General features: G+C 56.8%; 41 protein-coding genes. 25 read left to right on the forward strand and 16 right to left on the reverse strand.

Features of this window, described 5'->3' with window-relative positions:
• Window positions 1-232: 232 nt before the first annotated feature.
• Complete coding sequence (locus TBK1r_RS19710; protein ID WP_419580174.1) at window positions 233-1,723, reverse strand: sulfatase family protein; 1,491 nt, start codon at window positions 1,721-1,723, stop codon at window positions 233-235.
• Between the two features lie 290 nt (window positions 1,724-2,013).
• Here TBK1r_RS19710 and TBK1r_RS19715 point away from each other — a divergent pair, with 290 nt between their 5' ends.
• Entirely contained in the window at window positions 2,014-3,840 is a 1,827-nt protein-coding gene (locus tag TBK1r_RS19715) for an alpha-amylase family glycosyl hydrolase (protein WP_145214410.1), read from the forward strand.
• 139 nt (window positions 3,841-3,979) lie between these two features.
• On the opposite strand, the gene TBK1r_RS19720 is transcribed toward TBK1r_RS19715, so the two are convergent.
• The gene (locus tag TBK1r_RS19720) at window positions 3,980-4,864 is read right to left on the reverse strand and encodes a metallophosphoesterase family protein (RefSeq protein WP_145214413.1); all 885 of its coding nucleotides are present in this window, start codon (window positions 4,862-4,864) and stop codon (window positions 3,980-3,982) included.
• 462 nt (window positions 4,865-5,326) lie between these two features.
• On the opposite strand from TBK1r_RS19720, the gene TBK1r_RS19725 reads away from it, so the two are divergent.
• The 4 genes from TBK1r_RS19725 to TBK1r_RS19740 all read left to right on the forward strand — a co-directional run bounded on the left by TBK1r_RS19725 (window position 5,327) and on the right by TBK1r_RS19740 (window position 9,067).
• Window positions 5,327-6,103: a TVP38/TMEM64 family protein gene (locus TBK1r_RS19725; RefSeq protein ID WP_145214416.1), complete on the forward strand. Its 777-nt coding sequence runs from the start codon at window positions 5,327-5,329 to the stop codon at window positions 6,101-6,103.
• Window positions 6,100-7,047 (forward strand): phosphatidate cytidylyltransferase, encoded by a 948-nt coding sequence (locus TBK1r_RS19730; RefSeq protein WP_145214419.1) that lies wholly within the window; start codon window positions 6,100-6,102, stop codon window positions 7,045-7,047. Before TBK1r_RS19725 ends, TBK1r_RS19730 begins: the two co-directional genes overlap by 4 nt.
• A 74-nt stretch (window positions 7,048-7,121) precedes the next feature.
• Window positions 7,122-7,742 carry a CDP-alcohol phosphatidyltransferase family protein gene (locus TBK1r_RS19735; protein ID WP_419580175.1) on the forward strand — a complete coding sequence of 207 codons (621 nt, stop codon included), beginning with the start codon at window positions 7,122-7,124 and terminating at the stop codon, window positions 7,740-7,742.
• 587 nt (window positions 7,743-8,329) lie between these two features.
• Window positions 8,330-9,067, forward strand: a complete 738-nt coding sequence (locus TBK1r_RS19740; RefSeq protein WP_145214422.1) for a metallophosphoesterase family protein — start codon at window positions 8,330-8,332, stop codon at window positions 9,065-9,067.
• A gap of 108 nt (window positions 9,068-9,175) precedes the next feature.
• Here the strand turns inward: TBK1r_RS19740 and TBK1r_RS19745 are convergent, their stop codons facing one another.
• The 6 genes from TBK1r_RS19745 to TBK1r_RS19770 all read right to left on the reverse strand — a co-directional run bounded on the left by TBK1r_RS19745 (window position 9,176) and on the right by TBK1r_RS19770 (window position 18,824).
• Window positions 9,176-11,683 carry a glycoside hydrolase family 95 protein gene (locus tag TBK1r_RS19745; protein ID WP_145214425.1) on the reverse strand — a complete coding sequence of 836 codons (2,508 nt, stop codon included), beginning with the start codon at window positions 11,681-11,683 and terminating at the stop codon, window positions 9,176-9,178.
• Between the two features lie 86 nt (window positions 11,684-11,769).
• A complete protein-coding gene (locus tag TBK1r_RS19750; protein WP_145214428.1) occupies window positions 11,770-12,504 on the reverse strand; it encodes an SGNH/GDSL hydrolase family protein in 735 nt (244 codons plus the stop codon).
• Between the two features lie 169 nt (window positions 12,505-12,673).
• On the reverse strand, window positions 12,674-14,032 hold the full coding sequence (locus TBK1r_RS19755) for a DUF1552 domain-containing protein (RefSeq protein WP_145214430.1): 1,359 nt from the start codon (window positions 14,030-14,032) through the stop codon (window positions 12,674-12,676).
• Window positions 14,029-16,845 carry a DUF1592 domain-containing protein gene (locus TBK1r_RS19760; RefSeq protein ID WP_145214433.1) on the reverse strand — a complete coding sequence of 939 codons (2,817 nt, stop codon included), beginning with the start codon at window positions 16,843-16,845 and terminating at the stop codon, window positions 14,029-14,031. Before TBK1r_RS19760 ends, TBK1r_RS19755 begins: the two co-directional genes overlap by 4 nt.
• A 571-nt stretch (window positions 16,846-17,416) precedes the next feature.
• Complete coding sequence (locus tag TBK1r_RS19765; protein ID WP_145214436.1) at window positions 17,417-18,307, reverse strand: M28 family peptidase; 891 nt, start codon at window positions 18,305-18,307, stop codon at window positions 17,417-17,419.
• A 151-nt stretch (window positions 18,308-18,458) separates the two neighbouring features.
• Window positions 18,459-18,824 carry a hypothetical protein gene (locus tag TBK1r_RS19770; protein WP_145214438.1) on the reverse strand — a complete coding sequence of 122 codons (366 nt, stop codon included), beginning with the start codon at window positions 18,822-18,824 and terminating at the stop codon, window positions 18,459-18,461.
• A gap of 627 nt (window positions 18,825-19,451) precedes the next feature.
• Here TBK1r_RS19770 and TBK1r_RS19775 point away from each other — a divergent pair.
• Window positions 19,452-19,964, forward strand: coding sequence for a carboxymuconolactone decarboxylase family protein (locus TBK1r_RS19775; protein WP_145214441.1), 513 nt, complete (start codon window positions 19,452-19,454; stop codon window positions 19,962-19,964).
• A 42-nt stretch (window positions 19,965-20,006) separates the two neighbouring features.
• On the opposite strand, the gene TBK1r_RS19780 is transcribed toward TBK1r_RS19775, so the two are convergent.
• Entirely contained in the window at window positions 20,007-20,603 is a 597-nt protein-coding gene (locus tag TBK1r_RS19780; RefSeq protein ID WP_145214444.1) for a BON domain-containing protein, read from the reverse strand.
• A gap of 607 nt (window positions 20,604-21,210) precedes the next feature.
• Here TBK1r_RS19780 and TBK1r_RS19785 point away from each other — a divergent pair.
• The 6 genes from TBK1r_RS19785 (at window position 21,211) to TBK1r_RS19810 (ending at window position 28,365) form a co-directional block, all read left to right on the forward strand.
• A complete protein-coding gene (locus TBK1r_RS19785; protein ID WP_145214446.1) occupies window positions 21,211-22,755 on the forward strand; it encodes a sigma-54-dependent transcriptional regulator in 1,545 nt (514 codons plus the stop codon).
• Window positions 22,712-24,667 carry an ATP-binding protein gene (locus TBK1r_RS19790; RefSeq protein WP_145214449.1) on the forward strand — a complete coding sequence of 652 codons (1,956 nt, stop codon included), beginning with the start codon at window positions 22,712-22,714 and terminating at the stop codon, window positions 24,665-24,667. The genes TBK1r_RS19785 and TBK1r_RS19790 overlap by 44 nt, the downstream gene beginning before the upstream one ends.
• A gap of 46 nt (window positions 24,668-24,713) precedes the next feature.
• A complete protein-coding gene (locus tag TBK1r_RS19795) occupies window positions 24,714-25,172 on the forward strand; it encodes a response regulator (protein WP_145214453.1) in 459 nt (152 codons plus the stop codon).
• 4 nt (window positions 25,173-25,176) lie between these two features.
• Window positions 25,177-26,313, forward strand: coding sequence for a sensor histidine kinase (locus TBK1r_RS19800; RefSeq protein WP_419580176.1), 1,137 nt, complete (start codon window positions 25,177-25,179; stop codon window positions 26,311-26,313).
• 378 nt (window positions 26,314-26,691) lie between these two features.
• Entirely contained in the window at window positions 26,692-27,594 is a 903-nt protein-coding gene (locus TBK1r_RS19805; protein ID WP_145214459.1) for an ATP-binding response regulator, read from the forward strand.
• 3 nt (window positions 27,595-27,597) lie between these two features.
• Complete coding sequence (locus TBK1r_RS19810) at window positions 27,598-28,365, forward strand: response regulator (protein WP_145214461.1); 768 nt, start codon at window positions 27,598-27,600, stop codon at window positions 28,363-28,365.
• A 260-nt stretch (window positions 28,366-28,625) separates the two neighbouring features.
• Here the strand turns inward: TBK1r_RS19810 and TBK1r_RS19815 are convergent, their stop codons facing one another.
• Window positions 28,626-29,549: a family 16 glycosylhydrolase gene (locus tag TBK1r_RS19815; protein WP_419580177.1), complete on the reverse strand. Its 924-nt coding sequence runs from the start codon at window positions 29,547-29,549 to the stop codon at window positions 28,626-28,628.
• 268 nt (window positions 29,550-29,817) lie between these two features.
• Between TBK1r_RS19815 and TBK1r_RS19820 the strand changes: the two genes are divergently transcribed.
• From TBK1r_RS19820 to TBK1r_RS19830, 3 genes are all read left to right on the forward strand, one after another.
• Window positions 29,818-30,297, forward strand: coding sequence for a hypothetical protein (locus TBK1r_RS19820; protein WP_145222855.1), 480 nt, complete (start codon window positions 29,818-29,820; stop codon window positions 30,295-30,297).
• Window positions 30,287-30,739: a MarR family winged helix-turn-helix transcriptional regulator gene (locus tag TBK1r_RS19825; protein WP_145214464.1), complete on the forward strand. Its 453-nt coding sequence runs from the start codon at window positions 30,287-30,289 to the stop codon at window positions 30,737-30,739. Before TBK1r_RS19820 ends, TBK1r_RS19825 begins: the two co-directional genes overlap by 11 nt.
• Before the next feature lie 133 nt (window positions 30,740-30,872).
• Window positions 30,873-32,144, forward strand: a complete 1,272-nt coding sequence (locus TBK1r_RS19830; protein ID WP_419581577.1) for an alkyl sulfatase dimerization domain-containing protein — start codon at window positions 30,873-30,875, stop codon at window positions 32,142-32,144.
• 92 nt (window positions 32,145-32,236) lie between these two features.
• Here TBK1r_RS19830 and TBK1r_RS19835 read toward each other — a convergent pair whose 3' ends face one another.
• Both TBK1r_RS19835 and TBK1r_RS19840 read right to left on the reverse strand, forming a co-directional pair.
• On the reverse strand, window positions 32,237-33,697 hold the full coding sequence (locus TBK1r_RS19835; RefSeq protein ID WP_145214470.1) for a FecR domain-containing protein: 1,461 nt from the start codon (window positions 33,695-33,697) through the stop codon (window positions 32,237-32,239).
• Entirely contained in the window at window positions 33,694-34,242 is a 549-nt protein-coding gene (locus tag TBK1r_RS19840) for a sigma-70 family RNA polymerase sigma factor (RefSeq protein ID WP_145214473.1), read from the reverse strand. Before TBK1r_RS19840 ends, TBK1r_RS19835 begins: the two co-directional genes overlap by 4 nt.
• 171 nt (window positions 34,243-34,413) lie before the next feature.
• Between TBK1r_RS19840 and TBK1r_RS19845 the strand changes: the two genes are divergently transcribed.
• The 3 genes from TBK1r_RS19845 to TBK1r_RS19855 all read left to right on the forward strand — a co-directional run bounded on the left by TBK1r_RS19845 (window position 34,414) and on the right by TBK1r_RS19855 (window position 43,025).
• Window positions 34,414-38,772: a sulfatase-like hydrolase/transferase gene (locus TBK1r_RS19845; RefSeq protein WP_145214477.1), complete on the forward strand. Its 4,359-nt coding sequence runs from the start codon at window positions 34,414-34,416 to the stop codon at window positions 38,770-38,772.
• Window positions 38,773-39,122: 350 nt separating this feature from the next.
• The gene (locus tag TBK1r_RS19850) at window positions 39,123-40,388 is read left to right on the forward strand and encodes a DUF1552 domain-containing protein (protein ID WP_145214480.1); all 1,266 of its coding nucleotides are present in this window, start codon (window positions 39,123-39,125) and stop codon (window positions 40,386-40,388) included.
• Window positions 40,389-40,520: 132 nt separating this feature from the next.
• Window positions 40,521-43,025 carry a DUF1588 domain-containing protein gene (locus TBK1r_RS19855; protein ID WP_145214483.1) on the forward strand — a complete coding sequence of 835 codons (2,505 nt, stop codon included), beginning with the start codon at window positions 40,521-40,523 and terminating at the stop codon, window positions 43,023-43,025.
• A gap of 184 nt (window positions 43,026-43,209) precedes the next feature.
• Here the strand turns inward: TBK1r_RS19855 and TBK1r_RS19860 are convergent, their stop codons facing one another.
• The 3 genes from TBK1r_RS19860 to TBK1r_RS38735 all read right to left on the reverse strand — a co-directional run bounded on the left by TBK1r_RS19860 (window position 43,210) and on the right by TBK1r_RS38735 (window position 48,038).
• Window positions 43,210-45,939: a cation-transporting P-type ATPase gene (locus TBK1r_RS19860; RefSeq protein WP_145214485.1), complete on the reverse strand. Its 2,730-nt coding sequence runs from the start codon at window positions 45,937-45,939 to the stop codon at window positions 43,210-43,212.
• Between the two features lie 112 nt (window positions 45,940-46,051).
• The gene (locus TBK1r_RS19865) at window positions 46,052-46,984 is read right to left on the reverse strand and encodes a universal stress protein (RefSeq protein ID WP_419580178.1); all 933 of its coding nucleotides are present in this window, start codon (window positions 46,982-46,984) and stop codon (window positions 46,052-46,054) included.
• A 913-nt stretch (window positions 46,985-47,897) separates the two neighbouring features.
• The gene (locus tag TBK1r_RS38735) at window positions 47,898-48,038 is read right to left on the reverse strand and encodes a hypothetical protein (RefSeq protein ID WP_419580179.1); all 141 of its coding nucleotides are present in this window, start codon (window positions 48,036-48,038) and stop codon (window positions 47,898-47,900) included.
• A gap of 263 nt (window positions 48,039-48,301) precedes the next feature.
• Here TBK1r_RS38735 and TBK1r_RS19870 point away from each other — a divergent pair, with 263 nt between their 5' ends.
• The 7 genes from TBK1r_RS19870 (at window position 48,302) to TBK1r_RS19900 (ending at window position 57,186) form a co-directional block, all read left to right on the forward strand.
• Window positions 48,302-49,972, forward strand: a complete 1,671-nt coding sequence (locus TBK1r_RS19870; RefSeq protein WP_419580180.1) for an arylsulfatase — start codon at window positions 48,302-48,304, stop codon at window positions 49,970-49,972.
• A 319-nt stretch (window positions 49,973-50,291) separates the two neighbouring features.
• Entirely contained in the window at window positions 50,292-51,680 is a 1,389-nt protein-coding gene (locus TBK1r_RS19875) for a DUF1593 domain-containing protein (protein ID WP_145214494.1), read from the forward strand.
• 424 nt (window positions 51,681-52,104) lie between these two features.
• Window positions 52,105-53,556, forward strand: coding sequence for a hypothetical protein (locus TBK1r_RS19880; RefSeq protein WP_145214497.1), 1,452 nt, complete (start codon window positions 52,105-52,107; stop codon window positions 53,554-53,556).
• Window positions 53,557-53,694: 138 nt separating this feature from the next.
• Window positions 53,695-55,107 carry a beta-agarase gene (locus TBK1r_RS19885; protein WP_145214500.1) on the forward strand — a complete coding sequence of 471 codons (1,413 nt, stop codon included), beginning with the start codon at window positions 53,695-53,697 and terminating at the stop codon, window positions 55,105-55,107.
• 57 nt (window positions 55,108-55,164) lie between these two features.
• Complete coding sequence (locus TBK1r_RS19890) at window positions 55,165-55,719, forward strand: GNAT family N-acetyltransferase (protein ID WP_145214503.1); 555 nt, start codon at window positions 55,165-55,167, stop codon at window positions 55,717-55,719.
• An 11-nt stretch (window positions 55,720-55,730) separates the two neighbouring features.
• Complete coding sequence (locus TBK1r_RS19895) at window positions 55,731-56,036, forward strand: 3'-5' exonuclease family protein (protein WP_145222857.1); 306 nt, start codon at window positions 55,731-55,733, stop codon at window positions 56,034-56,036.
• A gap of 139 nt (window positions 56,037-56,175) precedes the next feature.
• The gene (locus TBK1r_RS19900) at window positions 56,176-57,186 is read left to right on the forward strand and encodes a hypothetical protein (protein ID WP_145214506.1); all 1,011 of its coding nucleotides are present in this window, start codon (window positions 56,176-56,178) and stop codon (window positions 57,184-57,186) included.
• Between the two features lie 253 nt (window positions 57,187-57,439).
• Here TBK1r_RS19900 and TBK1r_RS19910 read toward each other — a convergent pair whose 3' ends face one another.
• On the reverse strand, window positions 57,440-57,649 hold the full coding sequence (locus TBK1r_RS19910; protein WP_145214509.1) for a sulfatase-like hydrolase/transferase: 210 nt from the start codon (window positions 57,647-57,649) through the stop codon (window positions 57,440-57,442).
• Between the last annotated feature and the right edge of the window lie 22 nt (window positions 57,650-57,671).

The following is a 57,671-nucleotide window of genomic DNA, read 5'->3' on the forward strand; positions in this document are numbered from 1 at the left end:
GTCAATTCGTCTTCGTCGTATCCCAAGACCATTGCACCGTATCGGGGTTCTCCACTCAACTTTCCTCGAACCATCACGACACGTCATCCAGGACGCAAGTTCGCACCCGACGTCCGCTCGTTCCCCAAGTGTCCCAAATGGCGGAAGCACAGACTAAAGGGAAGTGGCAGAATGATATGGGGCAGAATGATGTTTTGACCGTTGGTGATAAGCGAGAAGGCTCGGCGTCTTTCTATCGGATCGCCTTTTCGTCCAGCGGAACGTGCCGATCAAACAGAGTTCCGTAGCGTTGGTAATCGTTGTAATCCACCGCCTGCTGTTTCCACTTCGCCAATTCTTGGTCGTACCGCTTTCGCATCTGTTCCAACGGTGCGGCGTGCTCGGGGCGATTGGCCTGATTGACAAGTTCCAGCGGATCGTTTTCGGTATCGAACAGCTCCTCGACCGGGTCCATTTGATCGTTGCCGAACCACCAGTACGTGTATTTGTGCTGTCGAGTCAGGCAGGTCAGGCTGTGGGTAGCGAGAGGCCCGAACACGTTGATGAACGCCATCTGTTCATGGCCGCCCTCGTTGGGATTCTGCAATAGCCCCAGCAGACTCTTGCCGTCCATGTTGTCGGGAATGGAAAGGCCGGCGAGTTCGAGCATCGTGGGTGCGAAATCAATATTGCCGGTCAACCGGTCGCATCGAATCTGCTTGCCGTTGAGTGGGCTGCGGGGGTCATAGATCATCAGTGGCACGCGCGAGGATTCTTCCATCGGCAGAACCTTGGAACCGTAGCCGTGTGCACCACAAATGTAGCCGTTGTCGCTGGTGTAGATGACCACCGTGTTGTCGGCGACCCCCTGGGCCTTCAGTTCGTCGCGAATCATGCCGAGCGCCACGTCGATGCCGTAGATTTGCTGGTGATACTTCCGCATCTCGCCGTCGTAATCGGTGTCGTACTTCCACTCGGTAAAGCGAGGGTACTGTCGGCCGGCCTTGCTTTGCGGCGAGAGATGTTCGGAAAACTCGCGGCCGAAGTTCGCCGGCTTGGTGAACGTCTTGCCCTCATAGATGGGATTGAACCGAGGATCTGGCGTCGCTGGCTTGTGCGGAGCCTTAAAACTGATCGACAGACAGAACGGTTTGTCCTGCTTGGCGGCGGTGCGGATGAAGTCTTGGCCGAAAGCCCCGTAGGAGAGCGTCGAGTGGGGGTATCGCTTGGCGTACTTCGCCATCGACTTGTTCTTGGCTGTTTCGTAATGGGTCTGGCCGGGCCCGCCTCCCCAGACATCGAAGTCGTCTTCACACAACCCCTTGCCTTGCACCTCGATCCCGAACTTGCCGGCGAAAGCCGTCAGGTATCCGGCCTGGCGCAGCAGAACCGGATAGGACTTTGCCCACACCTCCGGACGCATGTTTCCGTGGCTGAAATTGCAGCCCGTCTTGTATTCGTACATGCCGGTGAACACGTTGGAGCGACTGGCCATGCAGATCGCCGTGGTGTTGTAGTGGTTGTCAAAGACCATGCCGTCGCGGGCCAATTGGTCCATCTGAGGCGTTTGAACGTCGCTGTTGCCATAGCACCCAACGGAGTACGTGTTCTGGTCGTCGGCGAACAGGAACACGATGTTCGGACGCGACGACGATTCCTCCGCCGCAGAAATCAACCCATCCCGAGACGCGGGAAGGACAAACGTCGCGGCCAGCAGAAAAAGGAGTTTCAGGTGGTGCATCATGAGGACTGGTGAAATGGCGGGTGGATCGATGGTTTCAAACAAGTTCGCTGCGGTGCGAGCTCGATGACGTTTGGCCAGATGAAACACGGCCGAACGGCGGTGTTGCGGAGCGTAGTTTACACGAGACCGCGGCAGCCATCGCGGCCACCAAGCTTGGAACGACGATTGCCGCACCTTATTTCGGCACGAAAGTTGCTCAAAGCGTCGCTGCTCCAGAAACATCACAGCGTGGTCGACTGACGATCGTCGTGTGGTGGGTCGGACAGATTCATTTTGAAGGAATCTTTTTAATGGCACCCTCCACTTTGTGCGGCGAGTCGGCAGCGACGAATGAACAGACCCAAACGGCCGGAATGGGCCCCATTGTCCTGGACCGCGGCGTCGCGTTTCGTGTCTGGGCACCACATGCCGATCGCGTCAGCGTCGTGGGTGACTTCAACGAATGGCAAAGTGATGCCAACGAAATGACCAATGAAGACAACGGGCATTGGTTCGCTTTTGTTGAAAACGCTAAACCGGGCGACGAGTACAAGTATCAAATCACTCGTGGCGAAGACGTGTTCACCCGAATCGACCCGCGAGTCCGCAAGGTGACCAATTCCGTCGGAAACGGGGTGATTCACGATCCGAACTTTGATTGGCAGGGCGATGACTTTCAAATGCCAGCGTGGAACGAACTGGTCATCTACGAAACCCACATCGGAACGTTCCATCGGCCCGGGGACAGTGACGTGGGCACCTTCGCCGACTACCAACACAAATTCGACCATCTCAAGCGTTTGGGCGTCAACGCGCTGCAGGTGATGCCAATTGCGGAGTTCGCCGGCGACCTCTCTTGGGGGTACAACCCGGCCCATCCCTATGCGATTGAATCGGCATACGGCGGCCCCGAGGGTTTTAAAACGTTTGTCCGTGAAGCCCACAAGGCTGGCTTCGCCGTCATCCTGGATGTCGTCTACAACCACTTCGGCCCCAGCGACTTGGACCTCTGGCAATTCGACGGCTGGAGCGAAAACGGCAAAGGCGGCATCTACTTCTACAACGACTATCGCAGCGACACTCCGTGGGGCGACACCCGACCGGACTACGGACGTGGCGAAGTGCGATCCTACATCCGAGACAACGCGATGATGTGGTTGAAAGACTACCACGTTGATGGATTGCGATACGACATGACGCTCTACATCCGCAGCGTCGACGCAAGTGGCCAGCAAGAAATCCCCGAAGGCTGGGGGCTGACTCAATGGGTCAATCGCGAGATACACGGCTTCAAGCCGAGTGCCATCACGATCGCCGAAGACCTGCAAAACAACGCCTACCTGACGAAGTCGGACATCGAAGGCGGAGCGGGCTTCTCGACACAGTGGGACGCCAAGTTCGTGCACCCGATTCGAGACGTCATCACTCAACCCGACGATGCCGGCCGCGACATGAACAAGGTTCGCGACGCATTGTTGCATGCCTACAACGGTGACGCCTTCCAACGAGTCGTCTACACCGAATCGCACGACGAGGTCGCCAACGGAAAATCGCGTGTTCCCAGCGAGGTCGATGAAGCCGATCCGGACAGCTATTTCGCCCAGAAACGGTCCACGCTGGGGATCGCCCTGGTCATGACGGCTCCCGGGATTCCGATGCTGTTCCAAGGACAAGAGCTGCTGCAAGACGGATGGTTCCAAGACACCGAAGAATTGGAATGGGACAATGCCGAATCACTAGGCGGCATTAGCGCGTTGATCAGCGACCTGATCGCATTGCGGCTCAACCGCAACGGATGCACCAAAGGATTAACAGGTCAGCACATCGATGTTGTTCACGTCAACCACCAAGACAAAGTCGTCGCCTTCGTTCGCCGATTTGATGGCGGTCCTGGCGATGATGTGGTGGTGATTGCAAACTTCGCCCACCAACACTTCGAAAATTACGAGTTTGGTTTACCGTCACAAGGAACGTGGAAGCGACGGTTCAGCAGCGATCGCGAAGCCTACAGTGACGAATTCGGCGGAGATGCGAGCGGTGACATCGACGCGATGCCGGAAGGTTACGACGGGCAACCGTGTAAGGGACGCATCCAATTGCCACCCTACACTGTGTTGATTTACTCACAGGACGCTTAAATCCAATGCCGTCAAGTGTAAGCGTCGTTTCCTCAGATGAGGGCCCGTAGGATCGCGTCAAACGGCTGATATTCGTTTGACGTCAGCCGGTTCGCGCAGCGTGAGCGTCATTAAGATTTAAGCCTATGCTTGACCGCGACTAGCGTGAAAATTCCGCCTCCCACTCCGCCGAACCGTGCTTCCCGACGGCGTCGGTCTGGGTGGAGAGCCGTCCGCTGCCACGGGCGAACTCGTGACGGCTAAGTGGTGCAAAGATACCGGTGTCGTCGTCGTAAATATGATGCGTGACTCGGATGGCATGTTGGGACAAATCGATTTCATTGAACGTGTTCTTCTCACGCTCGCGGCCCCGTCCCCGCCGCGAAGTACTCGTGCCGCTTTGAACGATGACGATCCCGTGGTCGCGGCCGGCCGCTGGATAGAAATCCAGCGTGTTGCCGATGTACGAACGATGCAGGTGCCCACCTAGAATCAATTCAACACCGAGGTCAACGAACAGCTTGATGGCCCGCTTCGCTTTGGGCATCGCTCGGTCACGCAAGTAATCCGGTGCCGGGGCAAAGTGATGATGCGCCACGACAATCCGAGAGAGTTCGGGCGGCGTGTTTTCGAACACCCGCCGACAGAAATCGAGCTTCGACGGGTGAAGTCGTCCGTTGGAGATGGCAGAACGAGGGGCCGTCGAGTCGAGGCCTACGATGACGGCTTCGTCGGTGCGTAGCACCGTATTGAGTTCCTTTGAAATGATGCGTTGGTAATGCCGATGAGGGTCGGTAAACCGCTCAATAATCCGGTACAGCGGCACATCGTGGTTGCCCGGCACGACGACGCGAGGTGCGTCCGGCAATTGTCGAAGGAACTCGGCGGCCTGTTCGAACTGCTCCGGTTTCGCACGTTGCGTCAGATCCCCGCTGACCACAATCACGTCCGGCGACACCGACTCGGCTGCACGTCGTAGTGACTCACCGACGCGGGGAAGGAAGGGTGGACCAAAATGCAGATCGGAGATGTGGAGAATCTTCATGGTATGAGAGTTGCTATGTAGTCGTCGGCTCCGTAGGCGAACGCGAAACAAGCCAATGCTCGCGGAGGAAGCGACACCCCTGCAATCCGCATACCGATGCAAGCGACTCTCAACCGGGCCTTCCTTTCAGTTTCGACGGGGAAAGCGAGCGAACCGGTCATGCGGAGTTTTCCGTGATTCCATCGGCAATCCGCATCGCGTGCCATCCTGACGCAATCGCGGTCAGGAAGTCATCACGGGCGGCAGAATTGGCGGTCCTTTCGTAAGACCACGACAACCTTGGGCACATCAGTTGCATCGCCTTTGCACCACCATCCTCCTACAAGACGCTGAAATGCCTCCCTATCCTCTGAATTTTCTCACACCGCAGTTCAAGTCGAAATCACCGGCACGTACCGACCCGATCCAGGCAGGATTCGGTACCGTAATGCGTACGGTACGACTTGCCCGCCGCAGCGAACCTTGCATCGGTTGCAACACGGTGTCGGATTCTACAAGGTTGGTGGCGGCATGAAAAAGCTGGCGGTAACATTGCTGATCATCGCTCTCGCGATTGCAGCGTGGTACTTCGCTGGAGTCTCCTTGAGCTGGGATTCGTTTGTCGAGCACGAACGCGCGTTGCGTCTTGCCGTTGCCCGGCACCCCGCCGTCGCGGTGATCGTCGGCGTCCTGCTCTACACCCTGACGTCGTTGATTCCCGGCACCACGGGCAAGTCCATTGCGTTCGGATGGTTGTTCGGATTCTGGATCGGCTTGGCCATCGTCAGCGTCTCGTTAACCGCTGCGGCGGTGATCGCGATGATGGCGGTTCGCAGCTACTTTCGCGACTGGGCATTGCGTCGCGTGCCGCGAATCGTCGGCACCATCGATCAGTCGCTCGAGCGTGGCGGTGAGGCGACCTGCCTCTTGACGCTACGTCTACTCCATGTCCCCTACACCGGCGTCAATTACTCGGCCGGTGCAACGAGTGTCCCGTTGCCCACGTTCGTTTGGACGACACTCTTGGGCATGCTGCCCAGCAACTTAGTCTTCGTCCTGGCCGGTGCGAGACTGCCGGCGCTGGATCGGATGGCTGAGGTCCGGCCTTGGCAATTGATCGACTGGCCGTTGCTTTCCGCAGCCACGCTGGCAATTGCAACGCCGATGGTGGCCAAAAAGCTGACCCGGATCAGCAAATCAGCTTCCAAAAGCGCCGACGGCTCATCCGACAAGAAACGGCGGGAGTTCACGGCATCATGAACGTCATTTCCGGATCGTATGCCAACCTGTTTTCATTGGCGATGGCGGTGTTCAGTGCGTTGCTTGCCGGCACGCTCTACCGACTGTCTTCGCTGCGTCGCTGCCCGGGCGAGACCGCTCGTCGGCGGATGGCGAGCCTCGTTTCGTGGTGGATGATTGCCGGTTCCTTGTTTTTTGCAGCGTTGGGCGGACGGTGGGCTGCGTCGATCATCTGGTTTGCGATGTCGTTCATCGCGATGACGGAGTACAGGCGATTGTCGTCGCCAGCTCCGCCAACAACTCCGTCGGCGTCTTCCACGATGCAGTGGACGCCCACTGCATGGGTGATGACGATCAACCTCGTTGTGCTCTACGGCGGAATCGCAATTGGCGGAGACATCGCATGGTTGGCCTTCGTTTCTGCCGCATCCGTGATTGCTTTTTGCGGCGTAACGATGGCGTCAGAAGGAGTCCTACAATACACACCACGCATTGCGTCTTCGATCTTGGGTCTGTTGCTTTGCGGAATCTTTCCGGCATGCAGTCTACTGCTGCTCGATCCGGAATCACCCGCATTGTTTCTACTGGTGGTCGGGATGACGCAGTGGAACGACATCCTCTCGGCGTGGGCGGGACGTTCACTTGGCCGACGAAAGCTAGCAGCAGCGATCTCGCCGAACAAATCGCTGGAAGGTTTTGTCGGTGGGCTGATCGGAACGGTTGTGACTGCGGCATTGGTTGGTCCTAACTTGACCGAGCTGACATTGGTGGATTGGTCATTGCTCGGATTGGCGATCGCGACTGCAGGAACGCTCGGTGATCTGAACATGTCGGCGATCAAACGTGCTGCGGGGGTAAAAGACAGCGGCACGTTGATTCCGGGCCAGGGCGGCATGCTCGATCGCATCGATTCGTTAACCTTCTCCGCACCCATTGCATTGCTGCTTGTAGAGGTGATGCGGTGAGCCGATCATCATCACGGGATCCGTCGGCGGAACACAGAGTCGCGGTTTCGCCTGCAGAGCGTTCGACCACGTGGTTGACGATCCCGAACGCCATCTGCGTGGGGCGTGCGATTTGCTCGCCACTGATGTTGGTATTGGCCTGGAACGGACTGCAGACCGCGACACTTGTGCTGTTCCTGATTCTGACCTTCAGTGATTTCGTCGACGGCAAACTTGCTCGATGGCTCAATCAAAGATCTGCGATTGGCCCGAAGCTTGACAGTTTTTCAGACGCCGTCATGTACGGATGCCTGGCACTCGCGTTGATCTTTTTGCGCGGTGACTTGCTCGGACAGGAAGTCTTGTGGATTGTCTTCGCCATCGTCAGCTACATTGCTGCCGGGATGTTTGCGTTGGCCAAGTTCGGGCAACTGCCCAGTTATCACACCCGGTCGGCCAAGCTGGCATGGCTGATGGTAGCGATTGCCGCTGTGGCGTTGTTGTCCGGCGGACCGGCCTGGCCACTGCGGATGGCGATGGCGACCGTGATGATCGCCAACCTTGAAAGCAGCTGCATCACCTACTTGCTGAAACGACCGCTGACGGATCTGGCATCGGTGTTTCGTCTGCATGCGGTCACCGATTCCGCCGACACATCAAGAGAAGACGAAGACGCCTGCGGAGTCGAACAAAAACGCTTTACCACACCGGGCTGAACAGTCGGGCGATGATTCGGCCGGATCGGCATCGCCACGGATGATGCGGTTTAGGGGATAAAACAGCTTCGACCAACAGGAAGATAAAAGATGTCAAAGCGGCGGTATCCGGCATCGACTATTCGCTAATTCGGTGACAATTTGTCCGAGGGTAGCCAATGTGACCGATGCGGAATACCGACCGGGCACCCGCGAGGACTTTGGCACTACAAATGCTAACTGATCACATCGCCGCACGCTCCGCGGGCGGAATGCGTTTCGCTGCGAGTCGCCCACAGTGGGGCGTCCGATTCTCGCTCGTCTGCGGAATGTGCGACGACGTGATTACCTGTTCCGTCGGTAGGTCCATTCTACGTGAGGAAACAATGCATGCCTGTGAGACTACGGCGTGGATGGTTGTCGTCGGATACCTGATCCTCGCCGCCGTGTATTTTGCAACCAAGGTTCCCAGTATGGTTCGACTGGGTTTGGTGACCTTGGCATTCGGGTTGCTCCTCAGTTGGATGACCGTCAGTGGAACGCTGCGGTCATGGTGTGATTCGTTGAGTTGAACCGGATCGAAGGTGAACGAATACGGAGAAGAAACGATGAAGCGATTGCTGATTGGCGGTCGGCTGGACGGGCAGCCGGAAACGCTTGAGTGCTTGAGCGAACAGTACGCATATCATCATCCGGACGCCGTGTGTATCGGCGGACTTTGGGCGGGCAGCCACAGCGTCGACCGCAAGATGTCTCCGCGTCAGAAAGACTTCTACCGGGCTTTTTTCACGGCGGCGAAATCGATGCGGTGTCCCGTCTTCGTGTTGCCCGGTGAGCACGACGTCCCCCTGGCCGACTTCGCCCGATTGGTCATGATGGCGGAGTTGGACAACCCGCACGTGCACTGCATCCACGCAACGCCCTACGAATCCGCTGGCGTGCATGTCGTCGGAGTGGGAGGCGATTTGAACGAGGTCATCGACACCTGGAACGACCGACTCCGCAGTTCACGTTCGGCGGTCGAATACTACCTTCGGCATCTGACACGGACCCCCGTCGATCACACCATCGTGATGCTCACCACGCCGCCGTCGGGTCAACTTTCGATGGCGCTGCGGTCCGACTTGGCGGGTGACACCAAGCTGGCCAGCGAAGTGATTCACTCGGTGCATCCCGAACTCGCGATCACGTTCGGCGAAACCGAATCTCGGGGTGTCAGCCGGATTGCCAGCACGTGCGTCGTCAATCCAGGTCGGCTCAGCGATGGCAGCGTCGCCGTACTGGACCTCTCCCGCCCCGATGCCGCAAACTTCATCGACGCCAAAGTCTCCTCGCACGCAAGCTAACGAACCGCGAAAACGGGGTCAGGAGTCAATAGCCGGAACGGCCCTACGGGTGCTTCGCACTATTGACTCCTGACCCCCTTTTCGATCGCTGGACTTTAGGGACAGAGCCTAGTGCTTGGTCTGCTCGGCCCATGAATACGACTGGCCCACTGACAAGACGATGTTTTCACTCAGCGTGCCGTCCGCATACAGGCGGAAAGTGCCTCCCTTCTCGGACCGGATGGTCGCTGCGATCAGCCGCCCAGCCTCCCACGCCAAGTCCACTTCGAATCCGCCGCGCGCCCGCAGACCGTGGACACGGCCATCCGGCCAGGCCGAGGGCAGTGCCGGCAGCAAGTGCAGGATATAGGGGGCATCGGCCAATGTATCGTCCGGAGCGACACCTTGGTAGTGATTCGGCGTGGATGGATTTTTCCGATAGGCAACAAACGCTGCGTCGCTGATCGATCGTGCGTCCGCATTGACGCTGCGAAGATGGCTTTGCAACAGCATTTCACAAACGCCCGCCGCGCCACCAAAATTGCCGTCGATCTGGAACGGCGGATGGAAATCGAACAGGTTGGGATAAGCACGCTGGGCGGTTAAGAAACGATAGATTTGATGCGCCTTGTCGCCGTTGTGTAATCGCGCCCAGAAGCAGGTTTTCCAGCCCGTGCTCCAACCGGTCGACTCATCGCCACGGTGTTTCATCGTGACCAGAGCCGCCTCGTACAACTCTTTGGTTGTCAGTGGCGAGATATCGCGACCGGGATGCAACGCAATCAGGTGCGAAATGTGCCGATGCGTATCCTGCGGTCGATCCCAATCCTCCGGCCACTCCTGCAACTGGCCATACTGACCAATCTTCTGGGGACACAGTCTTGGAATCATCGCCTGCAGGGTTTTACGAAATTCTTCGTCGCGACCGAGTACGATGGAGGCTTCGATACAGTCGGTGAATAGATTCAAGACGAGCTGCTGATCCCATGAGGCGCCGTAAGCCTGCTTGTTCAATTTGCCATACTGCTTGACGAGATACGCGTTTTCCGGCGACCAGGTGGGATAGACGACAAGAGAGCCGTCTTTCCACGGAGCGAGGAACTCGACGAAGAATTCCGCCGCACCTTTCAGAGTCGGATAGATCTCTTCGAGGTAGGCACGGTCCTGATTGAACGCAAAGTGGTCGAATAAATTCTGGCAAAGCCAATGCCCTGCCTGCTGGTTGCGGCGGCCGTGTTCGTTTTGAGCGGTAAAGCCGAACACATTGCCGTTGAGCCCCATGCTCCAACCCTTATCGACGCCGAAGGTTTTGCGAGCCGTGTGCGCACCAGATTCCGCCAAGATCTTCGTCCACTCCGCGAAGGGCCGAAAGCACTCCGTCAGGTTCGCCGGATCCACCATCCAGTAGTTCATTTGCACGTTGATGTCGGTGTGATAGTCACAGTTCCACGGCGGCCGGAGTGAGTCGTTCCACAGACCTTGGAGATTGGAGGGAACGGGTGCCCCGCGCGAACAGCTCAACTGCAAATAGCGGCTGTAATTGAAGTACAGGTTTTCCAGCTCCAGGCTGCTGTCGCCGGCCACGAGCTTATCGGTGGTCAAGCCGGAGGGCTGGAAATCAAGTTCCAGCCGGCAGCGGTTCATCAGCGCCGAGACATCGTCGACATGCGTTTGTTTGAGCGAATCAAAACCAAGCTTCACCGCCGCCGAGATCGTTTTTTCGCAATCCGCTTTGTAGTCACGTCCCTTGAACGAAGGATAGACCGGCAGGTAGTCGCAATACCCCGCCAGATAAATCGTCACCTCGCTCGCGCCGGAAACCGTCACCGAACCATCTGACTGCGGCGCAACGTCTGCGTTCCCGGCATCGATTTGCACGATCTGCATGAACTCGACATTGTCCCGAACCATTTTTGCTTCGCCGGTCAGGACGATCCGGTCGTCCGCAGCTTTCACTTGCACCACGTTGTGCTTTGTGACGGTCTCAATCGTCAGATTGAGCGTTGCGTCCTCGGCCGTATAACGGGCCACCACGACATCGTGCGGATGGCTGCAAAAAAACTCTCTGCGGAACTTTCCCTTGCCAATCGTGTAACTGACCGTTCCCAGACCGGTGCGTGAATCGAGCGAGCGGCGGTAGTCTCGCACCCGTGGCGGTTCGTGTCCGGTAGAAATCAACACATCGGTAAACGGCGCATAGTTCCCCAGCGGCTCGACGCTGCTCAGATACGTCGTGGACAGGCTTTCCATACTGCCCCGCTTCGTGCCGTATTTCCCCTCCCGGTAGGCTTTTCGAACGGTCTCGAAATCCTCACGCGCAACGTCGCGCGCCCCAGACTGCGACACTTCGTCCAGACCACGCTTGGCATTCATCCACAATGTGATGTCATTGATCAGCAGATGCTCCGTCTCGATGCCGCCGGAAAACATGGCGCCCAACCTGCCGTTTCCCATCGGTAACGCGGTCTGGATAAAGCCAAACTCCGCGCGTTGATTCCTCTTGCCCTTGTCAATCCGCACCACGTCATTGGCTGGCGATTCGTAGTGCAACACATACCGCTCGTCGGCTGCGGCAACGGTTGCAAACGCCAGAAAGATCCCCAGTAGGGTGATCGATCCTTTCATGTTCATCGACATCGTTTCTCTTGTTGCTCGGTTCAATTCATTGACGGCGTCTTTCGAAACTCGACGTCGACTCCACTTTCGATTTCGATCTCCTGAGTCTACTTCGATATCGCCGAGGAGATCTCATCAACGACCTTCTCAGCCAAATAGGCGTAGCCTGGTTCCGTATAATGGACGTCACCCTTGCGGACTTGGATTTCGGGCAATTTCAAAAGCGCATGGGAATGCAGGTCGTTGATCAAGATCCCATTCGCTTTCATGATCTCTTCGGCAATCTGGTTGTATTTGATGTCGTCGCCTAACTTTCGCCCCGCCTCAAACTCCGGAACCGGCGTGGTGGTGCACCAAATCAGTGTGGCGTTCGTCTCCTTAAGCCGAGCCACGATCTTTTTCATGTTGGCGCGGTATTGCTCTGGGGTGGCGGTCAGCGTCCCGTTCTCCTTGTCGCGATTTCCCTGAGTTTTCGATTTTGGGTTTCGGTAACAGAGATCCCACAACCCCCAATTGAAGTGAATGACATCCCATTTTCGGGAACCGATCCACTTGTTCAGATTCTGCAATCCGTATTCGGAGTATTTTCCATTTCCAGGGATCCGAAAAACATCTGCCTTTCCCGCCAACTGCTTTTGAACCTCCGCCGTGTAGCCGATCGAGATGGAATCGCCGATAAGCAAAACGTTGGGCAGTTCCGGATTGTCCTGAGGAGTGCTAGATGTCGCACGTTTCCGTTTGTCCCGTTTTGCCTCGGTGGTTACGTCTGCGCCGGATGCGTCCGAACCGACGCACATCAGGACGCAAAGCACACAAATTATTATTAGTTGAATTCGTTTCATTTGTTCGTTCGTCGACTTCATTTTCGGGGGGGCAGCGGCTTCAACGGCCAACTCCTTCGAAGGTGTTGTTTTCGAAAGCGGGATCGGACCGGATCAGGACGGCAGTGAGTATCCCGGATCGCGCGTTGCATCCTGATGGTACTGGTTTCGCCGTCGCCCGATGATGCCGCTAAACCAGAATCTGGTCAACAACTGATTCGCTGTCGCCGAAGCTTTCTGTTTCGACACCAACACGTTGCAAGAGCGTCAGCAACAGGTCATTGAACGGGCGTTCGTCTTCGAATCGATGGAATGCGCCCTGCTTCACGCCGAGATTTTTGCCGCCGGCAAGGATCAGCGGGTAGTTTCTGCCGACATGCGTCTTGCTGGTGCCACTGCCGTAGAGCACGATTGTGTTGTCCAGCAGGCTGCCTTCGGCCAGCGGATCAGGCGTTTCAGCCATCTTCGTCAAGAACTCCGAGAGGCGTTCGGTCAGATACTGGTCGAATTTTGCCCAGCGTTCCCAACCACCTTCGTCTCGAGCGGCGCTATGGCTGAGTTGGTGATGATGCAGCGAAAGACCTGCTGCGTAGGGAAGTTGATTGCCTCGACCGCTGCCGCCTTCAATGGCGGTCTGGTACGTCACGACTCGCGTGGAGTCGGTCAGCAGTGCCATATGGATGAGGTCGAACATTGTGCGCACGTAGTTCGTTCCCAGCTCGCGCGTCGGTTCAGCGTCCAAATCAAATGCCCCAGGATCTACTTCGGGCTTCGGGACGTTCAACCATTCATTGGCACGTTCGAGCTGCCTTTCCAAGGTTCGCGTTGCGGTGAAGTAGGCATCCAGGCGATGCCGGTCGTCTGCAGAAAGCGCGCCATTGAGGCCCGACAGTCTTGAACTCACCCGATCCAAAATGCTGCGGTCACGGGCGATCGCTCTGGCCCGCGCCTCGGCGCCGCGGGCATCGACAACAAACAAGCGGTTGAAAATCTGTTGCGGATCCGACAAGGCTGGAATCAGTGCACCATCGCGATTGACCGAAATGGTTGCGGGACGGCCCAAGCTTCCCGTACCTCCCGACGCAGACAATGCCAGTGACGAATATCGTGTCGCGCCGTCAATCTTTTCGGCGAAGACCTGGTCGTAGCTGATCGAGTTTTTGTAGCCTTTGGACTGGTCGTCGCCGGTCAGAAACTGCGCGCTGCAGGAATGCGTGATATTCGAACGCAGATGGGGATGCGAAAAACCGGACAGGATCGAAAGTTCGCTGCGGAGTGCGGCGAGCGGTTGAAGCGTCTTTGTCATCACATAATCTGGACCGGGATGATGAGGGAACCAGTGCCAGTCGTCAAAACTTTGGTGCCCTTCCGGTGGCAGCGAAACGCCATTGGTAAAAAAGATTGTGACGAGCCGGGCTGGTCGCTGGGTCGTCGTGGCTGCTCGGGCTACCTTTGACGCTCCGAGCAACGAAGCAAGCGGGGGCAGGGCCATGCCAGCCAATCCGAGTTGCAACAACTTGCGGCGGGGGTGACGAGAAAACTGACTCATTGTCTCTCTCCAATCAGTGTTGCTGTCGGGGCATTCTTTGTTTGCAACGAATCTGCTTTGTCCCTTGCTGTGCTTACAGGCACCGCCTGGAACGATTCACTTTGCACGATGGCTAAAACGAGCGACGGCAGCTTGTAGCCGGACGTCCGGAAATAGCGATGAATCGATTCCAGCTCGGATTCGTCGCCGAGATTCGGCGCGCGGGCAAGTGCGTAAGTCATCATGTGCCAGGTCAAGCCGCGCGTGAACTCGTCTTGCCGTTGGCCAACGAGGTACGAAACGAGGTCGCTTGACCCTTCAATTTCCTCGCCGCTGGGCAGGACGGTACTGCTGTCGACGGGCGAAAACGACCGGGCGGCCGTGTCCGGATTGATCACCAGGGCTGCTTCACGCCAGGCGCCGATCGCATCGAAATGCTCCAGCGCCAATCCCCAGGGATCGATCTTGGCATGACACGCCGCACAAGCACTTTGTTGGCGATGAAGCTCGATCTTTTGCTTGAGTGTAAGCGGACCCACATCTGCCGAGGATGCGTCTAGTGCCGGAACAGATGGAGGCGGAGGCGGTGGGGGATCGTTCAACAGACGTTCCATAATCCAGACCCCACGGTAAATCGGATTTGACTCGGCCCCGTCTGCAGTCATGGTCAAAATCGCACCCTGATGAAGCAACCCGCCACGCGTTCGATAGTCCGGCACGGCAACCGCTTGCAACTTACCGCCCGTCACCGGCGGCAACCCGTAATGGCGAGCCAAACGCTGATTGACGTACACCGTCTCCGATGCGATCAATTCGCGCGCATCTCTGGCACCGTGAAAAATCTCCTGAAACGTCGTGATTGCCTCCGAGACCATGTCCTGCCCGAGATCTTCATCATAGTGCGGATAGAATTCGGGATTGATCGCGACCAGACCGTACTTGTCCAACCGCAACCACTCACGAGCAAATCGTTCGCTGAAACGGCGAGCGCGACGGTCACCAAGCATGCGACTGACCTCAGTGGCAAGCGTGCCAGGGTCGCTGAGCCGGTTTTGAGACGCCAATTCAAGCAGCCGATCATCTGGAGGACCGCTCCACAGGAAATACGAAAGCCGAGAGGCAAGCTGGCGACGCTCTTCTTCGGAGATCGATTGATGCTGTTCCAGTGGAATCGGCGCGGCGACATACAAGAACGGGTCGGAGATCAGCACGGTGCTGAACGTTTCTTTCAGAGCATCCTCAAAGCTGTCCCCTTCACTGCGAAATTGATCGTAGAGCGACATCATCGAGCCCAATTCTGCCGGCGAGATGGAACGGCGATAGGCACGCTGCATAAAAGCTTGCAGTGATTCCTCCGCAACCGTACGTGCGTCGGCACCCGCATTCAAATTGGCTCGTTGCGCATCGATTCGCCATAGCCTTGCGTGCATGTCCAGGCCGAACGGCACGAGATCGATTTCGATCGCATCGAGGTAAAGCTCATTCACACCGGCTTTCCGCATCGCGGCCTTGCTGACGATCGAATCCGCCAGCGTCTTCCGGTATCGCGACATGAGCCCCGACTTACCTGGGGCATAGTTGTAGCCCTCCGGAACCACGTCGAAGATCGCATCGGGATCATGCGATGCGTTGGACACCGAAAGCGTCAGCGTCGTCTCCTCATCCTCCTCATCCTCCTCATCCTCCTCGTCTTCAGTCGTCCCGGTGGGTATGTGGCGAAACGGGATCCGGAACGTACAGACCTGCGGCTTCTCAGGCGATGCAGTGACATCACATTCGCCCGGAATGGGTTCGGCGAACTCCATACCCAACGTGTCGCCGATGCGAAATCGAAGTCGAGGCGCCGAACCGTCATCACCCAGTTTCGCAGCGACATAGACCCTGGCGACCAATTCGCCGGCTTTGTGAAGCTGGTGGCTCTTGAATCTGGCAAATTGTTGGTGGAATTTTTGTCGGTCAGACCGATTCAATTCCTCAGAGCTCAGATCGAGTGGTCCATCTGGCAACGGGAACAACGTCCGGTCCGAATAGATGGCCGGCCCGACATCCCTTGCCCGTCGTTTCTCCAACAACTCCTGCTCAGTCAACGGCTCATCGACCGAGTAGCCGCCGGCCACGCCGGGACGATATTCAACGTCTTCGAACTCGATCAGATAGTGCTCGCTGTCGGGGATGTGTCCCGCGAAAATCACGTAGTCGTCGACGCTTTGTCGCGCGATGGCAAGAAAGTATTCAAGCTCGAGCGCGGACACGCCTAGCAGGTCCGCGTCGCGCGAATACCCGTACTCGGACAAAGGTGCGGCGGGAAGATTTGTTGCGAATGGAACCTTCGCGCCGAATAGCTCTTGCAGCGTGTGCTCATATTCGGCGACGGTCAGACGCCGCATCGAAGACGATCGATTCGCCCGCCGCCGCTGGGCAACACGCTCAAACGACGCGTCAATCCATGCCACGATTTGCTGTCGTTCTTGCTCGCTGGGCTGACGCGTCTCCTCTGGCGGCGGCATCTGGTGAGCATTCAACGCATCGCGGACCGACGACCAAACCGACACGTCTTGATCAGACGACATCGCCGGATCGAGCTCATCAAAACGCAGCCCGGCTTCCTGCTTGCCCTCACCATGGCATTGACTGCAGTTGCGTTTCAAGATCGGTGCAATTGTTTCGGAAAACGACACCCGTGGTGTTTCGTTCCCCGACGACGACACAACCACTTGCTCGATCGCATCATCGCCATAGGACACAGATCCAGGCGTCCCGGCAAAAGGAAACCAAAATGCCACAAGGACAAACACCGACACGGCGAAAAGCGTGACCGCGTGAGTAGGCTTCATTTGGCTGCGTCTCGACAATACATGGAATCGATATGCGGAGGGAAATCGCACGGGAAACCGACACGGGACAGGCGAGTTCCATGGCGGACCGACACAGATCGCCCCCTTGGCTGTACGATCAGTCCGCTGCCGTTCCAAAAGGCCGTTCCAAAAGGCCGTTGCAAAAGGCCGTTGCACTCAATGACCTGGGATCACATCCGCTCGCCTAGCACACCATCATGCGAAGCTTGAATGGAAAACCCAGCGGAATACTCTGCGGAAAACTCGAACTCCCCGGCGTTGGACGTCTGCCCGGCAGGTCACGTAGATTCCCAGGCAATCACCCAACCGGGGGAGCCATCAAACCCAAGGTACGCAATCGGCTTCGCAAACGCAAACAAAATCACTGGGTAAAGCGATGGTCGGACGCATGCCAACGGCGCAAGTGGCCCACCGGCTCGTGATTGCGACTAGCAGTCGATCGCCGCTCAATTATCGGGTCGTGGACGAGGCGACGAGTCCTTGCCGATATGCCGACTACAGAGGACTCGTCGCCTCGTCCACTACCCGGAAACCAAGGTGCAGCGGAATACTAGCCGAGCAGCTTGCGCATCGCCGCTGCGACGCCGAGGGTGACTTCGGTCATTCGTGGGTAGTCGAGCGTGTCCGGTGTGTCGGTGGCTTGGTGATAATTCGGATTCCGCAAGAAACTGGTGTCGGTGAGCATCAGTGCGGGATAGCCTTGGTCCCAGAACGAGCTGTTGTCGCTGAGACGAATCTCGCCGATCTTTTCCGGCAGACAGATCGAGAACAGGGGCATTCGACGCGTGCCGCGTTTGAAACCGCGCCGGAATCTCCAGCACAGTTTCCAGGATGGCAGATTACCGACGGCCGCCAGAAAGTTGCCTCGCTGCGGAAAGAACCGATGCATCCATTTGGGAATTCCCGGTGGAACAGCCTGTGAGCCTTTGCTGAGACTGTAATAGCCGACCATTTCCAGGCACAGCATGCCAACAATGTTGTCCCCGCGCCGACGTGATTGGCGGGCATGGTGCTGGCTTCCCATCGAGTCGACATTGAAATACGGCGGTTCCTCACACGCGAACGCCACATAACGGGCGGTTCGTTTGCCGGTGTGCTCGCGCAGGCATCGGCTGACCTCGATCAAAACCGCCACGGCGGATGCGTTGTCATCGGCGCCGGGCGTGCAATAGACCGTATCGTAGTGGGCTCCCAACAGAACAATCTCATCCGCTCGCTTGGTGCCGGGACACTCGACGATCAGGTTGGTGGCCTCGTCACCGATCGCGTCATAACATTCACGTTGATGACTGTAGCCCATCTCCGACCACTGACCCTCGATGTAGCCGATCGTGGCCTGAATCGTTTTGGGCTGCCCCAGTGTGCGCGGACCGATCAGTCCCGCAAGCCGATCGACGTGCAGACGAAGATTGTTTTCGATCGTGTCGCGGTCGATGGACATTAGGAGGTGAGAGGGAAGTTTCCCTGCACTGGCGAAGAACGAAGCTGAGAAACTTGCGGGGCGTTCCGCAACTGCTGTTGCGTTTGATGCTTCAGATTGTACCGGAAACGAGAAAACGCCCGCGACAGGTCTTTCCGTCACGGGCGTCTTCCTATTTCCGCTTCTTCTTCAAATGCTTTCGCAACCGTTTCCACACCGAGCGGCCACTGCCCGGATCAAGCCGGACGAGTTGGTTTTGGCGTGTGTCGAAGGTTTTCGTGTCGCCTTTGGGTCGCTTGGTGTAAACGAACGGCAGGCAGACGGCGACGACCTTGAAGGGCTGGCCGGCGTCACAGGGCATGTACCGGATTCGCACCGGCTCGTCCGCTGGTAACATGACACCGGAGCAACCCCACAGGTACGAAGGCAATTCGACAATCTCGTTCAAGACCGTGACGTAGTCTCCCCGTTTGATGTCTTCTCCGGCGACGCGTGCTGCCACGCTCGTCGCGAAGTTGATTTCGGTTGTCGTTTCCATGGTTCCTATCGCTTAATGAAAGTAAATTCTGAGTGTGCAAAAGCTCTTCGTTCGGCATCCGATTACTCGGCGCCAGATTTCGTAATGACGAAGAATTGAAATGACACACGCATGGTTACTCTCACGAGCAAATGACAATAAAAACGGCTGACGCATTCGCCCGGTTTCCAACCGGCCGTGTGGCCCCGTGGCTCAGGCGTCTTGTTGGTCATTAGGACGCTCGATACAGTCCCTGGTTCGCAACAATCGCGAGGTTTCACTCAATCTGTCGTCAGAAAAGGCAAAAGCCCCCAGCAGCGTCTCACAAATTTGTCGCAAGCAACTCGTCTCCAACGCCGTGCCGGCGACGTCGAAACTGCTTCGCGAACCTCGTCTTGAATGATGCCGTTAGACAGCTTCGGCTCCCCAACAACCAACCTGAGCGATTGTCGACCAGCCTCGCCCCGCATCGGATCGCACGCCCCCCAGCGGCACAATCTTTGCACTACTGCATCTTCTTCATCATAGCGAGAATCAATCGCACCCGACTTCGCTGCTTTTGACAATCACAACCAACCGATCAGAAGCGATCGAATTCGAAACGGCCGCATCGATCGCCACGCAACTTCAGTTCCACGGAGAATTTCTATGCCTCACGCAAAACCGCTCACCATTGACCAAGCTCCCGAAGCATCCAAACCCCTGCTCAAGGCGATCGAAGAAAAGTTCGGGCAATCGCTAAACATTTTCAGCACGCTCGCGCACCAGCCCGACGTCCTGGGAGGCGTCACGCAGATCAACGATGGCCTACAAAACGACTTGCCTGCAAAGTATCGCGAGTTGGCCTACTACAAGGCGTCGCAGCTGAACGCGTGCGACTACTGCTCGCACTATCACCGCCAAGCTGCCAAGAAAGCGGGATTGAGCGACAAGCAACTCGACTCGATGAACGCTGACGCGAACGATTTGTTTGATGAGAAAGAGCAAAGCGTTTTGCGTTACGCAGAACAACTGACGCAGAAGGCCGACGTCGATGCGGCCCTCGTTGTGGAAATCAAAACGTTCCTTGACGATCGACAACTGGTCACGCTCGCCGCAGCCGTGGCACTGGCGAACTTCACCAACCGAGTCAACCACGGCCTCGGCATCGAATTGCCGTGAGATGAATGTCCGTTTGAATCACCCTCGCTTCCGCATAACCGGCTACTTCGGCGAGTGGGCGGCAACGGCTTGAGCGACAAGTTCACCCCGGTCTTGCTTGGCCTGGATAGACACCAGCAGTCCCTGGCCGAGCATGCTGTCGGCGACACGCTTTCCGTCGAGTGTCACGTAGGTCGATTCGTCGAGGGTCACTTCAACCGGGCCCTCGTCGAAAACACTGACGATCATTTCATCGCCCCCTTTCCATTGAATTTCCCCACGAAAGTTCCGTTGGTCGGCCAAACCCAACTTGTCGTCTTGCCATCGCTGTTGAAGAGGCTCTCTGTCAAATGCGAATCGCTTGACGTGCAAGCGGTTATGGACATACCGCACGCCATCAATTTGCTTGATTTGTTGCTCAAGTTGCATACGATCGTTGAACGAAGAGACTTCGCCCTCGAGCGTCACTTTGCCTGCCATCACTCGGGCCTTGACGTCTGGATGGTCCAAGCGAAACCGTGATTGCAACTCGTCGCGGATCCCAAATTCGATCACTTGATCAGGAGGTTGTCTGACGCGATCTCCGTTACGGTCGGCCAGGGCTGGCGATACGACGATCACTGCGAGAACTAGCGTTGCTGCTGATTTGATGACATTCATGACAAGTCTCCATTTCGCGTCCCCCCTGATCCATTCGCCGGTCTGTCAAAATGCGAAGTGTTTGACTGTCCGAACGATCAGCGACAATCAGGTGGCTACTGTTTTTTCATTCACCCCGCTCCGAGCGCTGCGTCGAACCGGTGCGAGTTGTGATGGAATGAACGCCTACGCTCACGGCGTGCCAAAGCTTTTCCCCGTTAAAAACGCGACTTTGCCGCACCAACCCCAACACTTGGCACGTTTCGATCCTGATCGATGCTCACGACATGACCACATTGGCACGAGCCGTGCCTTGTCTCCTGACAGCGCCAATGGAGGTGCCGGCTGCTGAAACCTCGCCTGATGTCCGATCGATCGGGGCAAATCCGAGACGGAGGTTTTCGACATGCGGTGGAAGCGCCCAGCCGAGACCAGGGAGTTGCAATTTGTCGATCGGGTACGGGTGTGTGTTGACGGATAGCATTGAGCATCATCTTCGCATTCGGCACAGGAAGAATTAAAATCTCGCGATAGGAATGCCAAATGCTTCGGACATTCCCGTCGCAATGATTTCCACAATTTCCGGACACCCAGCGAACGCTCAAGACGCTCACCACTGCCACGCCCCATGACAAACATTCTGGTGATCGACGACGACGAAATGGTGGGTCAGCTGATCGCCGCTGCGCTCCGTAAACTTGATTTCGATGTTCACTGCGCTGATACGGCTGAAGAGGGACTCGCCGCGATCCAGTCGAAAAAGCCCGACGCATTATTTTTGGATGTCCGGTTGCCGGACATGTCGGGCCTGGAGCTGACCGAGTCGATTCACAAACTCGATCCGAAACTGCCAATCGTCTTCATCACTGTTTCGGATGACAGCAACGTGGCGATTGAAGCCATGACAGTCGGCGCATACGACTTTCTGCTCAAACCGCTTGACATGGCTCAGGTCCAACAGGTCGCCTCGAAAGCAATCCAAGCCAGGCGAATGATGCAGGTACCGGTTCGCATGATTGCCGGTGACGACGATGCCGCTTACGAAGCCGACCAGGATTCGATGATCGGCCGAAGTGCGCCGATGCTGGAGGTCTATAAGGATGTCGGCCGAGTGGCGAAGCAGGACGTAACGGTCCTGATCTGTGGCGAAAGCGGCACGGGTAAAGAATTAGTGGCCCGCGCCATTTACCAGCACAGCCATCGCGCCGGAGAACCTTTTCTGGCAGTCAATTGCGCGGCTTTGTCGGAGACCTTGCTAGAAAGCGAACTTTTCGGGCACGAGAAAGGGGCGTTCACCGGTGCGGACCGACGCCGGATTGGCAAGTTCGAGCAATGTGACGGCGGCACGCTCTTCTTGGACGAAGTCGGGGACATGTCGCCTTCGGTGCAAGGCAAAGTGCTGCGGTTGCTGCAAGAACAAGCGTTCGAACGGGTCGGCGGCCGCGAGACGATCCGAACCGACGTGCGAATCATCTGTGCGACGAATCGCGACTTCGAGCAGATGATCGACGACGGCGAGTTCCGACTCGATCTCTACCACCGGCTCAATGGTTACCGCATTGACCTGCCGCCGCTACGCGACCGCGAAGAAGATGTGCCTCGGTTGATTGAGTATCTCGTACTCCGCTACAGCCGCGAAGCTGGGAAGGAGATGCAAGGCATTGCCCCCGAAGCGATGGCGCTGCTGCAGTCTCATTCGTGGCCGGGAAACATTCGTGAAATGCAATCGGTCATCCGCAAGGCGGTCCTGAAAGCGACGGGCCCCGTACTGGTTCCCGAAACGCTACCCGGTGCGTGGCTCGCATCGGAAGCGGACCAGAATCCAAAGCAAGCAGAACGCCGCCATCGCGCCGGCGACGCAACCAAGGACTCGGACCGTTTCGCCAACGTTCACGCCGGGCTACCGGAAACCGACGCAACGCGTAACCTCGCAACCTTTGTCGACCAGCGACGCCAAGCCGAATCAACAAACCTGTACGCCGAGACGCTCGAAATGATGGAAAGATACCTTGTCGCTCGTGTGCTGGAAGAATCCGATGGCAATCAATCGAAGGCTGCGTCTGACCTGGGAATCAGCCGAGGAAGCTTGCGTAAAAAGATCAGGGAACTTGGTCTGTCCGTAGAACATCGTGTGTCGTCAGATGGTGATGGCATGGGCGATCAGCATGAGTAACATCGGCAACCCAAAAGACAGCGGCAGTCGCTGGACGATGGCGATCCCAATTCGCTTAAAACTTTTGTTGGCGACGATTGTCGTCGGCTTGGCCGCGACGCTGATCGCCGTCAGCGGCCTGTCGCGAATGCAATCACTGAACGATCGGATGAACCGTATCGTCGACGTGTCTGCCGCCAAGTCCAAGTTGGCGTCGTTAATGAATCAAGACCTGGTCACGGTGACGCGGGCCGAAAAGAACATGATCTTAGCGAAAAGCGAAGTGGAGATGGAACGCTATGTTTCAACGATTGACGAATCGCTGGATGAACTGGATGCAAATGCCGAGAAGCTTCGCGACTTAGTCACCGATGAAACACGCGGCCTACTCGATGAGTTCAAACGAACATGGAACCAGTGGAAACTCAACCACCGGCAACTACGCAGCCTGACTCGCCTGAACTCCGATGTCAAAGCCAAGAACCTTTCCGTGGGTGAGGCTCAAAAACAAATCGACACCATGGAGCAGAGCCTCGTCAAGGCAAGCTCAGAAATCACCGATGATGTCGTCACAGCAGGGCTGATCGCTGACATTCGCTTGTCGATGCTACAATTACAGCGCATCGAAAAGAACTTGATTCTGGCATCCAACGCAAAGGCAGCGGACGAATTCGTGATCCAGGTTCAACCGCTTCGATCGGAGGTCAGCAACGCGTTGGAGACACTGGCTACACGCGATGGCATTAACGAGGAGATGGTTTCAGCTGCCAAAGATGCGTTCGAGCAGTACGGCAGGCACGCTGATGCGATTCAAGCGTTGATGGGCGAAAGCGGCAACTATCGGTTATTCCACTTGGCCTACGGCGTCGGCGGCCCCCTGGCCGACGAGAGCGAAAAACTGCTCGAATCGATCGTCGTTAGCAGCGAAAAGGAAATCAACGAGTTGCAATCGTCAAGCAAACGGTCTTACGAGAACGCTCGCAATGGCCTGATCTTAATTAGCGTTGTCGGCATTTTGGGGAGCCTAATGTTCTCATTTTTGCTCGGCGACCGATTCGCACGCAATTTAAGCAAACTCGCGACCTATGCCCGCGAAGTGCATGACGCGCAAGATCTTTCCAAACCTATTCCACATGCCGGCAACGACGAAGTGGGGCAAGTCGGCGAGGCACTCGACGGAATGCGAGAAACGGTCTACTTGCAAACCCAACAACTCGCTGCGCTGAACAACGCCTTGAAAGACAAGTCGCATGAGATGGAACAGTTCGTTTACACCGTTTCACACGACCTCAAATCCCCCCTGGTTTCCTGCAAAGGGATGCTCGGATTGATGCGGGAGGACCTGGCTGATGAGGAGTACGACGAGGTGATTGACTCGATCAATCGGATGGACGTGGCCACGAGCCAACTGAGTCAAATCATCGATGATCTATTGGAGTTAAGCCGTATCGGCCGCAAGCCACTGGACGTGACCGACGTTGACGTCGCTGAGTTGGTCGCAGAGGTCATCGATACAATGAAAGAACGCACCGACGAGGCAGGAATAGAAGTCGTGGTCGAAAACCAACTTCCACACGTACGGGCCGATCAAAGCGACCTCCGACGCGTGTTCGACAACTTGATCTCCAATGCAATCAAATACGCCGGCGATGTCCAGAATCCACGGATCGAGATCGGATCGGCCGAGTCCTCTCACCACCAGCGTTACTACGTCCGCGACAACGGTCCCGGTATCGAACCCGACTACCAAGAGAAAGTGTTCGGACTTTTCCAACGCTTAGAAACAAAAAAGGAAGGGACGGGTTTGGGGCTCGCCTCGGTTCGCAAAATCGCCCGCATGCACGGCGGACGTGCCTGGGTCGAGTCCCGTCCCAATCAAGGAGCGACCTTCTGGATTGAATTTCCAAAATGCGAAGCCATTCAACGATTGTAGCATCGCCGCACCAGCGTTTGAATCAATACGCGTGGCGGAATTCACAATGAGCACTCAGGGAGAAGGCATGACACCCCACTTGATGACGTTTCTATTGGTCGAGGACGACGACAATCACGCCCACTTGGTGATGCGAAGCTTGAAAAAAGCTCGTGTACACAATCAAGTCTTTCGTGTTGCCGACGGAGCGGAGGCGATCGCTTTCTTGCGGCAAGAAGGCGAGCACACCGACAAACCCCACCCCGATGTGGTGCTGCTGGATCTGAAACTCCCGAAAGTCAGCGGACACGAGGTGCTAGCGACGATCAAGACGGACGAAGCGCTTCGCAGGATCCCCGTCGTCGTGATGACGACTTCCGATGCGGAGTCCGATCGGGCCAAAGCGTACGGACACCACGCGAACAGCTACGTCGTCAAGCCCGTCGACTTCGAGCGTTTTCGCCAGTTGGTTTCCGACCTGTGTTTGTATTGGGGTGTTTGGAATGAACCGCCCGAAGGAGAGTGAAGCTGTGGAAAAGAATAAACTATTGAAGGTGCTGCTCGTTGAGGACAATGAGACGCATGCGCACTTGGTGCGCCGACACTTGAAGAAGGCACGGCTTTCGACGATCGAAGCAACCGCAGCGGAGACGCTTGCAGACGCGATTGCTGCGGCAAGCGAAAATGAGTTCGATGCTGTGTTATTGGATTTAAGCCTACCCGACAGCGAAATCACTGAAACGCTGCCACGGTTCATTGATGCGGTGCCCAGCGTCCCGACGATCGTCCTGACCTCGCTGGACGACCTCGATTTTGCCAGCAGCCTCGTTCACCAGGGAGCCGACGACTTTCTGGTCAAGTCCGACATTGATAGTCAAATTCTGCTGCGATCCATCCGTTACGCCATCGAGCGAAAACGCAGCCAGCGAGAATTGGCGGACTACGCCAAGCGACTCGAACGCAGCAACGAAGAACTCAAACATTTCGCCCACACGATTGCCCACGAGATTCGTTCACCCCTGAGCGTCGTTTCGTGCTGCCTGTTTTTGATCCGAGAAGACTATGGCCAATCGTTCTCCGACGACTGCTGCGAGTCGATCGATGACGCAGAGGCCGCGATCCGAGGCATGTCTGAATTGGTAACCGAACTGCTCAACTATTCTCGAGTTGAAAACGATAGCGCCCAGTTCGCGGACATCGACCTGCAGCCTGTGTTCGATGACGTTATCACGGCTCTCCGTTCAGAAATCGAAAGGTCTGCTGCCGAAGTCACGGCAGGAGAATTGCCAATGGTTCATGGAAACGAAATACAGTTGCGACAAGTGCTGAAAAACCTGATCGGCAACGCCATCAAGTACTGCGATCCGACCCGACCACCTCGGGTTCATGTCATGTGCGAAGAACAGGACACCGAGTTTCAAATCACGGTTCGTGACAACGGCCTCGGAACCCCCGCCGCTTCACGCGAATTGATCTTCAACCCTTTCACTCGCGTTCATGAATCGACAGGCATCTCCGGTACAGGGATCGGCCTATCGTTCTGCCAGCGGATCATTGACAATCATGGCGGAAGCATTGGGGTCGTCGCGAACCAAGACGTTGGCAGCACGTTCTGGTTTAAACTTCCAAAGGTCTCCGGACATTCTGCAGACGCAATTCAAAAATAACCCCATTCGTTTTGCCTCGTGATGCGATAGCCTGGGCACAGCCATTTCACTGCCAGGGGACCTGAAGCATCAGCTGACCGACGGGTTGCTTTCTGACCTGCTTCAGCGTGCCAAGCTGCTACCGGCCATACCACTCTGGTCAGGCCGTGACCGACTAACCGAGACGGTGTGCCTGCCTCCTCAGAATCTTGCAGCACTGTAACCCTCGTCAAGACAGGGATTTACGGGTCTCGCCGGAACGCACACCACGGTTTGGCACAGATCGTGCGTTGCCCCAGCCTCGTCCGATCGCTTTTAGCGATCGGCGACACGTCAGCTGGGACAATCCCATGCCTCGCGCCGCGTGTTGCGATACAAGCCCTTCAATGGACCGCTTGAATGAAACCTGTCATTTTGGTTGTGGACGACTCCAGAGTCGACCGACGTCTGGTCGGTGGTTTGCTCAACCAGCAGACGACCTTTGATGTCAAATTTGCTTCAGACGGAAATGACGCACTGCGACGAATGTCCCAGTCACGCATCGACGCGGTCGTCACTGACATAGTGATGCCCGGCAAAGGCGGATTGCAATTGGTTCAAGAAATGCGAAAACATTATTCGCAAACGCCGGTTGTGTTGATGACGGCGTGCGGCAATGAAGACATTTCCGCCGAAGCACTTACCAACGGGGCATCGAGCTACGTCCCCAAATCGCAACTGGGCGATCGTTTATCCCTGACGGTAGCTCGCTTGGTCAACCGGGCAATGACCGACCGCTGTCGAAGCTTGTCCGGCAAACTGATGACAACTAGCGTGTTCCATTTCGAAATCGGACATGACCTGTTCATGATCGAGACGGTTGTTAACACCATCCACCGAACAATGTCCAGTATGCAGATCGGCGATCCGTCTGACCGCATCCGTGCTTGCACCGCCTTAGAGGAGGCGATCAGCAATGCGATCTTGCATGGAAACCTGGAGATCGGTGAAATGGAATTGGCTGCGGCTCGTCGCAGTGGTGGCAACCTTGCAGTCAACCGTCTGATTGAAGCACGTTCGCGTCAACCGAATCTCCGGGATCGGCGCGCGAGACTTCGCGCAGAACTTCACCGCGACTTTGCGAGATTTTCGATCTGCGACCAGGGTCATGGATTCGATGCATTGTCACGCGCCGGGCATGACCTGCGTGACTATTTCGATGCCGGCAAAGATCGCGGCCTGACACTGATGCACTCGCTGGTCGACGACATCGCCTTCAACGAATCAGCCAATGAAGTGACGCTGGCAAAAGTACATGCGTAACAAATGATGAACAACAAACAAATTCGCGTCCTTTTAGCCGACGATGTTCCCGCCAATCGACGGGCAATGAAGCGGCTTTTGTCACGCCGCGGCTGCGAAGTCACTTTCGCCAGCGATGGCGTAGAGGCCACGAAGCACGCTTGCCAATCCACGTTCGATGTCGTGCTTCTCGACATCCAAATGCCGAACATGGATGGACTGCAAGCCTGCCAAGAGATCCGCAAGCTTCCCCAGTGTCGCGACCTACCGATCATCGCGATGAGTGCCCGCAGCACCGAATCGGATCGCCAAGCATGCCAAGCCGCCGGCATGACCGCCTGCCTTCCCAAGCCAGTCGACATCGATGAGTTATTCAAAGCAATTGAATCGATCAAGAGCCATCGCCCAAACGCTCTCGAATCCTATGAAGCGGAAAGCGGTAAGATCAACCCCAGAGAGAGCGAGGTGCTTGATCGCGAAGGCGCCATGGGCCGGCTGCAAGGTGACGAAGCGATCTTTGCGATGTTCGTCAAGCAGTTCTCGACCCAGGCGGGACCACTCCTCAGCGAGATCGAACACGCCGCTGAGCGAGACGCAATGGAAGACGCTGTTCAGCCGGCCCACCAGCTTCGCGGTATCGCCGCAAATTTGGGTGCAATGCAAGTGCAGACTCTCGCGGCCGAGGTCGAACGAGTCGGGAAAGCCGATGAGCCTTCGCAGACATCAGATTTGGTGCGACGACTTTCGAAAGCTATCGTCGATGTCAACCGCCTCCTGGAGCCATTTGCATAACCGAGTCCATTGCGACCGAGCCACTGCCACCGATCCATCGCCCCAATGCCACAAGGCCCCGTATCGATGATGCCTGCTCACCGCTCCACCCAGCCGTTGAGGGCTACGCTGTAAAGCATCTATTCCCCGCTTATTAAAAGGTGTTAGCGGCAGGGCGCAAGCCCTCCGGTTCCTCATCGTTACCGAAACACCGAAGGGCTCACGCCCAATACCGCTAAACAATACTTCACAGCGTTACGCTTAGCGTATCCAACCGAGAGCTACTTCACCCGCTCCCAGACGCGGACGTAGTCGACTTCCATAGTGGTGGGAAACTCGTCGGTCACCTCCACTTCGGAGGGAACAAATCCTTTGATGGTATACGTCGAATAGGGTGGGCGAAGTCCGAGGGACAGGGCCACGTTCATTTCGCGGTGCCAGTGACGATTTTGTTTCTGTCCGATCGCTTTGCCGTCGATGAACCACGTGATCGTCTCCGGAGTGATCTCGCAACCATAGGTATGAAAATCGTCTCGCGGATCAAACGGAAGTCGCACTTCGTTGGCTTGCTCTGCCTTGAATCGTTCGTCATTGGGACGCTGCCAATGGCGGCCAGGCATCCCCGGTTTGCCGTTGGACAAGATCGCGTGCAAGTTGCAATCGGCGATGCGTTCGTTGCCTTCGACTCGATCGCCTCGCTGTGTGAGCTCGACAATGTCCACCTCGCTGTAACGCGTCTCGCCTTCAGCCACGATCGAATCGTCAATTTTGCTGTACAGCCAAAACGATGGACACACGCCGGGAAACAGTGGAGCGCCTTTGAGTCGCGCCTCGTAGTAGCCATAGGTCCCCGTCACATGCGACTTCAACATGCCGGACGTGTACGGCGTCGGAGCCCTGCCTCCCTTCACGACCGGAGCCGGCAGTCGTCGCATTGTGATTTGAAGGATGCCGCTGGATACCGCGACATTGCTCTCGTTGTCCCAAACCCAGGCACCGAAGTTCTCCGGCGACCGGTTCCACTTTCGCCAATCCACACCATCGCCGTTGAAGTCATCTGATCGATCCCAGCGAATCTGCCACCTGTCCGCTGACGCCGAAGACAGCGGGACGTTGTTCTTGCTGGACTGGGCCAACAGTTCAGCTTGGTTGCAGGCGACAAACGATGTCGCCAAGGCCACAAACACGATGGATAGATGCTTCACGGGTCACCTCTCAGTGGTCAATCGGTTGACGACATTGTATCCCGGTTTCATTCCAAGGAGTGAAAACGATGCCTGGCTGCGTCTTCTAGCGGGAGAATCTGATTGGGAATCACGGCGAAATGCTTCCATCGGTCGCTTCGGGCGAGCCCAAAATTGCACCGCAGCTATTGACTCCGCGACACTTACCTGTACCATACAGCTACTCACTACCTCACCGAGACGGCACGCTGCAGGCGAGCCAGCCCTCACACACATGCACAAAACCGACATGACCGCACCGGAAACACGCCGCGTTCGATTGCCGCGCCTCGCGTTGGTCGTCCGGCTCCTTTTTGCACTTTTTCTCTTCGGAACGGGGATCATGACGATGGGGTTTGCCGTCAACGGCTATCCGGTCAGCGATTCACCAGATGACGTCGGTCAGTTCATGATCGCACTCGAGAAAACGGGTTACCTGATCTTTTGGGTTGGCTTGTTTAAGGCTGTTGCCGGCTTGCTGATGTTTTTCCCGCGGACTGCCCCCCTCGCCGTCCTGATGTCGCTGCCGTATGCCTTCAATATCCTGCTGTATGTGACATTCTTTGCCCATCAGTATCTCGTGATCGGGCTTCCCGATTTCGCAGCCTGCGTCCTCCTGATTTACTGCTACTTTGACTGGTACCGCCCGATCTTTGCGGGGCCCCATAGCCTCACGGAGACGACGCCCGCTTCGATTCAAACTGCTTCCGGAGACGGAAATGCACTTTGATTCCGAATCCTCGCCCGGATTCGCAATCGGGCGTGTCGCATATCTGATTCGAATCGGGATGGCGGCGGTGCTGAAAAAAGCCGACTGGCCATTCTCGCCCGAGGAAACGCAAACGTTGATCACGTTGTCCGATGCCGGCCAGCCGCTGAGCATGAACGAGCTGGCATCGCTGATGATTCGCGACCCGACGACCGTGAAACGACAATTGGATCGGCTTGTCGAGCGTCAATTTGTCCAACGGAATGCATCGAGCGAAGACGGCCGCATCGTGATGATCAACCTGACTCGCCGAGGTGAGCAGAGTTTGCAAAAGGTCCTCCCCTTGCTGGACGACCTGCGAAAAACTGCCCTGAAGGGAATCTCAAAGTCGGAACTGGACGCGACGCAAAACGTTCTGCAAACCATGCAGAACAACTTAACGAACCACATTGCAAAGGACTAATCCCATGACCAGAAACAGTCTCCCAATCCGCCTCGGCACCAACTCGCGAGCACTCGGCCTACTTTGCATCGTGGCGTTGACCGCCGGAACGGCAAGGGCACAAACCCAGGTCGAACCCGAAACGGCGTTGCGGATGCTCAATGCCCAGCAGCAACAGTTCGAGAAGGGAGTGGTCCAAGTCGCGGACAACGTTTTCACCGCTGTGGGTTTCCACGGAGCGAACACATCGATGATCGTCGGGACGGACGGCGTCATCATCATCGATACCCTCTTCGGCCCGGCGAGTGCTACCGACGCGGCGGAAGCGTTTCGGCAATACAGCGACAAGCCGGTCAAGGCGATCCTCTATACCCACAGCCATGGCGACCACATTGGTGGAGCCAGTGCCTTTGTCGGCGATCAGCAACCGGACATCTACGCCACGGAGCGTTTTGGTTCCGCCGAAGGCGTCAACAAAGCGGTCGACCCGATCAAACTAGCACGCAATGTGCGTCAGTTCGGCCGGAAGCTTTCGCCGGCCGAGAGCACCAACCGCGGTGTTGCGCCGGCGGGCACCAAGGACAACGACCGCGGTGAAGGGTTTCTTCCCCCAACGGTCACCGTCCCCAACGACGGACTCAAGACGACGATCGCGGGTGTCGAGATCGAAATCCACATCAGCCCGGGGGAAACAGACGACGCGATGTTCATCTGGCTCCCGAAGGAGAAGGTGCTGTTTGCGGGCGACAATTTCTACAGCTCCTTTCCAAACCTGTATGCGATTCGAGGCACGGCCTATCGCGACGTCCTGGATTGGTCCGAAAGCGTCGGGAAAATGGCCGCGCTGAAACCGCACGCTGTCGTGCCCGGCCACACGATGCCGATCAAAGGACAGCAGGCCGCGACGACGGCGCTGAAAGATTACAGCGAAGCGATTCGCAGCGTATACGATCAAACGGTGCGTGGCATCAACGCGGGAAAAGGCCCCGACCAACTCGCCCATGAAGTCAAACTCCCGGAGCATCTCAAAGACAAACCGTATTTGATTCAGTTCTACGGATCGGTTCCGCATGCGGTACGGGCCATCTATTCCGGATTGCTGGGTTGGTACGACGGCAATCCAACGACACTCAATCCGCTCGAGCCGAAACTGAAAGCGCAAAAGATGTCCGAACTGGCCGGGGGAACCCAAAAGCTGACCGAGCAAATGCAATCCGCCCTGACGAAGCAAGACTACCAATGGGCATTGGAATTGGCCGACCACGTCAAATGGTTGGACGATGCCGACCGCAAGCTCGCCCGCAAAGTAAAAATCGAGGCGCTCCGCGGCTTGGCAGCAAGGGAATACAACGCACCGAATCGCAACTACTACCTCAGCTACGCAAACGAACTTGAGTCAGGTCAGTTGAGCGAGTTGTGGTTCTAGCAGCGTTTTCATGCGATTGATGTTCATACGATCGATGGCGACCTTCGGATCGCCGACCGCTCCTGCGGCGATCTCTCCAGGCCAGCGGACGATCATGGCGGATCGGTTCCGATCAGCAATGCCGGGGGAGCGGCAACGGAGTTCGACCGATTGGCGAAGCCGTGAACCAATCCACCCGGTGCATTTTCTTTCGTTGCACGGGCGACAATCAGCGTGACAACTCCGTTGGTGTCCGCCTTCAAAAAGTCGACAAGCTCCTCCCCTTCGATCCAACCCTGACCGTGCTGTCGGCCCCGCCCGACGGTAAAACGCCCGAGCTCACGTGTGCGACTCTCATCGACTTCGGCGGCGCCGTCGACGTTGGCGGGAGCTGTCTGCCAATTCAACTGCTCTTCCGACCAGTCGTCAGCAGACTCGTCTGTCAACCCGTAGACCACGAACTCGCAATCACCGACTTTGCTTGCGAAGCCCAGCCCACTGGGTCTGAGCGTGAGCACAAACCTGGCCGTGGTGATCGATTCGCCCCGGATCGATCCGAGATCAAACGCGAAGTAACCCTTGCGGCTGAATCGCTCGAAGCCGTCATGTGGATTCTTGATGAGCACAAGTTCGGCGCGACTGTTCGGCGGAACTTCGTCGGATCGGCCGCGGATGATCCATCCGTCACGACCGCGACGGTCAGCTGTTGTAATCCGCTGCAGCTTCGCGAGCGCAGACACCGGACCTTCCGATCCTGCCAACTCAGCCTCGCCGCGGTGCACCCCTGATTCGCTAAGCCCGTCTGCCGAAGCGATCACACGTTGTTTTTGCGTCAGACGGCGAGAGGCGTCTGAGCCAACGTGCTGCACTTCCACCTCCCCGTCGAGGACTTCAATCGATGACGCCTGGGACGAACGATCAATCGTTACCGCGAACGCGGTTCCGTGGTCAATCGCCACAGCCGTCGGTGTGGAAAGAGTGAATCCATGAGCAGATTCGGGAACATCTACCACGGCGGTTCCCGCCAGCAGCCGCCCCCGCAGCGAGGTTTGAATTTCTAATTCAGCAGGCGATTCCAAAGTCACTTCGGCTCCGGAAGCGAATCGGATGGTCGCCAGACCGCGTTCGATTTTCAGGCGTCCACTGCTCAAGTCGGAACCAATCGCTGTCGGTAGCGTGCAATCTCCCCACTCTGCATCGGACGAGTCGATCATCTGCGCGAGGATCGGACTGGTGCGAACAGGCTTGCTTGACGGCATGTTCCACCACACCATCAGCAAAAGGCTTGTGGCCAACGCAATCATTCCGATCAGCCATACGTGACGTCGTTCCAGGCCTGCACGCGGCGCTGGTGATTCATCCACCGAGACGGCCGATCCCATCCCGAATGCAGAAAGATGGACTCGCTCAAGTTGCAGATGGGCATTCTGATGCATCAAATCGAGATACAACTCGCGCGCCTCCGGCTGTGTCATCAGTAATTGCTGAAGCTGATCAAACTCTTCCGCGGCGAGCGAACCGTCTAGTTGCTTTTCCACCCACAGGGCAAGCTGCTCTCGTTCATCGTCGTTCATGGCGTTGGCTCCGACGCTGGCATGACGTTGTCACCCGTCCCACAAACGCAATCGCGCAATGCCAACCGTATTCGGCTCAGCACGCGGTACGTCGCTGTCACGGTGCGATCGATCCGATCGGCAACGTCCTGCACCGGCAGCTCTTCACCATAACGAAGCGATAGGATTTGGCGGTGATTCGGCGACAGCTTGGCCACACAGCCCGACAACCGTTCCATTTGAGTTTCTCTGTTGTGGACGTCTTGCTCGAAGGCATCGGCAAGCTGTTCCAAACAGGCATCTGAGAAAACCAGATGTTTGCTCTCGCGCCCTTTTCGTCTGCGGAAGTCAAAGATTCGATGCAGCGCAGCCTGTCGAGCCCATGCTCCAAAATTGGTTCCGATCTCAAACTGATCGAAGGAACGCCAAAGTGCCAACTTGGTCTCCTGAAGAATATCGTCCGCATCGGCGGATCGAGGGACGAAGGTGATCACATACGCCGCCAGACGTCGCTCGTGCTGGGCGAGTAACTGGATGAATTGTTCGGCTCGATCATCGTCATTCATGGGCTTTGCTCCATTCGTCAGGCGGATCCAGACAAAGTTACAGTGCCGGCAGCCGACACTTTGGACACCGCCGACATTCTTTTGTAAAAATTACGTCACGACTGTCCAAGGACCCACGGGCGGGCACTGTAAGTGCATCCCAACAGACAATTCTCTTGAGTTTCCTTTTAAATGACGCAAAACATCCTTGGATTCCGCAACCACAAACGCGGCGTGCTGTGGGCACTCTCGCTCGCCGGCTGCTTTGTTTTCGCGACATTGTCGGGCGTAGCAGAAGCGAACCCATCCGAATCGGCGGCTTCGACTGGCTCGGCTGCCGATCGTCTTCAAGAGACAGCCCGACCCAATATTGTCTTTATTTTGACCGACGATCACCGCTGGGATAGTTACGGCGCGACCAGTAACGCACGAATTCGGACACCGAACCTCGACCGAATCACCGAACGTGGCACTCGGTTTTCCAATGCCTTCGTCACCTTGTCGATCTGTTCTCCCAGCCGAGCGGCTTGCTTGACTGGGAGATACGGCAGCGTCAATGGTGTAACAGCCTACGGCAATGTCCCGCTCAATGAGGGAGAAACGACGTTCGCGCAGGCACTTCGGAAAGCGGGCTATACGACCGGCGTCACCGGCAAATGGCATCTCAAGACGAGTCCCGAAGCATGCGGGTTCGACTTTGCGTCGACGTGTTGGGGAAACGGCAGCTGGTACGACCGCCAATTCACGGTCGATGGTCAACAGAAAGTGATGCCGGGGTTCGTCGATGATGTCGCAGCCGACCAGGCAATCCGTTTCATCGATCAATCGCTCGACTCAGGACGCCCCTTTGTGCTGTGGATGTGCACCCAAGTGCCTCATATGGACGGAAATCACACTTGGCCGGCCAAGCAGGAGTACCTTGCCAAGTACGATGCCGACCAAATGCCGTTGCCCGAAACATGGGACGATGACCTTGCGGGAAAACCCGAATACCTCAAGACGTCTCGCAATCGCACACAGGCGATCAAGTACGGCTACGAAGATCCTGACGCGATTCGCAAGCATGCCCGCGACTACTACGCGAGTGTCGAGCAAATGGAAGCGGCAGTCGGCCGACTGATGAGCGAAATCGATCGTCGTGGGCTCGACGAAAACACCTGGTACATCTTCATGGGCGACAACGGCTGGTTTCTCGGCGAGCACGGCTTGACCAGCAAAGTCCTGCCTTATGAAGAGTCCATGCGCGTTCCGATGGCGATCGCTGGACCAAAGACATCGGCCAAAGTCTGCGATGAACTCGTGCTGAATATCGACCTGACGGCGACGATCTACGACTTGGCCGGCTTGACCGCTCCTAAGTCGCTGCATGGGCGCAGCTTACTGCCCATCGTCGCAGGGCAATCGGTGCATGACTGGCGCAACAGTTTTCTCTACGAAGCACCAACGCCCCAGTTAGGCAGCCAGCCGCTATGGGCAGTCCGCAATGCGCGGTGGAAGTACGTCGAGACGCACGCGGACGGAATTTCGGGCAAGGTGTTCCCGGAACTGTATGACCTGCAGTCGGACGCGGCCGAGCAACACAATCTCGCCGGCAACCCCAAGTATCGTGAGACGCTCGACGAGTTAAAAAAGACGCTCGTTCAACAGCGGAACGCGATCACAAATGACAAGTCAGACCTGGTCGCTGCCGGCCCTGCAGAACAAGAACCGACGGACAACAGCAACGCCAAACCCCCCACCGCTCCGTCGAAGCCCGCTCGCACAGACATCCACATCAGTGGCATCTATCCCCATCTGACGACGTATGGCGTCTACAGTCAGAACGGCGCGCACGACAAACAAGGACACAACGAATGCGGCATCGGTGCCGTCGTGCCCTGGGCAGGGAAATTGTGGATGGTGAATTACGCACCACACATGCCCCGCGGCAGCGAACACAAGTTGTTCTCGGTTGACCCGGACTTATCCAAGCCAATGACGATTCATCCGGAAAGCGTGGGCGGGACGCCGGCAGGACGGATGATCCATGCCGAATCGAATCAACTTTTGATCGCTCATCACTTGATCGACGAAAATGGAAAGGTGCGGACGATTCAGCCGAAGGACATGCCCATCCGTGTCACCGCAATCGCGCGTCACCTGGTCGATCCGGAGAACATGGTTTACTACGTCGACATGGAAGGCTCCATTTGGGAAGCCGACGTCCACACGCTCGCAGTGAATCGATTGTTCAAAAAGCCTGTTCCCGGTTGGCACGGCAAAGGAGGCTACACATCGCAGGGACGACTTGTCATTTCCAACAATGGAGAGTTGCATGTCGGCGACTACAAGGACGTTTTGGTGGGCGGCGAGGCGAAAACGCCGGAGGAACGAGGCGTGTTGGCAGAATTCGACGGCACGAACTGGAAGATCGTTGAACGAAGACAATACACCGAGGTGACCGGCCCCAAGGGAATCACCGGCGGCAGTGACGGCAACGATCCGATTTGGACCATGGGCTGGGACCGCCGCAGCGTTCGATTGAAAGTCCTCGATAATGGGACCTGGCACACTTACCTGCTGCCCAAGGCCGCCTACTGCAACGATGCCGAGCACGGATGGTATACCGAATGGCTGCGCATTCGAGAAATCACCGAGGGCCGCTGGATGATGGACATGCATGGGATGTTCTTTGAGTTCCCCAAGACATTCTGCAGATCCAACTCGGCAGGCATCCGACCGATCGGCAGCCATTTGCGATATGTGCCGGACTTCTGTGAGTGGAACGGCAAGCTGGTGTTGGCGACCGATGAAACCAGCATCCAAGGCAATCCGCTCGCCGGACAACCACAAAGCAATCTTTGGTTTGGAACCTACGACGATCTCAAAACGTGGGGGCCCGCCAGCGGATATGGCGGACCGTGGGTCGAAGATGAGGTGGCTGCCGACACGCCATCGGCCCCGTTCCTCATTGCCGGTTTCGATCGTCGCATCTTGCACCTTGCGATCGGACGAATCCAGCCAGTTGCCGAACAGACGTTGCGGACCACCGATCAACTGCCGATCACGGCGTTGCCCGAGTCGCTCGCGAGCGTCCCCCGCGTCAGCATTCCTCGTGGCGATTGGCGAAAGCCCGCGGCCGGATTTGAGTTCGTCCTCACCAAACCCGCAAAGGTTTACCTGGCCGTCGATGGTCGCGGTGAATCGACATTGTCGCCCGATTGGAGTCGAACCGATCTGACATTGACCTGGGGAAAAGCGGTGCACGACCCTCTTTATGTCCGTGACTTCCCGGCCGGAAAAGTCTCGATACCGGGCAACTCGTTTGAGCATTCCAAGGGTGCGTTTGGAACGCCGCATCTCGCATTTATCGAAGTCGACGGCGGATCGGCCGACTCTGTTTCGCCTGTCGGCAGAGCGTCGGTCCAGACGCCGAATCAACGCGAGGCTCCAAAATCGACAACCGGCACTCCGGTTCGCGTGACACTACAGGTTGACAAAAACGGCAATCATTCTTGGACCGACCTGGAAACGATCGAGTTGGCTGTCGGTGACTCCATTGCCAAAGCACTGCCCAATGACTTGAATGCGGAGTGGTTGCGTTTGGTCACCGATCGCGACTGCGTGGCAACAGCCATCCTGCACCAGACAGCCGACCAATTCATCGACGGCAATGCCGCAGAGAACAGGGCGCTCTTCGCCGGCCTTGCCGATGTCGGCGAGGACGCGTTGGCCGGCATCGTCTACCCGGCGAAACGAAATCGAAACCTGCGAGTCATCACCGGTGACGGCCGCAATTTCGATTTCACCAAAGCGGACTTTGTGTTCGAAGCCGACAAGCCCGATCCACAACTCGCAAGGCTTCTGCACGTCGAACCGGAGTTCTCGGTCGACGACGCATCGGTCATCTTGAACCACCGCGGCAAACGACTGCGATTGCCCAAAGGCGACGCCGCCTTCGACAATCCCTTCGCCTCGGGTTGGCCACGCGCGTCGCGAGAAGTCGAATCCGAGCGTCATCTCGCTAACATCCATGGCACATTCTACGAAGTCCCGCTGGTCACTAACGGTGCGCCACCCGCGTGGAATCTGATGCGGCCCGTGTCGAGTCACTCAAAACAGATCACCGACTTCTGCTCGTGGAACGGTTTGTTGGTCCTGTGCGGTGTCCGACCGGACGCGGCCGCCGATGGTCATGTCTTCCGCGACGAGAAACAGAAAGCCGGCCTCTGGTTCGGCGGAATCGACGATCTTTGGAAACTCGGCAAACCCGTCGGACACGGCGGTCCCTGGCTGCGGACACAAGTCCAACCAGGAATCCCATCGGATCCCTACCTGATGAAAGGCTACGACCGAAAGACCGTCACGATTTCTCACGACGGAGCGAACCCCGTCCGCATGACCTTTCAGATTGATCTCGACGGCAACGACCGCTGGGTGAACCACCGCAGCTTCGAAGTGCCTGCCGGCGTGTCTGTGCGGCATGAGTTTCCTGAGGGGTTTTCAGCTTGCTGGATACGAGCTGTCTGCAATACAGAAACCTCCGCCACCGTTCAGTTCGACTATCGCTAGCGGTCGCATCCAAATCTGAAGACGCTCACGAAAAATACAAAGGCATGACAGAGGCCTACGAGCACGTCGCTGAAAGTCTTGGCTGCGCGTTCGTTGACTCCGCAAGCGTCACGACCGCGAGCGCAATCGATGGTGTGCATCTCGACGTAGACCACCATGCGGCGCTGGGACGGACACTCGTCAAGGCCGTCGTCCCCATTCTCAGGGCAACCGCTTGATGCGCATCACGCCCCAAACCTGTTAGCCCAGCTGTGATTTGTGCATCATTTCGACGATGAGACCCGCTAGAATAGAAGTCACCGCGCAAACGGCTCCCCCATTCCCCAACGCCTTCCACTAAAAAAACTCTTATGTTCGATCGTCGATTACTTTTTCAGGCCTTCGGCGGTGCGTTGACGTTGCCGACACTGGAATCGGTAGCCTCCGCCGAACAATCGACGGAGACCGCCCCGACCCGATTGCTGGTGGTGGCAAATCCCTTTGGAGCCCACCCGGAACATTTTTTCCCCGCCGAGTTCGGCAAAGATTTCCGTTTCCCCAAGACGCTTCGTTCCCTGCAATGGCTCCGCGACCGAATCAGCGTGCTTTCGCATACCGACCACAACATGAAGAGTGGTCACGGACGTGAGGTGGCGTTTCTCAGCGGGGTATTGCCCGAAACGAGTGGTGCGTTCCCCGAAAAGAACATGTCGATCGATCAGGTGGTAGCTCGGCGGACAGGTGGCCAGACGAGATTCGATTCGGTCCACGCGTGCTTGGAACGCTCGATCCGAATGAGCTGGAATGCAAACGGAGTGGACATCAAGCCATTCACGGATGCCAAGCGGATGTACGACCACCTGTTCATGAACCTGACAACTGAACAACGGCTTGAGCGGAAAGAACTGTTGCAACGAAATGGCAGCGTACTGGATGCGGTTCGCGACCAATTTGCCGGTGTTCGAAAACGAGCCTCCAAGAACGATCAAGTGCGACTGGACTTGTATGCGAACTCCTTGCGAGAGCTGGAATCGAATCTCGTCGGTCGGCAACAATGGGTCGACAAGGACAAGCCTGAATTCGATCTCTCGGGGTACTTCAACGGTACCGAAATCACCATCGAAAGTCGCTACAACGCAGTCTTCGACATGGTCGCCTACGCGTTCCAAACAGATCTGACGCGCGTGGCCACCATCGGGTTTTCACCCGAATTGAAATACACCGACGTAAAAGGGGTCACACGCGGTTACCACGCCTGCACCCACAACGGAAAAAATGAAGACACGGTTTCTGAGTTGGTTGCAATTGAAGCATTTCAAGTCGCCCAGTTGTCGCGTTGCCTGAAGAAATTGGACGAGATCCCGGAACCCCATGCCGAAGGCAGCATGCTGGATCACACGGTGGTCTTGTTCGGCAGTGGGATGGGTTACGGCGGAACGCACTCCAACCGCAACCTACCGATTTTGGTCGCCGGCGGTGGATTCAAGCACTGCGGCCATGTCGATACACGTGACGCCAGCGGAGACAACATGCCGTTGTGCAATCTCTTCGTCACTTTGTTGCAACGGTTCGGATTGGAGTACGACCAATTCAATCAAAGCACCGGGGCGTTCACTTTTGAAGACTACTTGGGATAGCAAGGAGTCAATGACGCGATCCTTCGGCCGCAAGGCCTCGGGCAACGGAGTCGGCACGGCCGCTCAGGCGTCACGGCTCACGCGTCACGGCTCACGAAATTCGACGACCGCTTCCGAATCCATCAAGATCCAATGAAACACTGTCGCAGAATCCTTGCCATCCTGCTTCTCTGTGCTCTCTTGCCATCGCGTGCCCGTGCGGACCTCACGCTGCTCAAAGAACACTGCGCAAAATGTCACTCCGGTGACCAGCCCAAAGGTGACTTCAACTTAGACGACTTGGGCACAATGCCGGATTCCGACAGCAGCGACTACTGGATCAGCAGCCTGGATCGAGTCAGCTTGGGAGAGATGCCGCCGGCAAAACACAATCGGATGACCAAACAGGAATCGAAACGGTTGTCAGACTTTCTGCGCCGTGAGATCACACGGTATGACGAACGCACCGAACATCCGACCCACACGCCACCACGCCGACTGAACAATCGAGAGTTTGAAAACAGCGTTCGGGATGTCCTTTTGCTTGATCACGTCGGAACGCACGATCCGCTGGCGATGTTGCTTGGCGATACGCTTCACGATGGCTTTGACACACACGGCGAGACACTGGGGATGAGCGAGTACCATCTCGATCAGTACGTCATGGCGATCCGCAACGTCTTGGACAACGTCATTTTCACTGGCCCCAAGCCGGAGTCACGGCGCTACGAAGCCACGGCAGAAGCGTTGTTTGCCGTGGATCGCAATCAAAGCAAACGAGCGGATGTGACGATTCGCGGCGAGCACGGCGTGGAACTTCGTGACCCCAGGCAGCGAACGTTTTGCGAAAACTTCGTTGCAGCGCCCGCGTCCGGCACTTATCGCATTTCGTTTCGCGCCACAGGCGTTGATCGTCATGTTTACTCTCAAGATCGCACCGGGATCTACGATGGAGACCCGCTCACGCTGCGTTTGCACCTGGGCAATCGCGAACTTGATTACGAAATGACGGACGGCAAGACGCAAACGTTTCAAGTGTCAGTGTGGCTCGCTGAAGGAACTCGTCTCGAGTTTTCACACCACACCGACGGGCTTCGTTTGATTGGAAACGGAAACTTCAAGTTCCAAAATCGTATCGCCCATGACTTCATCAAGGCAAACGATCCCGAACTTTACCAGCGCGTGCTGCGAGACGAAGTCCCCAAAGCGAAGTTTCGCAGCGACGCGCCGTCGCATTGGGTTCACTGGGTGCCGTACTGGCAAGGCCCTCGCCCGGCGATTGAATCCGTGACCATCGAGGGGCCATCTTTTGAATCGTGGCCGCCGCAACGTCAAATCGCTTTGCTAGGTCAATCGCCATCAGCGGAAAACGCGGCGGCGATTTTGAAGCCGATCGCTCAGCGCGCTTGGCGACGCGCGGTGACGGACGACGAACTCACCCCAATCGTCAAGATGGTCCAAACACAAGCCAACACTCTCGGTGATGTGGAAGCGATCAAGGAAGGGATCGTCGCGATCCTTGTCTCGCCCTCGTTCTTGCTGATCAACCCAGAAGACTCCGACGCGGAATCCCGCTTCGCCACCAAATTCTCTTATCTCCTTGGCAGCACGACTCCCGATCCTGACCTGATCACTCAAGTTGAAAACGGAAAGCTGTCGGATTTCGATTCGGTGCGAACCGAGCTGATCCATCGGATTGACTCCGGAAGAGCAGACGAGTTCCTCAGCGTCTATCCCTATTCGTGGCTGCAGCTTGACCGCATCAACTTCATGGCACCGGACGTCGATCGCTATCCGTTCTATGAGAAGAAAAACATCAGCGAGGACATGGTCCATGAAGTCTTAGCGTTCTTCCGACACGCGGTGGAGACCAATCGCCCCGTTCCGGAGTTGCTGACGGCTGATTATTCCTTTGTCAACGCAGACTTGGCACGGGTGTACGGGCTCGACGATGTCCCAAGTGACTCGGAGCTTCGGAAGTTTGTTTTTGAAGACGGCAGACGGGGCGGTTTCCTGGGCATGGGCGCGTTCCTAACGCTCACCGCAGATACCCTCAGCACTTCGCCGATCCACCGCGCTGTGTTTGTGATGGAGAACTTTATGGGCATCCATCCTGCACCGCCGCCGGCAGATGTTGAAATCAAAGAACCGGACGTTCGGGCCGCAAAAACGATCCGCGAAGTCTTACAGGCACACCAAACCGAAGCAACCTGCGCCGCATGCCACCAAAACATCGATCCGTATGGCTATGCGTTCGAGAACTTTGATCCGATCGGTGCGTGGCGTGACCATTACATTGACGTGTCCCAGCCGATCGCAACGACTGAAGAAGGCCACGAGCCAAGGAAGACACGACGCAGTAACATCTCCACCGCAGAAATTCCGATCGACGCATCGGCGAGTTTCCTTAGCGGCGCTCGATACAAAGACATCACCGAATTTCGCACGCTCATGCATAACGATGCCAACCGAATACGGTTCGTCCGGTGCTTCGTGACCAAGCTGCTCACCTATGCCAACGGCATCGAACCGGAGAACTTTACCGAGATCGAAGCCATCGTCGAGCGATCAGCCGAACACGATTACAAAATCCTGGAAACAATGGCAGCCGTCATCGACAGCCCGCTGTTTCGGGAAACAAGCAACACGAATGATTGAAGAGGGACACTTCCATTGTCACCATTCAATCTTCGTGACGATCACGTCGCCGGCGTAGCAACCACCTTGGTAACAGAGCTCTTTGCCGCCACCTCCTCCGGCAAACCGCCGACAGCCGAGCGTTCCCAAAAGCTGAGGTAACCCGCCCTCCAAGCTACCAATGTACCCGGTCTGCGAAGACCGTCTAAGTGGTGAGGGTTTTAGCCATCCGTTTGCGGCGCACCCATTTCTCGAATCCCACGATGATGTAGGTGGCAAACCCGGTCAGCAGGATTCGCCACCACGCATCCCAACCAAGCGGAGCGCTGTGGAAGATGCGATTCATGATTGGCAGGTAGGCATAGGCAAGCTGCAGCACAACCATGCTGACCACGCCGAGGCCGATCCAGCGATTCGACAGCACTCCCAGCTCGAACATCGATTTCGTCAGCGAACGGCAATTGAACAGGTAAAACAACTCCACCATCACGAACACGTTCACCGAAACCGTGCGAGCGACCCTATCACTGTAGCCTTGTCCAATCGCCCACTCAAAAGAACCGAACGCGCCCACCAGCATGACGCAAGAAACCAGCAAGATTCGACCGATCAATTCCCCTGTCAGGATCGACCTCCGCGGCTCGCGCGGAGGCCGCCGCATGATGTCACCTTCCTTCGGCTCAAACGCAAGCATCAATCCCAACAAGACTGCGGTCGTCATGTTGATCCACAAGATCTGAACCGGCAGGATTGGTAGCGTCACTCCGACGAAGATCGCGGCTAGAATCACGAGCCCCTCGCCCATGTTCGTCGGCAGAGTCCAAACGATAAACTTTGTGAGATTGTCGAAAACGCTGCGGCCTTCCTCCACAGCCGCTTCGATCGACGCGAAGTTGTCGTCCGTCAACACCATGTCGGCAGCTTCCTTGGCGACTTCCGTGCCGCCGATCCCCATCGCAACCCCGATGTCGGCCTGCTTGAGCGCGGGCGCGTCATTCACGCCATCGCCGGTCATCGCGACGATGTGGCCCTTGGCCTGCAACGCGCGAACGAGCCGAAGCTTCAATTCCGGCGTCGCACGTGCAAACACCGCCACTTCGTCGGCAATTTCGATCAACTGCTGGTCGGTCGTGTCAGCAAGGTCCTGAGCCGTCTTGACCAGGGGCACGTGTGTTTGGCCGGCCTGGACCCCGTCTAGCCCGATGTGCTGCGCGATCGCCTGGGCCGTCTTGGCATGATCTCCCGTGATCATCTTCACCCGAATGCCCGCAGTCTGACAGGCCTTGATTGCAGCGACCGCTTCGGGGCGAGGCGGATCAATCATTCCTTGCAAACCGTAGAAAACCAGGTCGCCGACATCCGCATGCGTGATGTCCTGGGTCGTCGTCGGAAATGGCTTGCCGGCAAACGCCAAGACACGCAAACCTTCAGCGGCCATTGCTTCGACGTGTCGATGAACGGCGTCCATGTCAAGCGGAACCGTTTCACCTGACTTGTTCAGCGCCGCGTTGCATTTTCCCAACACGACTTCGACGCCTCCCTTCACGTACAGCGACCTGGTTTGATCGGCGTTCAGATCGTGCAGCGTCGCCATGTATTGGTGTTGTGATTCGAACGGAATGACATCCAAACGCGGCGACCGCTCGAGCGTTCGTCGGGCATCCAATCCGGCTTTTCCGGCCAACGCGATCAAAGCTCCCTCGGTCGGATCGCCCCGCACTTCCCAGCGAGACTCCGCCTGTTCCAACGCCGAGTCGTTGCACAACAGCCCGGCCAGCAGACACTGGTTTGCCGCGGCGTTTTCCGCCAGCGTCGAGTCATCTGGTCCGTCGGATTCGATCTCGCCGCGCGGCTCGTACCCTGTCCCGGACACGTCGTATGATTGACCGCCTGCCCAGAATCGACGCACTGTCATTTGATTCACGGTCAGCGTGCCGGTCTTATCGGAGCAGATGACCGTTGTGCCACCAAGAGTTTCCACCGCCGGAAGCTTGCGAATGATCGCGCGTCGGCGGGCCATGCGGGCGACGCCGATCGCCAAGGTGATCGTCACGGCCGCCGGCAAGCCTTCCGGAATGGCTCCCACCGCCAGCGCAACCGCCGCCATGAACATCTCAAACATCGCCTGGCCGCGCCACACCCCCACGGCGAACGTGACGGCCGCTAACATCAGGATCACGATCAGCAACACGCGACTGAACTTGGCAATCTTGCGCGTCAATGGCGTTTCCAGCACATCGGCCAGCGTCATCAGCTCGGAAATGCGTCCGACTTCGGTCTTCGCTCCAATCGCGACGACAACGCCACGTCCCTGGCCGTACGTCACCAGCGTCGATGCATACCCCATGTTGCAGCGTTCGGCGAGGGCCGTATCCAACGGTAACTCACCGGCGTTCTTGGCCACCGGCACCGACTCGCCCGTCAGCGCCGACTCGTCGATTTGCAAGTCACGAGACTTCAATAAACGCAAGTCCGCCGGAACCTTATCGCCCGACTGCAGCAACACGATGTCGCCCGGGACCAATTCCGTCGAAGGCACATCGCGGGTCTCGCCGGCCCGCACCACTCGTGCTTCGGTGAGTGTCGTCTTGGCCAGCGCTTCCAAGGCCTTGGCAGCCTTCGATTCCTGCAGGTAACCGATCACGGCATTGACAAGCACGACACCAAAAATGACCGACGCATCCACCCACTCGTCCAAGAATGCAGTGATCGCCGCGGCAGACAACAGGATGTACAGCAGAGGCTGATGAAACTGCATCAGGAAACGAATCAACGGACCCGGACCGCGGCGCAGGGGAATCGCGTTGGCGCCGAAATGCTGCTGCCTCCGATCAATCTCAAACCGATCCAAGCCGTTGCGTGAATCAGTCGTCAGCAATTGGACGACATCATCCCTGGAAGTATGGTGCCACAGCCTTTCGATCAACGTTTCCATTCAGATCCCCAGCTAAAAAACACGCATCCTTCAAGTGATCGCCGAACCGAAAACAAGTGGGGCAAAACCCGTGCCGGGCACCTGCAAACGGGAGTGCGCATGCCACGGCAACTCACTGCTCCAGTTGAATCGGGCTGACGAAGTTCGATGGTTTGAGTGCCAGCACCGAACATTCAATGCTACTGAGGATTTGCTCGGCCGTGTTGCCCATCACCATGCCTGAGATCCCGCTCCGAGCAATGGTCCCCATGACAACCAGATCCACCTGTGTGTCGCGAGCATACGACGGAATGGCCGACGCGGGCTCGCCTTCGATCAAATGGACATTCTCGGCGTTCCAACTGCTTCCATGCTGCCCGAGGAAGCGATCGAAGCGTGACTTGACTTGATCGTGACTCCGCTGCACGATCGCATCAAATTCTTCTTCGCTCATCCGCCGACGAAGAAACTGTGCATTCCAAACGGACCAGGTGTGCAGGATCGAAAAAACACCGCCATGATATTGGCTGATTGACTCCGCCAAATCGAACACGTTGTCATTGAGTTCTGAATCCGTGTCGTCTTCCGATGACGTGTCGACACAGCCGAGCACGTGTTGGAATTGCGTTTTTTCTGCCGTCACCAGCCAGACGGCGCACGGGCATTGACGCAGCAATCGCATCCCGGTGTTGCCGAAGAACCCTTGGCGGCGGCTGTCCTTGCCCTTGTGCACGCGAAGCACCAAGTCATAGCCGCCGCGCAACACTTCGCGAATGATTTCCACGGACGTCTGCCCCATCAGCACTTGCGTTTCCACCGTGACGCCTTGCTTGCGGATGCGAGCAGCCAATTCGTCGAGCTTCTCTTGCTTCTCGTCACGCATCAGCTCGCGCACATGCTGGTGATCCTTCATCGTCAACCGCACCATCCACGGGAAATCTGGCACGACGTCCACAACCTTTAAGGTGGCGCCGTTATGGACAGCGATGTCAGCTGCTTCGTCCACAATCGGGTGGCTGTCCAAACGTGTGTCGGTGGCGACCAGGATCTTTTGAAATCGTTTCATGGTAGGCTGCAGGTCCTGAAGCAAGTGCGGGGCTTGAGAGTGCGTTTCCATTTGGTAAACGTGGAAAAACAATTGCCGACGGCCGACAAACATCTCCCCTCACCCTCGGTTGAAGGATGTCAACTGGATGGTAGCGGGCAGACTTCCGTCGGGAAACCAGGTATTTTTCTCGCTCGGCCGATCACGTCTTGAGTGTGTGCCACACCGCACACCGCACGCCACGGACACTTCACAAGGCAAAAGGCGTGCCAACACCGCGACGCGATCTCGCGAAAGAAGGCCAAACGCTCCCGGAGGTGAACGAACTGGAAAACACCATCGTCATCTTCCACTCGGATAATGGAACCAGGGGATGAAAGACAACCGAGCAGTCGTGAGGTGGCGCCGCCTTAGGGAACAATCCTAACAAGGTCGGATTTAGTTTACTGACCGAAGCAAACCCAGATCAGTTCACGATTTTGCCCAAGACCCGACTGCTCGACAAATCAAGATGCTTAGCACCGCTGGCACGTTCACGCGGCAAGCCCATCACTTGTGACGACAAACCAATGATGTGCCTGTTGGCGAAATAGCATCGCGAGCCACCAGCGACTACTTTCCAGATGTGACGACGCGAAGCCGTGTCCTTGTTGTCCGCAGCCGCCACACGGCCTGGCGACTACTGCGACACACCGGTCGATGAAGCTAGCGTCACACGCTATTTTTAATTCCGGGCATCGGTTCGTCCGGTGGAGTGAAAACCGAGAACAAGAAGAGGGCAAAACGATGCGGGGCAAGACGATTACAACCTGGAATTGTTTTGCCCCTATTGTTTTGCCACCCCTTGGAAAAGGCAAGACGAGATCAGGGGTACGAAAATCAACTCGGGCTGCCATCCTTGCTCGTCGGCAATTTTCTTACCTCCCTAATTTTCTTACCCTCCGTCTTTGATCGACCGGTAGCCGAATCCGGCGTAGGAATCGTCGACTGGCAAAACATCCGCACCGACATGCTCCTGGCCGACGCGATGCAGGACACGGATCGGTGCGATCGCGTTAAACTGGAATCCTCTCATCCTCTGACGCTACCGCCCTATTCGATCACGCGATTAAAATGAACACAGTGACATCGCTTGGTGGGCACTGATGTTGCGATCCCACTCGATTCGTGGATGCGGCCATAGCGAAATTGGCGACCCATTCGCAATCCACGTACCAAAGAAACTCAATGATTGCAGATTTACGTTTCTACCGGCTTGCACGAATCTGGATGCTGATGCTTCTCGCTGTTCCAGTATCGGCAAGATCCGAAGCGGACGAACCACAAAGTGATCCAAGCGTGAAGCCGAATGTCATTTTGATCGTTACGGATGACCAAGGCTACGGCGATATGTCCTGTCACGGAAACCCGTGGCTGAAGACACCCAACCTGGATCGGCTTTGCGCCGAAGGCGTCAGCTTGGAAAACTACCATGTCGATCCGGTTTGCACGCCGACACGCGCCGCCTTGATGACCGGGCGTTATTCAACGCGCGTGGGAGCTTGGGATGTGACCCAAGGGAGACAATTACTTGCGCCCGATGAAGTCACGATGGCGGATGCCTTCTCCGATTCGGGTTACCGAACCGGCATGTTTGGAAAATGGCACCTGGGAGACACCTGGCCGTACGCGCCGCGCTTCCGTGGATTTCAAGACGTCGTTCGTCACCTCGCAGGCGGCATCGACGAAATCGGAAACCCGATCGGAAACGACTATTTCGACGACACGTACTATCGCAACGGTGTCGCCGAAAAGATCGACGGGTATTGCACCGACGTGTTCTTCGCGGAGTGCCAGCGGTTTGTCACGCAGAAATCGGAACAACCGTTTTTCGCGTATTTGCCGCTCAACGCCATGCACGGGCCGCATACGGTTGCGGAAAGCTATTCAGCTCCGTTCAGAGCCCAGGGTCATTCGGAAAACCGATCCAAGTTCTTCGGCCAGATCATCAACTTTGACGAGAACCTTGGCCGCTTGCTCGATACCCTTCAGCAGCACAATCTCGCCGAAAACACGATTGTCATTTTCATGGGCGACAACGGTACTTCCGAGGGTTCCAACGGTCGCAATCCAGATAACGGCTTCAATGCGGGCATGCGAGGGAAGAAGGGTTCTGTCTACGAAGGCGGGCATCGAGTTGCGTGCTTCGTGCGTTGGCCGGGTCAGCTCGATGCGGGACAACGGGTTCAACCATTGACATCGTGCCGAGACTGGTTTCCCACTCTGATTGAGCTGTGCGGGTTGAAATCCCCCGACGGTAATCCGTTCGACGGGCAGAGCCTGAAACCCTTATTCGACGGTGCGACCGACGACTGGCCATCTCGCACGCTTTTCGTCCAGCGGCAGCCTGACCAACCAAAGCTTCTTCTTGATGGTAATGGCGACAACCCATGGCGTACTCCGCACTACGGTGTGCTTACCGAAAGGTGGCGGTTGGTTGACGGCGAACTTTACAACATTGGCGAAGACCCCAGTCAAACGAATGACCTCGCGCAGCAGCACCCCGAGGTCGTACAGAAACTCAAGTCCAGCTACCGCCGACATTTTGCGGACGTCTTTCGTGATGACGCCCCGTATGTGCGTTTCCAGCTTGGCGATCAACGCGAGAACCCGACATTGCTGACAGTGCGCGATTGGCATCCGACCAAAGGCAACGTGATTTGGAAGCAAGAGCAACTGTCCGACGACAGACTCGCGATCAATGGTTTTTGGGCCGTGAATGTCACGCAGCCCGGTCGCTACACCATTCGACTCACCCGATTCCCCGACGATGCGCCCGCGTCGATGGGGGCAACCCATGCGGTGCTGCGCATCGGTGTTCAGAAGCTTGAGAAACAGCTCCGTGAACACGACAGGTCGGTCACGTTCGAAACGGAGCTTCCCGCCGGCCCGGCCATCTTGCAAAGCTGGCTCAGTGACGATGACGGCACGGTTCGTGGAGCCTATTTCGTGAAAGTGGAAAAGCGGTAAACCCCGCTTTGCGTCAGCCCCCCCACTGCGACGATTGCATCGAGTTAAAAACCAGCGGTGATGTCTTCTTTCGAGTGACAAGCCGCAACGCTTAGCGTAAGCAACGAGCGATCAACAACTACCTTGTGATGCGTCGCCGCCGTCGCCAGATTGTGGCGCTGACGAGACGGGGATGGCAGAACAATGGGATGGCAGAATGATGGATGCCAGAAACCATCACTGCTTCGTCTGGTAAGATGGACAAAGCTGCCGTACATCGACGCAGACGTCCACCGTCGAACGAAGACTCCCAACTGGCCCACCCTTAGAAACAACCGAAATGAGTAAGCTTTGGCTATCCCTGGCATCCACGGTCATTTTTTCAGCTGCTCTTGCCGTGCCTTCGATCGCGGCTGAACTCAAACCCCGCATGGTTGTGCTGACCGATGTTTCAACATGGGAGACCGATGACAGCGAGTCTTTGGTGCGATTGATGGTTCACGCAGATTTGCTGGAGATCGAGGGACTTGTTTTCACGACAGGCTGGAGCCTGGATAAGACTCGCGATGATTTCATGGGATTGATCCACGATGCGGTCAACGCTTACGAAAAAGATCTTCCCAATCTACAGAAACGGTCCGACCAAACGGCACACTCACGCGATGAATCACGCCAGCAGATTGGTTACTGGCCAAGCCCCGAATACTTGCGCGATCGCATTGTGTACGGCAGCAACAAACGCGGTGCCGAACATGTGGGCAAAGGAAACGATTCGCCGGGCAGCGACTTGATCATCCGGCTGGCTGACGAAGAAGACGACCGGCCGTTGTGGATCACGGTCTGGGGCGGCGGCAACACGCTGGCACAAGCGGTTTGGCGAGTTCAGCAAGATCGCAGTGCGGTGGAATTGAAGAAGTTCCTGAATAAACTCCGCGTGTACACGATCACGGATCAAGACCGTGATCAAAGAACTCCGTTCGCGGACAGTTCGCACCAGTGGTTACGACGCGAGTTCGAGAAGGACTTGTTCTTCATCTGGGACGAATGCGCTTGGAAGTTCCAGAACGGCACCGGCAAAAAGAATTGGCCAGAATATGAAACTCACATTCAGGGGCATGGCAGCCTTGGCAAGGTTTATCCGAAGTACAAATATGGCGTCGAAGGTGACACGCCCGCCTTTCTGCATCTGATGCCAAATGGATTGAACGACCCGAATGTTCCAACGCACGGTGGCTGGGGAGGCTATGCCGCGTGGGGCGTAAGCGAAGACGGCGAAACCCGCTGCTTCACCAATCACACCGGTGAAAGCAAGACCGCCTGCAACTCTTTAGAGAATCACTTCTATCCGGCTACCTTTAATAACTTTGCCGCCCGAATGGATTGGGCCAAACAGGGATTCGGAAACCGAAATCCTGTTGTCGCCATTGGTGAGGACGCGACGATCGACGTTCTGACCAGGAAACCCAAGCAGGGTTCTAAGGTCACACTCGACGCGTCAAATTCGTCCGACCCCGACGGCGATCATCTCACGTTTCGCTGGTGGATGCTGTCGGCAGCCGGCACATTGAAACAGGATGTCGAGATTTCCAATAGCAATTCGGCCGTCGCCACCGTTGACGTTCCGTCCGATTCCGCGGGAAAGACATTCCATGTCATTTGCGAGGTCACAGACGACGGCACCCACAACCTTTCCGGATACCGTCGCATCATCTTTGAACCCACAAAGTGAACGAGTTCCGTAGACTGCCCCCGCTTTTGACCAGCACATCCCACCGACTCTTGTTCGTCCAAGACGATTGACTCATGCCGCACATGTTCCGAACAGCAGTACTGCTGACCACCGTGCTTCGCTGCCACACCTTCAGTTACGCCCAAAGCTCCGCGGCTTCCCCCACCTTGGCATTTCCGACTGCCGAAAATACCTCAACAGCATCGAGTGACGCTCGTCGTACTCGGTCTACAGCGACCGACACGCTTAGGTGGCGACATACGGAACGCTTGAGCGGGCTGCCGGAAATTTGACGCATTCAGGTTTACATTTTGGCCGCTGACGACATCTCCTTCACAGGCCTTGAGACAGGTCGATCGGTTATCAGCCTGTCATGCCAAAAGCGACAAACTGGAAGCCGACCCTACTTCCCCGGAGATTTTTCATGCAGTCTTTTCGTTTTTCAGCCATCTGTGCACTGCTGATCGGCATCGCGTCACCACCATGGGTATTCATGGCGTCCGCTGCCGAGCTGGATCAATATGGCGGCACGACGGCCATCAAAGGCGAAGCGACCGGTTTTTTTCATGTCGAAGAAATCGACGGACGTCACTGGTTCATCACTCCGGACGGAAATGCATTCTTTGCCGTTTCGCTCAGCCACATGCTTTCGGGTGAAAGCGACGTCGCCTGCCAAAACGTGTACGGCGGCGATGCGGATGCGTGGCTGAAAGGTTCGTTCGAGAAAGCCCGAGCGATGGGCTTCAACTGTGCACTCGGTAGCGCAACGAGCCCGGAACGCAACTTGAACGGATTCGTCGATGTTCCCAAGGCCGAAAAACTGTTCCGCGAAGCCAACTTCCCCTTTGCGGTCGGTGTGATCTTGCTGAAGCATCCGTGGGAATTTGTCGACGGCGAAACACTGCCGGATATCTTCCATCCCGACTATGAGCAGCTGATCCGATCGCGAGCGGCACAGATCTGCCCCCGCTATAAAGACGATCCGCTTTGCATGGGATACTACTACGGCTTTGGAGCCTTCAACCAATCCGATCAGTGGGTCAATCATCACTTTTCGCTACCGCCGGGAAGTCCCGGCCGAGAGGTGTTGTCGGACTTGCTGATCCAGCGTTACGACAATGACGTGGCGAAGTTCAACGCGGTCTACGGCACATCGCTCCACGACATGTCGGAACTGAAGTCGAGCTTTGAGCTGACGTATGAAAAGGAATACGAACGCCGCAACTATCCCCGCGTCGGACAATCACTCGACAAAGACAAGCTCGCCGACTTTGAAGCGATCGTGTCGCACATGTGCGTGTCCCTGTACAAACTGGGCCACGACGCCATTCGACGATGGGACGACAACCACTTGATCCTCGGTTCGTTCATCAAAGAATGGGCTCTGTCGGTGGATTCATGGAAGAAAGCGGCACCGTACGTGGACATGCTCGCGCCGCAGCACGTCAACGAGTACATTTCGGTCAGCGACATCGCGGATGCGACCGATCTGCCCATCATCTTTTCCGATGAGTATTTCGGGTTTCATTACCCGGGCGGGACCGGAAGCCTGCACGCGGGCCTGGTTTCACACGACGCGCGTGGAGAGGTTTATCGCGCAAATCTGATGCGACATTTCAAGGACCCCGGTGTCTTGGGAGTCACGTATTGCGCCTGCATGTACGACCAGGGCGGCAACACGCTGGCAAAGAACAACCAAAACGGCTTCTACTCTCTCGACGGCGAGCCTCGTGAGAAGTTGATCGAAGTGGTGACGGATCTGAACGGTTCGATCTATGAACACGCCACGAAACCAGCATCGCCGGAAGCGTTGGAAAAGTTGAACACCGAGTTGTTCGAAAAGTGGAAGGAACACAGCGTTCGCCGTAGACGTTGATTCTGTTGCCACCGCCTGTCGATGTTCGTGTGAGCCGAAGGCGCTAGCCTCGGGCCATACAGCTTTAGTGGTGGAACGGAAAGGCCCGCGGCTAGCGCCGTCGGCTCACAAGTATCTTTAAAAAACAAGAAGCATCAAATGCACACGTTACGAATCAGCCTGTTGATTGCCGTGACAACACTCCTTGCCGCAGGCGTCTGTAGAGCAGCAGACGCCGAAGACGCAACGGGGTTCATCCACGTTAAACAGATCGACGGTGTTTGGTGGTTCATCAACGCCGAGGGCGAGAAGTTTGTCAGCATTGGCGTGAACCACATCGAGCCGCATCTGTGGCTTGCTCCGTACAACAAAGCGGCGACGCTGAAGAGGTACGGCAGCGACATGGTCGATGCGGGTGGTCATTTCAACACCAGCGGTGAGGCAGCCAAGAAATGGATCGACGCTCAAGTGAAGACCACTCAAGAACTTGGTTTCAACACCTTCGGCAAGCACACCCACCCTGCCATTGACCCGAAGCTCTACCAGGAACAGATCTACTACATCGCCTCGCTCGACACCGCGCCGTTGGCCGGCTGGCAGGAGAGGCACGGTCGCGGGCCAAGGCCGGATGTTTTTTCGGTGGACTTCGAGAACCATGTCGCAGCGCGCGTGCGCCAAGTCACCGAACTGCACAGGGATCAACGCAATTTGATCGGCTATCTCTACACCGATGTGCCCAGTTGGGTGATGGGTCGCGCCGACCAGATGCAGCGGAACGATACGACGATGATTTATCCCTGGATCAATGCGATCCTGCCACTCGGTGAATCGTCACCAGGAAAGCTGCGGTGGCTGGAACACCTGAAGCAGCGTTACCCGAGCGCGAAAGCTGCCGCCAAGGTGTGGGGCATGCCGATCAGCCCGACCTACGGTATTTCATGGAAGGAAATGGCTCGACAAATGGATTGGTCAAACGCCACCGACGTTGCGTCTGCGAAAGAGGACATGCTGACGTTCATGCCCATCATTGCGGAGCAGTGGTACGGACTGCACGACCGACTGATTCGCAAACACGACCCGAACCACCTGATTCTCGGCGACAAGAACATGGTGATGTGGTACTACGATTTCATCCTGCCGGCGGTCAAGAAGCATGTCGACGTCGTCTGCGTACAGGCATACGGCCCGTGGGAAAATGACAAGAGGCTGTGCGACATGATCTATGAAGCAACCGGGAAACCGATCTTCAACGGAGACGGTTGCTTTGGTCTGGCCGGACCGAACCAGCAAGAGTGGGGCGTGAAGGGATTCCGCACCGGTGCGAAAACGATCGAAGACGTCGCGCGTCTCTACGAAGAGATGCTCCGGGGCATGATGGCGACGCCCTACTACATCGGCTGGCATCACTGCGGCTACATGGAACAGTGGGACGAGGCTGAACGAGGCGACTCACCCCGCAACGAGAACGGTTTTCTTGACCCGCTGGAGCGGCACCGCACCGAGTGGACCGACGTTCTCAAAGCCATCAATCCGAAAGCTGCGGAACTACACGCCGCCGCCAGTGTCGACTAGCCCGACGTGGTAAACTGCTGCAACGCCTTGGACCATCTGACGTATTGGGTCGAGTGAATGCCTTCAGCCACAACGCCAAAACTGAGACCGTTTCGAGCGGAAGACGCGGAGGCGTGTTTGGCCTTGTTCCGTGATTGCGTTCACCGCGTCAACTCTCGCGACTACACGCGAGCACAAATCGATGCCTGGGCGCCACGGACGATCGATCTGGAAGCCTGGCGCTGTCGCTTTGACGATCGGTTGGCGTATGTCGCGGTTGAAGGTGACCGCATCGTTGGCTTCACCGACATGACTCGCGCCGGACACCTCGACCGCTTGTTCGTGTCGGCCGACCATCAGGGCCGTGGCATCGCTCGCCGGCTCGTCGAACGACTTCTGAGCGACGCCGCAGACCACTCGATCGATGAAATCACGACCGAAGCCAGCATCACCGCGAGACCATTCTTCGAACGGATGGGATTTAGCGTCGTGCGGGAACAAACGGTTGAGTGCCACGGAGTCCAATTGACGAATTATCGGATGCGGCGATCGATGCAAGCCGATGCGAAAGACCTGGCAACCGAGTCAGCGAGAAAAGTGATACGAGTAGCATCGGCGAGGAGAAAGAGTTGACAAACCGAGAGATGGATCAAAAAGCGGCGATCATGATTGTCATCGAACATCTTGGCGACATCCCGGCTGGCACCAAGTGTTCCGCGGTCTTCTTCGACACCGAAAGGATTCGCCGTGAAAAAGAATTCCACGCCAAGCTGTACAGCCAGAATGGCGTCCGAGATCCGGAAATCCTGCGGGCGATGGTCGCCGCGAATGTGCCCGACGATCCTTATTGGCTGGTCTCACTGAAACCCGGCGATGGTGCGCCCGGCAACGTCACTCGTTTACACAGAGTCGACGACCGAACCGGGAAGGTGCTCGGCGATCCGGCGTAGGTGCCAGGTCCGCAGGCAAGACGTTGAACGGGGAAGGAACACGAATGGTGTGGGTCGGTTCAAACTGTGCCCTTCGAGGAATCATTAAACTGATGCGGAAACGGCAGAGAAACATTCTACGGCGCACGAGAGAGCAACAATGACGTGGTTCGATCGACTGACGGGAATTGACGAGCAATCGCCTGAACAGATCCGCCACAAACTGCGGGTCGAAGGGTCAGACATCGTTTGCCCTAGCGGCAAGCGGATCGCGTTCGGACGACTGGAAACACCCCAACTGTCAGAACTTCGACGTTCGGTCGCTACGCTCGAACTCAAACCGAAACGATCCACCCTCGGCGAAGTCGTCGGCGATGTTCGCGAAATGCACGCCGACCCGGCCAATGCGGATGCGCTGTTTCAGGTCGCCTCGCAGTTCAATCTGTTGGAAATGACCAGCCCCCATGTCACGCCTGAAAGAGGCGTCGGTATTTACGAAAACGACCACACGCAAGGGCCGGCTTGCGCGATCGCCTGCGGAGCCGGCACCATCTACCGCAATTACTTTGCCGACGTCGATGGACAGTTCGGGCAAACCGCCGACAAGCAAATCGACTGCTCCGCTGACCTCGGCCGCGAACTCGGCAACACCGATGAGCGTCTGTGGACCATGCGGAACGGTTATCTGTTTCCAACCGATGCTGGACTCGACGAGATTTCGACGAAGCTTCAGTCGATGACTGAGGACAACCAGGATCGGCTGCGTGGCGAGTTGCGGATCGGCCTTCAATGGCAAGCGGGCGTCACGCTCGCCGGTGCTCGCCACAACGTCAGCCAGGCCTATTGCTCCGCGCTGCCCGTTGCCTATGGCAGTCAGCCTAAAACGCAATGGGCAGACTTCGCCCGATTGGTTCTGGATGCCGCGTACGAAGCGACCTTTGCCGCGGCGGTGATCAATGCGGCCGATACGGGTGCCAACACAGTTTTCCTCACCTTGCTCGGTGGCGGCGTCTTCGGAAATGACGATGCCTGGATCACCGCCGCGATTGAAAGAGCTTTCAAGATCTACGCCGACCGAGGTCTCGACGTACGAATCGTTTCCTACAGCCGCTCCAAAGCCGCCGTCACCGATCTGATCCAACGGATCAAGGACGCGGATGCAGCGTCGTAGACCCGCTTCTCAATCCGATCCGTATCGGCTTTGCATGCCTTCAGTATCGATAGTCAGCACCGTCGCGACTGAGTTGGCATTCACTGTCGATCGATCGTCGGAAAGTAATCGACAGTCGAACAACGAACACTGGTCGACGTTCCCGGCGGGATCACTCCAGGCCACACCGCACAAGCAGGAACCAACAGGCCGCCCTCGTACAGGGTGTGCTTGTGCCCCGCGAAAGGCCCTGCCGATACCACGCCTTTTTTGGTCAGTGAAAGCGATCAAACCGAACACCTTCGGCAGCCATCGCATCCAAATGGGGTGTCTTGATGCCATCGTTGCCGTTGAATCCAACGTCGCCCCATCCCTGGTCGTCGCTCATCAGCAAGATGACATTCGGCCTGTCCCGTTCCTCGGCCGATAGTGGCAGAGCGGCCAGTGCAACAAGGCACGAGACAATGATGGGCGTTAGGTTCATAACGTTTCCTGAAAATCGTCGG

The sequence above is a fragment of the Stieleria magnilauensis genome (assembly GCA_007753675.1).
Classification (GTDB): Bacteria; Planctomycetota; Planctomycetia; order Pirellulales; family Pirellulaceae; genus Stieleria; species Stieleria magnilauensis.

Bases quoted from the DNA above. Each gene is read 5' to 3' on its own strand.
- TBK1r_RS19710 (WP_419580174.1), bottom strand. From the start codon at position 1,723: ATGATGCACCACCTGAAACTCCTTTTTCTGCTGGCCGCGACGTTTGTC.
- TBK1r_RS19715 (WP_145214410.1), top strand. From the start codon at position 2,014: ATGGCACCCTCCACTTTGTGCGGCGAGTCGGCAGCGACGAATGAACAG.
- TBK1r_RS19720 (WP_145214413.1), bottom strand. From the start codon at position 4,864: ATGAAGATTCTCCACATCTCCGATCTGCATTTTGGTCCACCCTTCCTT.
- TBK1r_RS19730 (WP_145214419.1), top strand. From the start codon at position 6,100: ATGAACGTCATTTCCGGATCGTATGCCAACCTGTTTTCATTGGCGATG.
- TBK1r_RS19740 (WP_145214422.1), top strand. From the start codon at position 8,330: ATGAAGCGATTGCTGATTGGCGGTCGGCTGGACGGGCAGCCGGAAACG.
- TBK1r_RS19745 (WP_145214425.1), bottom strand. From the start codon at position 11,683: ATGTCGATGAACATGAAAGGATCGATCACCCTACTGGGGATCTTTCTG.
- TBK1r_RS19750 (WP_145214428.1), bottom strand. From the start codon at position 12,504: ATGAAACGAATTCAACTAATAATAATTTGTGTGCTTTGCGTCCTGATG.
- TBK1r_RS19755 (WP_145214430.1), bottom strand. From the start codon at position 14,032: ATGAGTCAGTTTTCTCGTCACCCCCGCCGCAAGTTGTTGCAACTCGGA.
- TBK1r_RS19760 (WP_145214433.1), bottom strand. From the start codon at position 16,845: ATGAAGCCTACTCACGCGGTCACGCTTTTCGCCGTGTCGGTGTTTGTC.
- TBK1r_RS19765 (WP_145214436.1), bottom strand. From the start codon at position 18,307: ATGTCCATCGACCGCGACACGATCGAAAACAATCTTCGTCTGCACGTC.
- TBK1r_RS19770 (WP_145214438.1), bottom strand. From the start codon at position 18,824: ATGGAAACGACAACCGAAATCAACTTCGCGACGAGCGTGGCAGCACGC.
- TBK1r_RS19775 (WP_145214441.1), top strand. From the start codon at position 19,452: ATGCCTCACGCAAAACCGCTCACCATTGACCAAGCTCCCGAAGCATCC.
- TBK1r_RS19780 (WP_145214444.1), bottom strand. From the start codon at position 20,603: ATGAATGTCATCAAATCAGCAGCAACGCTAGTTCTCGCAGTGATCGTC.
- TBK1r_RS19785 (WP_145214446.1), top strand. From the start codon at position 21,211: ATGACAAACATTCTGGTGATCGACGACGACGAAATGGTGGGTCAGCTG.
- TBK1r_RS19795 (WP_145214453.1), top strand. From the start codon at position 24,714: ATGAGCACTCAGGGAGAAGGCATGACACCCCACTTGATGACGTTTCTA.
- TBK1r_RS19805 (WP_145214459.1), top strand. From the start codon at position 26,692: ATGAAACCTGTCATTTTGGTTGTGGACGACTCCAGAGTCGACCGACGT.
- TBK1r_RS19810 (WP_145214461.1), top strand. From the start codon at position 27,598: ATGATGAACAACAAACAAATTCGCGTCCTTTTAGCCGACGATGTTCCC.
- TBK1r_RS19820 (WP_145222855.1), top strand. From the start codon at position 29,818: ATGACCGCACCGGAAACACGCCGCGTTCGATTGCCGCGCCTCGCGTTG.
- TBK1r_RS19825 (WP_145214464.1), top strand. From the start codon at position 30,287: ATGCACTTTGATTCCGAATCCTCGCCCGGATTCGCAATCGGGCGTGTC.
- TBK1r_RS19830 (WP_419581577.1), top strand. From the start codon at position 30,873: ATGCTCAATGCCCAGCAGCAACAGTTCGAGAAGGGAGTGGTCCAAGTC.
- TBK1r_RS19835 (WP_145214470.1), bottom strand. From the start codon at position 33,697: ATGAACGACGATGAACGAGAGCAGCTTGCCCTGTGGGTGGAAAAGCAA.
- TBK1r_RS19840 (WP_145214473.1), bottom strand. From the start codon at position 34,242: ATGAATGACGATGATCGAGCCGAACAATTCATCCAGTTACTCGCCCAG.
- TBK1r_RS19845 (WP_145214477.1), top strand. From the start codon at position 34,414: ATGACGCAAAACATCCTTGGATTCCGCAACCACAAACGCGGCGTGCTG.
- TBK1r_RS19850 (WP_145214480.1), top strand. From the start codon at position 39,123: ATGTTCGATCGTCGATTACTTTTTCAGGCCTTCGGCGGTGCGTTGACG.
- TBK1r_RS19855 (WP_145214483.1), top strand. From the start codon at position 40,521: ATGAAACACTGTCGCAGAATCCTTGCCATCCTGCTTCTCTGTGCTCTC.
- TBK1r_RS19860 (WP_145214485.1), bottom strand. From the start codon at position 45,939: ATGGAAACGTTGATCGAAAGGCTGTGGCACCATACTTCCAGGGATGAT.
- TBK1r_RS19865 (WP_419580178.1), bottom strand. From the start codon at position 46,984: ATGAAACGATTTCAAAAGATCCTGGTCGCCACCGACACACGTTTGGAC.
- TBK1r_RS38735 (WP_419580179.1), bottom strand. From the start codon at position 48,038: ATGAGAGGATTCCAGTTTAACGCGATCGCACCGATCCGTGTCCTGCAT.
- TBK1r_RS19875 (WP_145214494.1), top strand. From the start codon at position 50,292: ATGAGTAAGCTTTGGCTATCCCTGGCATCCACGGTCATTTTTTCAGCT.
- TBK1r_RS19880 (WP_145214497.1), top strand. From the start codon at position 52,105: ATGCAGTCTTTTCGTTTTTCAGCCATCTGTGCACTGCTGATCGGCATC.
- TBK1r_RS19885 (WP_145214500.1), top strand. From the start codon at position 53,695: ATGCACACGTTACGAATCAGCCTGTTGATTGCCGTGACAACACTCCTT.
- TBK1r_RS19890 (WP_145214503.1), top strand. From the start codon at position 55,165: ATGCCTTCAGCCACAACGCCAAAACTGAGACCGTTTCGAGCGGAAGAC.
- TBK1r_RS19895 (WP_145222857.1), top strand. From the start codon at position 55,731: ATGGATCAAAAAGCGGCGATCATGATTGTCATCGAACATCTTGGCGAC.
- TBK1r_RS19900 (WP_145214506.1), top strand. From the start codon at position 56,176: ATGACGTGGTTCGATCGACTGACGGGAATTGACGAGCAATCGCCTGAA.
- TBK1r_RS19910 (WP_145214509.1), bottom strand. From the start codon at position 57,649: ATGAACCTAACGCCCATCATTGTCTCGTGCCTTGTTGCACTGGCCGCT.